Source organism: Brachyspira murdochii DSM 12563 (assembly GCF_000092845.1).
In the GTDB taxonomy this organism is placed as follows: Bacteria; Spirochaetota; Brachyspiria; order Brachyspirales; family Brachyspiraceae; genus Brachyspira; species Brachyspira murdochii.
On sequence record NC_014150.1, the window covers coordinates 1,845,486 to 1,903,156 of the forward strand.

A 57,671-nucleotide genomic window follows, 5' to 3' on the forward strand; every position below is an offset into this window, starting at 1 on the left:
GCTGAAATAAAAGAAAAAGAAGCAAGAGCAGAAAAATACTTCACAGATGATGCTGAGCTTATATTTGTGTCATATGGTACTATGTCTAGGGTTGTAAGAGGAGTTGTTGATAAACTTAGAGAGGAAGGAAAAAAGGTTGGTATGATACGTCCTCAGACTTTATGGCCTTTCCCTGTAAAAGCATTTGATAATCCTAATTGTAAGATGTATGTTTCTATAGAGATGAGTATGGGACAGATGATTGATGATATAAAATTGGCATGCGAATGTAAGGCAGAAGTTAAGTTTTATGGTAAAGCAGGCGGATTAGTACCTACTGCTCATGAGATAATCGAGAATGTTAGAGGTTTTTCTGGGGGTATAATATGATAGTATTTGAAAAGTCAAAAGGTTTAACAGATGATAGAACACATTATTGTCCTGGCTGTATGCATGGCACTTCACAGAGAATAGTTGCTGAGTGCTTGGAGGAGCTTGGGGTATTAGATAGAACAGTAGGCATAGCTTCAGTAGGATGTTCTGTACTTGCTTATAAGTATTTTAATTGTGATATGCAGCAGGCAGCACATGGAAGAGCACCTGCAGTTGCTACTGGTGTAAAAAGAGCGGTACCAGATAGTATTGTATTTACGCTTCAGGGTGATGGAGACTTAGCTGCTATTGGTACTGCTGAGATAATACATGCGGCAGCACGCGGAGAGAACATAACCGTAATATTTTTGAACAATGCCATTTACGGTATGACTGGCGGTCAGATGGCACCTACTACCTTGGAAGGTCAGAGAACTACAACTACTCAGGCTGGAAGAGATTTTCACAAAGCTGGTAAGCCTATAAGAGTATGCGAAATGCTTGCTACTATAGAGGGGGCTACTTTTGTTGAGAGAGTTGCTTTAGACAGTCCTGCCAATATTAGAAAGGCTAAAATGGCTGCAAAAAAGGCTTTTGAACATCAGATAGCAGGAAAGGGTTTTTCTATAGTAGAAATGCTTACAAGCTGCACTACAAACTGGGGAATATCTCCTACAGATTCGCATAAATGGATAAGAGATTATATGATACCTCATTATCCTTTAGGCAATTTTAGAAATGATGCTTAAATAAGGAGTATTTATGAGTACAGAGAGAATAATTTTTGCAGGATTCGGCGGTCAGGGTGTTATGTCTATGGGGCAGATGATAGCATATGCTGGTATGATAGAAAATAAGCATGTTACTTGGTGTCCTTCATATGGTCCTGAAATGAGAGGAGGTACTGCTAACTGTTCGGTTGTAGTGAGCGATGAGCTTGTAGGTTCTCCTATTATCTCTCATGACGCTAATGCTGCTGTAATAATGAATCTTCCTTCGCTTACCAAATTTGAAAAAGATGTTCTTCCTAATGGAATACTTCTTATAAACTCATCTTTAATCGATAAAAAAGCTTCAAGAGATGACATAAAAGTAGCTTATGTTGAAGCTAATAAAATAGCTGGGGATATAGGTAATCCTAAATCAGCGAATATGGTAATGCTTGGGGCTTTGCTTACACTTCAGAATGTAGTATCATTTGATAGTGTCCAGCAGGCATTTTTAAAAGTATTCGGTGAACGTAAGAAAGATTTTTTACCTAGCAATGAAAAGGCTCTTAATGCAGGACGCGATGCTGTAAAAGATTTGGTTTCTTAAATAAATTTAAAATAATAAAAAATTATAGCCTCTGTACTTTAAGTGGTGCAGAGGTTTTTTATTATTTTAAAAATATTTGGGGGCTGGGCGGGCGGGCTAATTAGATTTTGAATAAAATTTGTATTATATTTTTTATAAAAAACCTTCTCTCTATAAAAAATTATAAAAAAAAATTATCAATTCTTGGCTTATTTTGCTCAAAAAATTTGTTTAACTAATATTTATATATTTTATTTACTTATAACAATTTTGGAGTATAATAATAATGCGTAGTATAAACAGAATGAACGATTATTTTGTACGCTATCTTTTAGGCTCTTTGGGTAATGAGGATATACTTGAGAACATAGTAAATGCTGTGCTTGAAGATTTGGGCTTTGAAACAGTACATAACCTGCAGATAATTAATCCGCATAACTTACCAGAGAATATTAATCTAAAAGAGTCCGTACTTGATGTAAAAGCAGTTACAAAAGATAAAAGAAAAGTTATTATAGAAATACAGCTTTCTGGAAATATAGACTTTTTGAAGAGAATATACTATTATATATCTAAGAATATAGTAAGCGAAGTAGAAGAAAAAGAGCCTTATGATATAATAAGCGAGGTAATAAGTATTAACTTTGTAGACTTTTATATGGATTTTAATGATGATGGTAAGCCTCACAGATGTTTTAAGCTGATAGATACAGAAAATCCAGAGATTGTTTTGGATATGGTGCAGATGCATATAGTAGAAGTACCAAGATTTAGGAGAATACTAAATAATGCTGATTTTGAAGATATTAAGAGAAAGAAAATATTATCTTGGATAGAGTTTTTTACAGCAAAAGATTTTGATAAAGTTAAAGATAAATTAAAGGAGGTAAATAATATTATGCCTAAAGTAATAAATAAATATGAACGTTTTATATCCAGTGAAGATGAGATGGAAGTTTACAATGCTAGAGATGCTTTTTTATACGGACAGACTTTAATGTTAAGAAGAGAGCGTGAAGAGGGTTTACAGGAAGGGAGGAGAGAAGGTATACAGGAAGGTATAGAGAAAGGAATGGAGAGAGGTTTACAGGAAGGCAGAAGAGAGGAACAAATTGCCATAGCAAGAAGTTTCAAAAATGCTGGTATAGATATAAATATAATCAGTGAGAATACAGGGCTTAGTGTAGAAGAGGTATTAAAATTATAAGAGGGTGGTATAAATGCCTAAAGTAATAAATAAATATGAACGTTTTATATCCAGTGAAGATGAGATTGAAGTTTATAACGCGAGAGATGCTTTTTTATACGGACAGACTTTAATGTTAAGAAGAGAACGTGAAGAGGGTTTACAGGAAGGAATGGAGAGAGGTTTGCAGGAAGGCAGAAGAGAGGAACAAATTACCATAGCAAAAAGTTTCAAAAATGCGGGTATAGATATAAAGATAATCAGTGAGAATACGGGGCTTAGTGTAGAAGAAGTATTGAAGTTATAATAAATAGTAAAAACTCAATACTTTTAATATCATTTAATTTTACTTTAAACAATAATGTATAGATTATAGATTGAAATAAACAAAGCAGTATATTGTTTTACTGTTATATTATTGTTTTGTATATAAAGTATAAGTATTAACTTAGTGTTCTATTAGTATGTTTTAATACATAAAATCCTAAAAAAATAATATATTGTGTGTATTATTTAGCTATATTTATATAATTTTGTTTTGTGAACAGATTGATATTATAGGAAATTATTAACTTTTTTATCTTTACCACTACACACAGATCAATGTGATTTTGCAAAAATTACTGCGAGTGGTAAAGCCCCATATATTAAAAAACAAAATGTAACTTTATTTTTAGCAAAATATAATTGTTTATGTGTTATAGTATGTTATTGATTACCTATTTTCACAATAATATAGTATGTATACATATTATATGTGTAAAAAGTTTATTTCATAGTGATGCGTATAATTATATTTTTTATTTAATTTTATTTGACGAAGCGGATAATTTACTGTTTTTAGTGGTTATTGGGGGACTTTTAGACAAAATTTATTAAAATTTCACATTTATAAGTGTTGACTTTTATATAAAAATTCATTAGAATAGGATTGTAAGCAAAATGCAAAGATATACATTGAAAAAAAGATTGCTTATTATGTTTATCTATATTTGCTTAAGTGCGGAACGATAAAGATCCTCTAAATCTTATTATTCTCACTGATTTTTTATAGTCCGTTAGAATTTATGCTTATATATTCTAACGTATTGGGAAACAATGGAGATCCTCATCTTTGTTGTTTCCTAAAATGTTTTGAAGTTACTGCCTTATTTAAGGTATTAACTATATAAAAAATTTTAGGAGAAAAAACAATGAAAAAAGTTTTATTGACAGCTATGGCAATAGTAACATTAGCTAGTGCTTCAGCATTTGGTATGTACGGCAGAGGTGATTCTTGGATAGACTTCCTTGTACATGGCAACCAATTCAGAGCTAGAATGGACCAATTAGGTTTCACATTAGGCAATGGTACTATTAAAGGTACTTTCGGTTTCAGAGCAAATGGAATTAACCTAGGTAACTTAGGAAATATACTTAGTGGAAACACTGGAAATGTTACTTTAGATTCAACACTTTCTGCTGGTATAGGATACACTTCTGATGCTTTTGGTATAGGTGTTGGTTATAACTTTACTTATGTAGATAAAGGTATACAAGTTCATACTCCAGTATTGATGGTTAATGCTTTAAATGATAATTTAAGAATATCTATACCTATACAGGTAGCTGTTACAGATAAAGATTTAGCTGGAAACAAATATAATAACTACAAATATACAGGTGTAGCTTTCAATAATATACAATTAAGATACTACACTGGTATAGACGCTTTCAATGCTATAAGATTCTATGTATACTATAGAAATAACTCATATGAAGATACTACTCTTAATAAGAAATATGTTTCAGAAAGTTTAGGTTTCCAATTAAGATTATACTTCTTAAATACTCAAGTAGGAAATGTAACTATCAATCCTTATGTAAGATTAGAATATCATACAGCTCTTAAAGGCAGTGCTATAGAAGGATATACAGCAGAAAATTCATATGCTAACATTGGTGGTGCATTTGTTTTAGCTGATAATCTAAAACAATCAGATATATATGAAGCAAATCCTTATAAATTCGTTATTAAACCAGTACTTGGTATAACAGCTAACAGCGACATAGTTACTTTATATGTTGAACCTTCTTTAGGTTATACAGCTACTTATAATGGACATTTAAAAGGCTTTGCTGATAATAAAGTAAAACATTCTTTAGCTTGGGGAGCTTATGCTGAGTTATATGTAAGACCTGTTCAAGATCTTGAATGGTACTTTGAGATGGATGTTAATAATACTGGAAGAGATGGTACTACTTCACAAGGTGCTACTCCAGTATACTTTGAAACTACTACTGGTATCACTTGGTATCTTCCTTCTTTCGGCGGAGATCAATAATAATAAATTAGAGATATAACTTAAGAGTATATATAACTAATAAAAAGGGGGGTTTTTTAGCTCCTCTTTTTATTTGCATATCAATATATTTCAGATATTTTTATTTATATAAAAATATTCATTTCTTGATTAGTCTTATTTCAAAATTATTATAATATTATTTTGTAAGCTGTTTATTAAAAAGTTAGGCTTATTATAAAAAATATTTGGGGGTGGGCGGGCGGGCTAATTAGATTTTAAATAAAATTTGTATTATATTTTTTATAAAAAAACTTCTCTCTATAAAAAATTATAAAAAAATTGATATTTTAGGCTTATTTTGCTCAAAAAATTTGTTTAACTAATATTTATATATTTTATTTACTTATAACAATTTTGGAGTATAATAATAATGCGTAGTATAAACAGAATGAACGATTATTTTGTACGCTATCTTTTAGGCTCTGTTGGAAGTGAGGATATACTTGAGAACATAGTAAATGCTGTGCTTGAAGATTTGGGCTTTGAAACGGTACATAACCTGCAGATAATTAACCCACATAACTTACCAGAGAATATTAACCTAAAAGAGTCCGTACTTGATGTAAAGGCTGTTACCAAAGACAGCAGAAAAGTTATTATAGAGATACAATTATCCGGAAATATAGACTTTTTGAAGAGAATATACTATTATATATCTAAGAATATAGTAAGCGAAGTAGAAGAAAAAGAGCCTTATGATATAATAAGCGAGGTTATAAGCATTAACTTTGTAAACTTCAATATGGACTTTAGCGATGCAGGTAAGCCACATAGATGTTTTAAGCTGATAGATACAGAAAATCCTGATATTGTTTTGGATATGGTGCAGATGCATATAGTAGAAGTACCAAGATTTAGGAGAATACTAAATAATGCTGATTTTGAAGATATTAAGAGAAAGAAAATATTATCCTGGATAGAGTTTTTTACGGCTAAAGATTTAGATAAAGTTAAAGATAAATTAAAGGAGGTAAATAATATTATGCCTAAAGTAATTAATAAATACGAGCGTTTTATATCCAGTGAAGATGAGATTGAGGTTTATAACGCGAGAGATGCTTTTTTATACGGACAGACTTTAATGTTAAGAAGAGAGCGTGAAGAGGGCTTACAGGAAGGAATAGAAAGAGGAATAGAAAGAGGTTTAAAAGAGGGTATAGAAAAAGGAATGGAAAAAGGTTTAGAAGAAGGAAGGAGAGAAGGTATGCAGGAGGGTATAAGAAAAGAGCAAATTACTATAGCTAGAAGTTTAAAGAATGCTGGTATAGATATAAAGATAATCAGTGAAAATACTGGGCTTAGTATAGAAGAAATAAATAAACTTTAATATGCTTGTTTTAAAAGCACTTGACAAGTTATATATTATATTGTATATTAAAAAAGTTTTTTTATTTAAAAAAATTAGGAGGTAAAATGAAAAAACTTTTAATTATTTTTTCTTTTATTTTTATAGCAGCATGCGGAGGAAATGAAGCAGGGCAAGTTTCAGTACCCGGAGTTGATAAAAATAGTAAAGAAGCTGCTGAGTTTTTGGAGGCAGTTAAAGGAAAAGCTATTGTACCTTTAAGATCTTCAAGAGGATTTCCTGTCGGGTATTTTAAAGATAATGGAGATATAGCAAGCCGTTATCATCATCCTACTCTACAAGGTGATTTAATTTTTATAGGTATGTCCAATAACTATGCTATATATTCAAGAAAAAGACAGGAGACTGAAAATGAATATGCAGATGCATATACAGCTATAACTTTATCTGAAGATAAAACGCTTATTAGAATCTATCTTGAATCATTTGATTATTCCTCTGAAATTTCTAAGTGGAGAAGAGAAGGTGCTAATTGGGACAATTATCCTAAAATGGAGATATCAGATTTAGGATTTGAAGATAGAGAATATACTAAAGATGATTATCTCTATAAGATTACAGATGATGAATATGACAAGAATGATTTTATAAATAAATAAAATTAATTTCTAAAGCGGGTGGAAACTACATGTTTTTGCCCGCATATTTTTTATATAATTCGAATATTATAAACTATCATAATTTAAATCATAAATCTTTATTATGTATTTATATATTCAGTTCTAAAGCCTTTATTTTTATTTGATTATGTTACCTTTTGCTACAATAATAATAAAAAAAATGTAATAAATTTTTTTATAAATACGATAATTCTAGTAATTAATTAGAAGCAAACAATATTTATTAAGGAGCATAATAATGTCAACAAGCTCATTTTTTGGTATAGAATTAGGTAAAAGATCACTTCAGAACTTCAAAACAGCATTAGAAGTTACAGGTCATAATATAAATAATGTTGCAACTAAAGGCTACAGCAGACAGAGAGTTGTAATGCGTACTTTTGATAAGCCTTTAGAAGCTCCTAGCCTTAATAGAGCAGAGCGTGCTGGTCAAATAGGTCAGGGTGCTGAAATCACTACAGTAGAGAGAATAAGAGATCAGTTTATAGATTCAAAAATAATGATGGAGCTTGGTACAGACGGATATTGGAAAACAAAGTCTGATTATTTAAAGCAGTTAGAGGCTATATATAATGAACCGGGCAATGCTAATTTAAGAAGCGATTTAGATGCTTTTTGGGATTCTTGGCAGGAAATGGCTGCTAACCCTTCAGAAAGAGGAACAAGAATGGTTTTAGTAGAGAGAGCCGACAGGGTAAATAATTCTATTAATCAGATGTTTAATCAAATGAACGGTATGCGTAATAATTTGAATAATCTTGTTGAAAGCAAAATTAATAGAATAAACGATATATCTAATTCCATTAAAGATTTGAATGTTGAAATAGTAAAACAGCAGGCACTAGGACAAAGCCCTAATGATTTGCTTGACAGAAGAGACTTGCTTATAGATGAACTTTCTTCTCTTGCTAATGTTGATATAAAATCTATGGATCCTGATGAAACTATTGTTTATATAGGAGGCAGAGCTTTAATTCAGGGAAATGTTGTAAGCGAATTAAGTGCTGAAAAAAATATCAATAATGAAGGAATGTATGATATATATTGGAAGAAAGATCATGTTCAGGTGCAGTTTGAAGGCGGAGAATTAAAGGCTTTATTAGAATTAAGAGATGTGGATACAGTTGATGCTATTAATGATATAGATACATTTGCTATGAATTTGGCTGACAGTGTAAACGAAGTTCACAGAAGCGGTTTCGGACTTAATCAGGAAACAGGTATTGATTTCTTTACTATGACAAAAGCTGCTCCTTCAGTTATAGGTAATTTTGACAGCAATAATGACGGACAGGAAGATTCTACTATAATGTTTAAAGTAAGCGGTATAAATTCTATAGATCCTACAGACAGTATAGGAAGCAGCGGAACTTTAATCTTTGGTAATAAATCAAGAGAAGGTGCTGATGTTGCAATAGATTATACAGCCCAAATGAAAGTAGGCGATTTAATAGATAAAATTAATTCAAGCGAGGCTAATGTATCTGCTTATTTAGATGATAATAACAAACTTGTACTTAAAGCCAGAGCTTTTGATGATTATATGAGACCTTCATATTTCATTAAGCATATAGAAGATTCAGGTGATTTTCTAGTTGGTATAACAGGGGTATTAAATCAGTCGGGAGCTAATGGAGCATATAATTGGCAGGCTACGGATCAGGTAAATCAATTAGCAGGAGACTTTAGAAACTTTACTACTACTCCATACAGACATCCAGCTTCAGCGATTGCTGTTAATGATATTATAAGAAATGATGTAAACTATATTGCAGCTTCTAAAGGTATAGATACAACAGGAAACGGATTTAATGATAAATGGAATGGTTTGGGCGATGGAGCTAATGCTTTAGCTATTGCTAATTTGAAAAATAAAGAGATAATGGTTGAAAGCAAATCTACATTTAACGATTTTTATACTGGAAGTATTGCGAGAATTGCCTCAAGAACAGAGACCGCTAATGCCGAAACAGAAAAGCAAACTGTTGTTATGGAATATCTTGAAAGATTAAGACAGTCAGTGTCTGGTGTTAACTTAGATGAAGAGGTTGCTCAAATGGCTATGTATCAGCATGGTTATAATGCTTCTGCTAGAGTAGTTAGTATAATGGATCAGCTGCTTGATGTTGTTATAAATAGAATGGGTGTGTAAGTAATATATAAAATTATTAAAGGCGGTGCCTGTTGTAGGTATCGCCTTTTTTTTAATAAAACAAATATATAAATATACTGTTCTTTTTATACATTTGTTTATATAAAAAATACTAAATATTATATAAAAATTACTACACTTTTTTTATAATATTACTTTACAGTTATTTGTTTTAAATATATATTATAAGTAATAATTCTTTAAAAAATATAATGCTAATTCCGATATTAACTGCACAGGAGCATTTTTCAATGGGTATAAAGATTCGTATAATTTTAATAATAGTTGGAGTTATGGCTTTAGTAGCATTAAGCACTAACTTTTTGAGTAATACTTTAAATACAGAAACTTTTTCTGCTATTACTGAAAGAAGCCTAGAGAATAGATTTAGATTAATAGGAAAAGAATTTGAATATAATATCATGTCTTCAAGAGAAGAAGCAGCCAAAATTGCGGCTACTCTTTCTATAGGATATAATAATATAAAAGATTATGATTTAAAAACTAGAGATAATTATTTTCAGAATTTTTTATCAGCTTCAGTAAATGAATCTCAGCTCTATTTTAATAGGATAATTAGTATTTTATTTCACCCAGCAGATATAGGTAATGGAAATGATCCTTTTACTATTTACAGATATTCTACTATTGATAATAGATTTTCAAAAATAGATATTACAAATACAGCTATGTGGGTTAATCTTACTAATGTTTACGGCTCTTCCGACAGAGGATTATTATACAGGCAGATATTAAGCCCCTATATGGTTAAAGAAAGTACTGGAGTTGGTATAACATTAAATATGGCTTCTACTATATCAGATTTAGATAATAACAGAGTTGTTGGTTTGGCAAATGTGGGGGTGCTATTTAATTATTCAGTACAGAATATTAAGGATATTTTAGATATAGAAGGTGCTGATATAATTGTAATAGATAAAAAAAATTCCAGTATTGTTAATTCTAAAAATAATGATTTAATTAATGCCCGTGTAGATATATTATATCCGTCTTATTACGAAATATTTAATTCTAATTTGGCTTCAGGAGATGTTATAATAGATGATATAGAAATAGAAGGGAAGCCTTATAAATCATATGTTACAAGTATAGCAGGGCTTTTGAATATAGTAATGCTTATACCTAATTCATATTATACTTTGCAGATTAAAGATATGAATAATTCTATATTTTATACTATTATCATAGCATTCTTAATGGCAATAGTAGCTATAATATTCTTTATTAAGGTATTATTTAGTTCTATTACTAAAATATCAGATGCTATAGGTAATTCTGTAGACAATAAGGATTTAACAGTAAGTATTCCTAAAATATCAGGCGGCGATGAAATAGGAGAGATGACAAAATGGGTGGTTCTTTTGAATAGCTCTCTTCAATCTGTGCTTTCCAGCGTAAAAAAGACTATTCTTACCTCCAAAAAACAAAGTGATACATTATCTGAAAAAATTACTGATAACTTATCAATAATATATGGTATTAATAGTAATATAGAAACAATTAAAAATAATGTTAATGATGAATTAAGTCAGGTAGAGATTGTAGAAAACAGCAACCAAAATATGCAGGAATATATATCTGCTAATACCAGCAGCATTGATTTAATAGAAAAAGACACCAGAGAACTTCAAAGCAAGATTATTGAAGAAGGTGAAAATATAGAGCAAATAGCTGCAGCAGTAGAGGAAATGAGTAAAACTATAGAGAGTATAGATAATATTATTTCCAAAGCTACAAATAAAGCTAAAGATTTGTCTATTGCTTCAATAAAAAGTAAAGAGAAAATGCAGGCTACATCTATGGCTACTGGAGATTTAAGAAATGCTTTAGGATTTATTTCTAATTTCGTAAGTTCTATCAGAAACATAGCTCATCAAACTAACCTTTTGGCTATGAATGCCGCTATTGAAGCTGCACATGCTGGTAAATATAGTTCTGGTTTTGCCGTTGTAGCTGAAGAGATACGTAAATTGTCAGAAGTATCAAATGAGCAGGCGGATAATGCTAATAAAGTACTTCAAAACATAGAAGACAAAATAATAATAACTACTAATGATTTAACAGAATCTACAGAACAGTTTGATGTTCTTACCAGAGATGTACAGGAAGTTACGGAGATAATGGGCACTGTTCATACATCTTCAGTTGAACAGTTAAAAGCTATTAATGAAATAGTAACTTCCATAACTAAAATATCAGAGTCTAGCGAACATATTAAAACGCAGTATATTGATATGGCAGATAAATTAAGTACAATAAAAACTAATCTTGAATCGCTTAATAATATTTCTCTTGCCACTTCAAAAACTATGAATAAATTAAAAAATATATCAGATTCTATTCATAGCAGTGTTGAAAGTATTTCTGAGAGTTCAAATAATCTTTCAGCTTCTGCAAACACTATGAATAAATTCGCATCTGATAATAACAGGCTTTTATCAGAACTTGAAGGTGAAATATCTAAATATAAAATTAAAGATATTAAATCTAAAAAGGATACTACTACTCAAAGAGTTAGAGGTATTACTCTGATAATATTAAAAGAATTTGTTAAAACAAAATTCGGAGAAGAGGGATATCAAAAATGGGTAACTGCTATGGAGCCTTCCTCCTCTTTAATATTTAAAAATGATATATCAAGCAAAGAATGGTATCCGTATATTACTTCTTTCCATAAGCCTTATAAATTGGTATGCGATCTCTTCTATTCCGGAGCTAATACTGGTATTAAAGAGATTTCTGAATATCACTTTAATCAGATTATACCTAAACATATAAGACCGCTGTTGTTCTTTATACCTAAACATATAGCTTTATCATATGCAGCTGAACATATATTCCCTGATTTGTTTGACCCAGCACAGATAGAGATTATTAAAGCTAGAAGAAAACTTCTTGTAGTACATCTTACTAATTTTAATGATGACCCCGAAGTTATTGAGCTTGCTGTACTTTCTTGGGCTACGCTTTTACTTGAGTCTATTACTCATATAAGATCCTCTATGGAGATAACTAAATCTATTAAAGATGGTGAGATTTATACTGAGTTTGTACTTAAATGGTAATTAAAAATTTTATTTAATAAAAATCATAAAAGGGCAGAAAATGTTTCTGTCCTTTTTTATTAAAAAAATTTAATACTAAAAAAATAATAATAAAATATTATTGTTATATAATAGAATATCATATATAATAATACTGTCATTAGAATGAAAGGATTTAATTTATGAATAAATTTTTAAGCAGCAAGGCTAATTCCATAGAACCTTATACTCCGGGAGAACAGCCTAGAGATAAAAAATATATAAAATTAAATACAAATGAATCTCCATATCCTCCTTCTCCTCTTGTTAAAAAAGCTATATCTGAGAGTAATTTTGATGATTTAAGACTTTATCCAGACCCTAATGTATATGAACTAAAAAAAGAGATAGCAAAGAGATATAACACAAAAGAAAATAATATATTTATAGGAAACGGCTCTGATGAGATACTTGCTTTTTCATTTATAGCTTTCTTTGATAAAGGAGATAAAATTTATTATCCTAATATTACATATAGTTTTTATTCTGTATATTCAAGTCTTTTTGATTTAGAAGAAAAAAAAATACCTCTTAAAGATGATTTTACTATAGATATTAATGATTATAAAAATTTAGATTCCGGAATATTTATAGCCAATCCTAATGCTCCTACTGGAATATATTTAACACTTCCTCAAATAGAAGAGATTGTAAAAAGCAACAAAGATAATATTGTAATAATAGATGAGGCTTATATTGATTTTGCTTTTGATGAGAGTGCATCATCATTAATAGATAAATACGATAATCTGCTTGTAATACAAACTTTTTCAAAATCGAGATGTTTGGCAGGTATGCGTTTAGGATTTGCTTTCGGTAATGAAAATCTTATTCAAGGGCTTAAAAATATAAAGTATTCTTTTAATTCTTATACCATAAACAGGCTTTCAATACTGGCAGGTATAGAAGCTATAAAAGATGAAAAATATTTTAAAGATACTGTTTCAAAAATTATTAAAACAAGAGAAAATACAAAAAAAGAGCTTAAACTTTTGGGTTTTAATGTACTTGATTCAAGGTCAAATTTTTTATTTGTATCTCATAAAAATGTATTTGCTGAAGATATTTATTTAAAATTAAAAGATAGTGGAATATTGGTAAGATATTTTAAATCTGATATTATAAATAATTATATAAGAGTAACAATAGGTACTGATGAAGAGATGAGTACATTTATAGAAAATATAAAGCAAATAGTAAAAAATTAATTGAGTTTTAATTTTTTACTTAATGCATCGCTTATATCTTTAGTTCCTTTAGCTCCTACAGCGGTGAGGAAGAATTTTTTATTTGAAAGTTTTTCATCTATAACTTCATTAACTATTTTTAAGTTAACTTTATCTATCATACTGTAGAGTTCTTTAAATGAAACATATTTGGATAAATAGAGTTCATGTCTTGTATTTTTGTTCATGATAAACTCAGCATTAAGTTTACTAAATGCCATAGAACTTTTATAACTTTCTTTAGCTTCTTCAAGTTCTTCTTCGGATATTCTTTCACTTATAAGTTTTTCTATTTCATAATATATGCTTTCTATAGTTTCCTGATATCTGTCCAAACTGGTAGAGCCATGTATCTCAAAAGTTCCGCCGTTTATAAAACTTGAATTATAGCTGTATATATTATAACAAAGACCTTTATTTTCTCTTATAGCCTGAAAGAGCCTAGAATAAGAACTTCCTCCAAATATATCATTGACTATATTCATGGCATATCTTTCTTTATTGTCTACAGCACTATATGAAGGAGTGATAAGCGAGAAATATACTTGATGAAGCTCTTGTTTTTCTTTTGTGATAGTTTTATAGTAAAATGGAAGCTCTTCATTTTCTGTTTTATTTTTCTTTTGAAGTTTTATTTTTGAAAGCCTATCTATAACATAATCAATATCAAAATTTCCCGCTATAGAAACAATTAAATTATTAGAATGAAAATGTTCTTTAAAGTATGAATATATTTTATCTCTGTTTATATTTTTTATATTATTTATAGTTCCTCCTATAGGAAAACTCATAGAAGTACCTTTATAAGCGGCTGCAAAAAATTGATTGGCAGATATTTCCTCTGGAGTATCATTGGACATTTTTAATTCTTCTATCACTACTTTTTTTTCTCTGTTAATATCATCTTCTCTGAATGCCGAATTAAGTATAACATTTTCTAAAGTATCAACTGCTCTGCTGAAGTATTTAGATATTATATTGATGTAGAAAGAAGTGAGATGTCTGGAAGTAAATGCATTAAATATACCGCCCACTCCTTCTATACCTCTTATAATATCTTTAGAAGTCATAGTGTCAGTACCTTTAAAAAGCATATGTTCTATAAAGTGAGTATATCCGTTTTCATCTTTTTTTTCATTGGCACTGCCTGTTAAAAATGTGAAGCCTATTGACACAGTATCAAGTATAGGCATTTTTTCAAGCACAACTCTAATTCCATTTTCAAGTGTTAATCTTTTTACCATATTTTTTCCATCAATATTTTTTATACGTTGTTATTATAACTAATTTTATAATTTTCGGAAGTTCATTTATAAAATAAAATATTGTTTATTATTTTATTTTTTATAATAAAGTCTCTTTTAATAAATTATAAACTTTATTATCTATATTAATAGCCTTTTGTATTTCTGATATATCTATATTAATATCAATTAATACTTCTTCTTTTTTTACTCCATACATAACGGCAATAATATCTGAAACACGTTCTATTTCTGTTGGGCTTAAATTGGTGAATGCATATCTGAAATTAGGAAGTATTTCAATAAACTTCTCTTCATCGATATTTTTTATAGTATTGTCTATACTTTTTATAATACTGTCATTAATAAATAAAATATCTCTTGCTGCAAGCAGTATACCATTTAAAAAATAAACTGCTGCTTCGCTTTCGCAAGATTCTAAAAAGTTAGATACTATATTTGAAAACTCATATGCTTCAAGTCTTCCGGATTTATATTTTATGCCCAAACATACTGCATATATATGTGAGCTTCCAAATGTATTATCAAGCATAGAATCTATTTTATCATTAAATAAATCTATATCGCACCAATAGGTGTTTTCTAAAATAAATGAATATAGATTTTTTATATAATGAGAGCATTTTAAAGCTTCTTCTTCATTTAATTTTTTTATATCGTCCATATTGGAAACAGCAAGTACGAATACCTGTTTTGCCAAATCCTCTATTATTGGTATTATATCATAATTATCAAATAATGATTCTCTTTCCTTTGATATATTATCATTAATAGCTTCCATGTTTACTAAGTATGATAAATTATTTAAACATTCGCATAAATTTATAAAATTATTATCTCTTAATACAGCTTCTTCTATTTTTTGATAATTGTCTGTAAAGAAATTGTATATTCCCATAACATCAGCTTCTATTAAAAGTTTTGACACTTCTCTAGCATCTATATTAGAGTCAAGTCTTTCTGTTATTAGATTTGAAGCTAATTCTTCTATCGTAACACCGTATACTGATTTATCTATTAAAGAAGATTCTACTATAGGTTTATATTCATATTTCCAAATTTCACGTGCTAAGTTTTTATTGACTTTATTAACATAGTCCGGACCTCTCATTAATTTGCAGAAACCTACATCTAAAAACTGCATCTTATGAAAGAATTTACTTTTTTCAAAATGTTTTTTATCCTTTATAATATCAAGAGTTGATTCTATCTCTTCAGTTTTATCTATCTTTATTTTATATTCTCTGCATTTATTTCTGAAGTCTATTATAACAGGAGGCACTATACTCTTTGAAGATACCTGCCCATTAGATATTCCAGAAAGAAGCTTCATCATTAAATCAAGATTACTAGTATTTTCTAAAGATATATCTCCTTTTACAAATGCACTTTTAGCAGCGTCTATAAGTTCATATACACCTGCAGATTCTTTTCCTCTTAATTTGGCTAGATTAACCGCCATATAATAAGCATTAATACAGTCTGGTATAGTAACATTATGATTGTATCTGTCTATATTGGAAGCTTTTATTATAAATGACATTACGACATTTAAATATATATCTCCTATATTATTATTATTTTGCAGGCTATAATTTTCAAGTTCTTTATATACAAAATTATAAAATGCAGGAAACTCTATACCAGCCCTGTAGCCTCTTCTGGAATCTGCATCTTCAAATGAATATGGTATTAAATAGCTTGCTGTATTTGAAACTATATATTTATTTAAATGTTTATATTCTTTATCCAAATTTTTATTATTTTTTTCATCTTCTTTTAATTTATCAATTATGCCTTTTGTGTGAAAACTTCCAGTAACTACCAAAACTCTGTTATATTTACCCAAGGCATCTTTGACATTTTTAGCCATTACATATTCTCTGTTTCTTGTTTCAAAGTCCTCATCTTCTATAAGACGCATATAATATCCCAAAGCATAAACACTTCTTATAAAGTCTTTACTTTCTTTGTGTATGCCATTTATTTCAAAGTCTCTCTCCCAAAGTTCTGCAAAACTTCTAAGCCCTGCCTTTCTTGTAAGCTCTGTTGTATATGCATTAACATTAAATCTATTATCATCATTATCATAAACGGATATTAATTTTTTTCTTTTTATATCAGTATCATTTTCTTTATTAATTTCTTCATCATCTTTTAAATTTTCTTTTTCAGGAACAGAATTTTCAATCATAAAAGCATACGGCATATCTATAAAGCTGCAGTGTACATTATTTTTTAATGCCTCCCTTATAGCAGTAAACTCTGGAGAATAGTCCAAAAAAGGATAATAGCATCTGTATTTTTGATTTTCTTTATCAATATAGCTTGAATAAATACAAAATGGTGCTTTGGTATCTTCTTCAGTCATATATTTCATCAAATCATTACAGTCGCTTGGTCCTTCTATTAGTACAGCGTCTGGTTTGAAACTATCAAAAATATTTTTCAAATGATATGAGCATGCTGGAGAATGATGCCTTATTGGAAAGAATATTACATTATCCTTTACGCTCTCTTCAAAATATTCATCAAAATTGTTATTATCTTTCTTCATGCTGTCTTTATTTATTTTTTTGTTTGTTTTTTTCATTTTATTTTATTCTCTTTTTAAATTGATAATATATATAATTGTTCTTTTATAAATTTTTTGTTGTTATTTGAATTGCTTTTAAATTTTAAATAATCAAACTCTATTAAATCTACTTTTCCAACTTTAGACATTACTGATATAATATTTTCTTTTTCCATAATGCCTTCGTTATTATAACTTAGTATACAATATTTATAATTTGCATTATTAATAATAAATTCTAAATCATTCAAAGCTGTTTTTTTATTACAAAATGATGATTTCTGATTACTATAATCTCTCATACCAGATACCCCTTTTATTTTAGGATTATCATATCTAGCTATTGTTTCTAATATATGATAATTCGGTGCATATTGTCTCTCATTATATGGAGGATCTAAGTATAATATATCTGTCTTTATATTTTTTATTATATTTATACTATTGCCAAAAAATACTTCATTCTCTTTTTCATTAATTATTAAATTTATTGGCTTTAATATAAAAGGTTTTAATGCTCTTTTATCCCATTTTTTTTGAAAAGCTGCGTATACTCCAGATACATTTGAAAAAAAAGAAACACTTTCTATTAATGAAGCTATTAAAATAAAGTACTCATTATCATTAATTAAATTATAATTTTTCCATTTATCTATCTCAATTCTTATAGCATCAATTTTTTTAGCATTTTCATCTGAGAAATACATTCTCCTATATTCTTTATTTTCAGTTCCGCCAATAGTATAATTATTATATATAAAACCTTCAAAAGAATCAATATTATTTAAATATTCTAAAATTAATTCTAAATTTGAATCAGAAAATAGATAATTATTTTTTATATTCAAATAATCTAATAATTTATCAAATTTAGGTATTGTATTATTTTTTATGTAAGCATATTGAAGACAATAAGAAAAATATAATATATCTGATGAATATATCTTATAGTTTAATCCCTTAAAAAATTTTCCAACATTAGCCGTTCCAGCAAAAAAGTCACAAAATATTTCACCGTATATATTTTTTGATCTTAGTATTGAATACATATTTTTTACTAGATTTTCTTTGTTTCCTATAAATCTCATAAATTATATTCCATATTAAAAAATAAATTTTTATCATCTGTATTTATATCTATACAAGAAAAATCTGTTTTGTAATTAGTTACTAAGACTTCTATAGTTTTTGTTTGTGCTAATATTTTTTTATTATAACAGGAATTATTATAGTTGGAATCTATTTTTGAATGCTCCTATATTTGGATCATGTGATAAGCTATCAGCTTTTTTAAGTATACCAGATATTTCCAATAAATTATTATTTACTTTGGTAATTATTATAGGCGTATTACCTTTTGGCGGTTTTTTCATATTATTTTTAAATGTTATAAGATCATCAATATTATAAAAAGGTTCAATTTTATTTGTTTCTTCATCTATAAAAAATACATTAAAAGTCTTTAATATTTTAACTCCAAAAATATACGTATCTGTAAATTTACTGCTAATATTTTTTCTCTGATGAAGCATTACTTTTTTACATTTTTATAGTATGTATCAATAAATATAAATTTTATTGCTCTCTGATAAATTGATGTATTACGGCTCTCTTTATCATCAGTTTTTGTTTCTTCTATTGCATATATAGGATTATCAGAATATTTAGGTTCATCATTTTGATAAAATATTAAATAATCTGCAAAACTTGAAGAACCTTTAACTATTTTTATAAATATATTTTTTATTTTATTGCAATTAATACCTATAACTTTATATGTAAAATTAAATGAATTATTTTCAAGCATAGGTATAACCCTAATATTATCTATAAATGATGAAAAATTATTATCTTTTAAAAACATTTTTATAATTGTATTTAAAGTTTGTAGTCTAGGGTATTCTTCTGATAAAATCCACAAATTCATTTAATATCTCCAAAATAATTAATTTTTTCATTATAAAAAATCCTTCACAATGAAAAATATTTTACTATAAAAACAGCATAATGCAATAATTAATATTAACCTTGTTTCAAAAGTACTTTAAAAGATTACATATAAAATTTTTATAATTTATAAATTATAAAAGTAATGTTTTACATGAGTGACTACGGGCTGTGCCTGCTTCTTTGTGCTATTTCCTTCAGTTGTATGGGGACATTGTATAAAAAAAATAAGTTGAGTTTTGCGTAATCAATATAAAATATTATTCTTATCAAATGAAGCATGTTTTAAATGTAAAATAAATTATAAATTTAGTATATACTGGAACTGTTTTATTTTGTCAACGGATGCACTTTATATGGAATTATCAACTTTTTTGCTGCACACCATGCATAATGGTACTTCATTCGGTCACAGGCAGACAGACGTAATAAAGAATTAGCCGCAAATATTTTTAATTAAAAAAATTAATTACAAATATAATTGTTTATGTATATAATAAAATCAAAAAAACTAATTAATAATAATTTGCTTAAATAAAAGGGAGTACTTTAAAGAAAGCACTCCCTTTTATTTTTTATATTATTTAATATTTTTTAGTTATCTTTCACTTTTTCATCTTCATCTTTTTTATCATCATCATTACTCTTAGCCAGAGTAGCACTTTCTTCTGTTTGTTTAGGCTTAGGTCTCAAAGAATTAAGAAGTGTATAAGCAACTGCTACATTCTCCTCACCTGAAGAAGAAGCAACCCTAAATGCCATAAGCGAAGAATATCTGCTTCTGCCGTAAGCATATCTAAATCCCACCTCTACAGTCTCTCCAGCATCTATATCCAAAGTTTCCCTATCAAGCACTATAGTAGATAAAGCCTGAGCCAAGTCTGTTTTTATAGTTACATCACTTTGTTTTTTAGAAGTTCTATTAACTATAGTGAGCACACCCGTTCTGTTTCTTTCATCTAATTTTACAGTAACATTAAACGGGTTTTCTGAATATTTTTCTTCTATTCTTGAAACTATAGAAGCATTGATATTAGCCCATTCTCTTATACTGTTTCCAGAACCTCTAAACTTTGACCATAACATTCTTGAAACGTCATGGAAGAATATTCCTCTTATTCTGCTGCTTCTATTGAATTTAGCCTCTGATTCATATACTCTTCTCATATATTCAAGTTCTGGTCTTAAACTTCCATCCTGAAGTCTGTTGTCTATCATATTACCAACTAACACATTATACTCGCCTGATAAATACTGCGGCCAAGCTGCAAGCATACCCACATGCTGAGGACGGCTAGCCTCATATATCATAACTGCATCATAATCTATACCCGCATCAAAGAACATATAAGGGTCCTGTCCATGCTCCTGACCATGATTCCAACCCAAAGTAAATGCCCATAGTTTTTTCTTTATTCCAGAATCTTTTATAGCTTTTATTATCAAAGACTCTTTATGGGCTCTGAACCATCTCCATTTCATACCTATTTCTTTTCTGCCTCTGTTTACAGCGAGCCAACGCATACGTGCAGCTTTACTCATAGTAGACCAGCTTGCAGGCACATAAACTCCAGTAAGCTCAACCATCTCATCAACCATTTCATATCCGTCAACTTCGCCTGTACGTATAAAGTCGAGACCTACATATGATATATTAGGATTAGAATCATATCTCTTTAATATATCTATAATGTCCTGCACTCTTTTAGGGTCAGCTAATGATATATGTCTGCTTTCAACAAGGCTTTGAGTAGCAGAATTATATCCTATAGAAACCTCATATCCGCCTTTTCTAGCTCCGCCGCCTGCAGCAAAATAACTCATAACATAAGCACCAAGCTCAATATCACCTTTAGCCTTACTTGCTGCCAAATTATCTATATTCTTAATCATAGCTTTAGCCCAAGGTTCTTCTGGTGTAATTCCAGCTGTCCAGCCAGTAGTCTGACCGCCTATAGCCCAGAATATATCGCATTTCATATATCTAATCCAGTCATATATAGCATCATAAGTAGTAGGCTCACCTGTCTCTACACTTGGGATTTTTTTAGTAGTTAAATCTATAGCATATTCCAATGTAGCTATTTTTTTAGTTTCTTTAGCAGGAGGTGATTGTCTTCCTTTTACAGTAAAGTCTTTAGTATATCCGAAAACTCCGTCTTTAGTCTGAACAAGGACTATAGCCTGATATTCTCCTAAAACTCCGCCGAAAGGATGAAGATATGTGCCTTTATACTGAGAGTTCTGAACTTTAAATACGTTTATAGGATATCTTTCATCTCCATTTTTTCTTACTATTTTATCTTTTTTATATCTTACATATATACTTAAATTTTTTATAACATCTTCAGTATATACAGAAGCATTTATTACCACTGGTTCATATCTGAATACGGATATTTTTGATAAATCTATAGCCACTCTAGGAGCTTCACGGCTTCTTGAATTTTTTATAGCCAAGTCAACTGCTTCGCTTAATTTATCCGCCATTTTATCTGTAGTGTTAGCGTTAAATACCATGGCCGGAAGTACATTAGGATTAGGCATTTCGCTGCTCAATTCATCATCGCTTAAAAGCATATTTTGATTTAAATACTCTATATCAGCATCAGCACTTATCTCTTCTTCTGTGTAAATATCTTCCAAATCTACCGATAAATCATAATCATATATAGGCTTAGTAGTTACTAATGATAAGGAATCAGGATTATACATATCTATTCTATGATTTTTTGCTGTCTCATCAAACAGATAGCTTGTATCTTCAAGATTACTAACGATTGTCATTCTCTCGCCTATACCAAAAGTTAAAGCTACCAATGATATAGATATAAGCAGTAATATTGTAGTGGCTATTATACTTCTTTTCATCTGTGTTTCATTCCAATTTTTTATATTTTTTATTATATATTAGTATTTTGTCTAGCATGTTTTGAATGCTTTGGGTGTTTGGCTATTTGTTTTTTCAAATGTGATGAATCAACATGGGTATATATTTCTGTTGTTGTGATATCTGAATGGCCTAACATTCTTTGAACTGCTCTCAAATCTGCTCCATGCTGTATAAGATGTGTGGCAAAACTATGCCTTAATGTATGAGGGTAAACGTTTTTAGTAATATTGCTTTTTTTCATTGTTTCTTTTACTATTTTCCAAATGCCTACTCTTGAAATTTTATCTCCTCTGAAGTTCAAGAATAATTCGCTTGTCTTTTTGCCCTTTACCATTATCACTCTGCTGGTTTGAATATATCTTTGCAGTATGTCTAATGCTCTGTCATTAATAGGAACTATTCTTTCCTTGTTGCCCTTACCGCGTATCTTTAAATACTTGCCTTCAAAAAATATATCATCTATTCTTAGAGAACAAATTTCACTTACCCTTAATCCAGATGAATACATAAGCTCAAATATAGCTTTATCTCTTAACCCCTTATCAGTTTTCTCATTATGTACTGATAAAAGATCATCTACCTCCGTAGTAGTAAGCGATTCCGGCAGAACTCTTTTTAAACGTATTACCTCCAAATTGTCAGTAGGATTCTTAGAGATATAATTTTCCATCACTAAGAATTTATAGAGATTAACTATACTTACTTTATTTCTTGCAACTGTCCTTGATTTTGAACCTTGTTCTTTACGTTCGCTTAAAAATTTCTCAATATCCTTTCTTGTAGCTTTTAAAATTGTTTTTTTGTTTCTAGTTAAAAAATCAAGATATATAACAATATCTCTCTTGTAAGATTCTAAAGTATTTGATGATAAGCCTTTTTCTACTGCTTCATAATTTAAATACATTGATAATATTTCTTGATCGGAAACCTGTTTTACTGACATTGAAATCTGCCTCTTAATTTTAAGATATAATATACAAATAGCTGACTGGAATAAGCATAGTAAACATATTGTCAGCTAAAAATAATTATCGGCAAGATTTACCAATTATTTAAACATAATAAGGTACCCAATAAAAATATTAAATTAACTAAACATAAAACTAAAAATAGTAAATTAATTTTAAAATAATAAGATAATTATAATAATATTAAATTTATTTTTTATGCTATTTATTAATTTTATGAACAGAAAAATTTTTTTGGATAAAAATGAAAATCCTTACAAGCCTTCAAAAAATATTATTAAAGAGCTTGAAAAGTTTGATATTAATTCTCTGAGATTCTTTCCGGAGTACAGCCCTTCAAAATTAGATTATGAAATGGCTAAATATCTTAATATAGAAACAAACTCTATAATATCGGTTAATGGCATGTATGAGGCTTTTGCATGCATTATAAACTCATTTGATAAATACAAAATATATTTAGAAGAGCCGTACAGAGATCTTTATACAAAAATATTAGAATATTATAAAATGCATTTTGATATAATAGAAGCCAAAGATGATTATAATATCAATCTTAAAAAAAATATGCGAAGCAGAAACTCTATTATAATAGCAAGCAATCCTAATGCAGAAACCGGAATGTTTATAAATATAAAAGAAATTGAAGAGTTCTTAAAACATTATGAAGGAATATATGTTATAGATGAATCATACATAAACTTTGCCGGAGAAAGTGCTGTTAAACTTATTAATGAATATCAAAACTTAATAATAATAAGATCCATTGCTCATTCGCATTCTATATCCGGAGTTAATGTGAACTTTATACTATCTAATCCTTCAAATATAGATAGTATTTCAAAATTAAGACAAAAATATGCAGTAAACAAAATATCTGAAACCATAATTGCAGCAGCTTTGCAAGATGAAAAGACTTCGTATAAAAATATTTTTGATATAGTATTAGAAAGAAATAGATTAGATACTCTCTTAAGTAAAGAAGGTTTTATAGTAGTGCCTTCAAGAGCCAATTTTCTTTTGATAAAACATATATATAAAAGTGCTGATTATATATATAATGAACTCCTAAAAAGAAATATATTTGTAAAAAATTATGATAAAGAAAATATACTCTCTGATTTTTTAAGAGTTACAGTATCTGCTCATAAAATTAACAATATATTCTTAAATGAATTAAGAGACATAGTCAATAATTAAAAATATTAAAAATAGTTTTGCATATAATAAAAGTATGCCTGCATCCTATAATATTGACAATTTATACATAAAAGCTATAATACCAAAAATGTAATTGGAGGTTTATATGATATTGGACGAAATAAAAAAATATTATGATCTGGTAAAAACAACTGAACTTAAGCCGCTTTATGAAGATGATTTTCAATTTGAGCTTTTAAGAAACAGAGAAGAACTTGAAAATCATATAAGTGATTTAGATGATGATGAAAAATCAAGGGTAAGAAATGCTGCAGCAGATGAATTAAACAATTCTAAAGGAGTTGTATTTTATAGTTCTGAAAGTGCCGGAGATGTTTATTCAAGTATTGAGGATTTTTTGGTTTATCTGCTTAATGAAATATTATATCAAAAATTATTAGTAAAAAGTGAGGGTAAAAAATTATCATCGTATTTTATGGAACTTGAAATAAGCATAAAAAAACTTCTTGTGATGATTTGGACTAATTAATTTTTATATTGGGGGAACTATAATGAGAAAAAATTATTTATTATTATCTGTAATCACTTTATCAATTATGCTTACTTCATGCTTCAGACCAGTAAAATCATATTTTAATATAGTATCATCAAGCAAAGAAAATGATAATATAAAAGTAGTGGTAGAAGCTAAAAAATCAGGAAGACAATCTGAAAATATATTCTTAGTTTCTCAGTTTTTAAATGATGATGATGTTATTGTGAATACCTCTATGTCGCAGATAGGACCTATGATGTTTGATGCTGGAAAATATGAATTTAATATTCCTTTTCCTACAAACTCATTTACTAAATACACAAATTTTATTGAAGAAATACAGCCTGAAAAAGCTCAGCGTATAGCACAAAGCGGAGGATTTGGAAGCAGCTTCTTTACATATATGATGCTTATGAATTTGATGGACAATAGAAGACCTGTATATTATGATGATTATGGAAGAAGAAACACTGTAGATAGAGATTATTATAATACTAGAAGCACTACATACAATAATAACAGAAGAAGTATATTTAATTCATCTTCATCTAAAAAAACAACAGTAAATAATAATAGTTCTACAAGACGTACATTGTTCAAGCAAAACTCTGGAAGTTCTACAAGAAAAAAAAGCACATTCAGACGCTCATCTACTAGAAGGAGAAGATAAATTTTATTATACAGCTGAACACTATAATTAATAAATTATATATGTTTTTAATATCTTGTACTTTAAGCCCCAGATTATTTTAAGTAATGCTATGTAAAGCATACATAACTAAGATAGGCATATTATAAAAAATATTAAGGAGATACATATGGATAAAAATTTTAAAGAAGAGTTTGATAAAGTTAAACATCTTTTGAAGCCTAATTTTGATTTGGATACTGCTTTCAGAGATAAAAAATTTAAAGATACAAAATTGGATATACTTGAAGTTGGGGAAATTAATATTACAAGCGGTAAAATAATAGCATGCGATCCTTTGGCTTATCTTTATGATGATATAGAACCTTTTATTCAAACTGTAAAACCTGATAAATATAAAGTTTCGCTTCTTATAATCGAAGAGGAAGAGAGAATTGCTATGGCTAAAATTTCTTTTTCTGATAATGATCCTAAAACTTATGAGCTTGCTGTAACTGGAGAAGAAGATTTATCAGATATAGAAGAAGGAGAGTTTTTCGGATATCCAGTAGATGCTGGTATGGGCTGTGTATGCGATTATGAAACAGCATTAAAATATTTAGAGTATGAAAAAGAACTTGAAGAAAACGGCGATTTTGATAATAGATATGATGATTTGTTTTCTGATTTGTTGGAAGATAATGCTAAAAAAAATCCAAAATATCAGTCAGAGTACGGCGATTGGCTTAACTGGAATGTTCCAGAAAGTGATTCAAATATAGTATTATTTTCAAGCGGATATGGAGACGGATACTATCCTTCATATTTTGCTTATGATGAAAATAACGATATATGTGCTTTTTATACTGTATTTATAGATTTGGAAGATGATGGAGAATAATTTATAAAAATCATAAATAGTTATAATAGTTTTTTATTTTATGATATGAACTATTAATATATTTAAAAATATCATTTTTTTATTATATTAATAGTATTAAACCACATAAGGATAAAAAATGAAAACAATATTAAAAACTATTATAATTACTATAATGATTTTTGCTTTTGTATCATGCTCAAAACAAAACTATGGTATTGACAGCAAATATGCAGGTACTTATAAAGGAAATGCCAGTGTAAATACTTCTTCAGCTGCTATAGAATGCGAAGGAGTATTTACAGTTAATTCTGACGGATCTATAAAAGGAAATATTTATAACAATAGTAAAACATATGAAAAAACTTATGATGTATCTAAAACTCTCTAACAAAAGAAAATGACAGTACATATAAAGCCTCTGAAAACTTGTTTGGCTACAAAGTAGATTTTATTTTTATATTTAATTCTGACACTCTAACTATAGAAATAACAGATTATAATGAAGGCAGTGTTGTTAAAGGAAATTTTAGTAAATTTATTTAAAAAATATGTAAAAAAAATTGACATACAACAATAAATATATTATAATGTAAATATAGTAAATAATAAATTTACACTATATTTACAAAGGATATATTTATGAAAAAAACATTTATTAAATCAGTATCTTTTTTAATGATATCTTCAAGCATAGTTTTTGGTCAGTATTATTATGATAATCAGAATTATTATAATAATAATCAAAGCACTTATAACAATAATAATACATATAATTATTATGAAGAGTTTATGAAAGTTTTGACAAGAGAAGCCAACAATCCAAACAGCATTTATTACAGCCCAGTTTTTGCAAGCAAATATAATAATACTCAAATGAATGCAAATACATATAATGAGGCTATGAACGCTATGAATTATGCTTCAGAAAATTATAATAATACACAGCCTTATATAAACCCTTATGAAGAGCTAATGAAAATGCTTGAGTCAGAATCAAAAAATCCAAACAGCCCTTATTACAGCCCAAATCAAAATGCTGGTCAGTACAATGATAATCAATATAGCGGTCCTTATCAGTATAATGGATACGCCGATACTTATCAAGATGCGTATTATGAGAATCAATATTATAATGACCCTTATCAGTATAATGAATATAGCGATCCTTATCAAAATGCTAATCAATATAACAATAACAGCGATTATAATAATACTCAATATAATGACACTTATCAAAATAATTACAGCACTCAAACTAATACATCAGAAAACCCTTATCAATTGGCAGCAGAAGAGTTAATAAAAGCAGCTGAAGAGTTAAGTAAAAAAGCACAGGACGCTAATACTTATCAGTATAATCAAAATCAAAATAATACCACAAAAAATAATGCTCAAAACTTCTATACTCCTTTCAAAGTTCCTCAAGTAGTTTTTGATACAGTAAAAAGAATGTATCCTAATGAAAAAATATTGGATATATCAGCAGATACTATAGGAATATATGATGTAACTTTAAGTAATATGGTAATACTATCTATAGATAAAAATGGCAATATTATGTATCAAAAATAATTATATTTTATTTTTAGCATAATAATATAATAAATAAAAAAGAGTCTTAAATAATATTAAGGCTCTTTTTATTTTTGTAAAAAACATTTGCTTTAAAATAAAAGTTTATATATTATAATGCAAAATAAATAATAAGGATTTCTATTATGCCAGTAAAAATACCTTTTGAAAAAATAGTAAATGAAGATTATATAGGAAAAGAAATTAACCCTATAAGTCATAATGATATTTATAGTGCTGCACAAAATATCGATAATAATACAAAAAAAGAGGAAGACATTAATTTACTTATAATAGACCCTCAGAGAGATTTTATAGACCCAGATAAAGGAGCATTGCCTGTAAAAAATGCTTTAGAAGATATAAAAAGAATAATAAGATTTATATATGATAATATAGAAAATATTTCTAGTATTTATGTTACATTAGATACTCATAGATACGATTCTATATTTCACCCTATTATGTGGAAAGATGCTTCAGGAAATACAGTCTCACCTTTTACAGAAATAACATTAGAAAAAATAGAAAATAATGAAATAATACCGGCTTATAATAAAGATATACAGACAGATTATGTAAGAAAGTTAAAAGAACAAGGATCACAAAATTTGATGATATGGTCTTATCATTGTATATATGCATCAGACGGCTGGCTTATAGAAAAACAGCTTTATAATATGCTTATGTTCTTTGAATGTTATAAAAAAACAAATATTAATAAAATTATTAAAGGCACAGATTCTTTCAGTGAAATGTACGGAGTTATAAGACCAGAAGTATCTTCTAAGTACACAAAACAATATGATAATTCTTGGGTAAAAGATATTATTAAGTCAGATAAAATATATGTATGCGGAGAGGCTAAAGATTACTGCGTATATGAAAGCGTAAAACAGTTTACAGAAATTTATAAAGACAATAAAAACGCTTTAGAAAAAGTAAATATAATGATGAACTGCTGCAGCGATATAGGCGACAAAAAAATATCTGATGAGAAATATAATAAACTCTCAAAAGATTATGGTATAAAACTTATTAATATATAATGACTGTTAATAATACACTAATATGCTAGTTTTCATTTTGCATATAGTAATACTAAAAATTTTAAGTTTGTCAAAAATTAGTTTTGATATTTTTATTATTTTCAGATGTTTCCTTTGACTGTTATAAAACAACTGTGAAAGCGGTACGCTGTGTACTTAGTAATTCCCAATCCCAGAAAATATTTAAAATTTCAAAAATAAAATAATTGTTAATTATCATTTTATGCAATAAAAAAGGATAGCATAAAAAGCTATCCAAACGATAATTTTATTCAAAAATATATAGATGTATTACCATATCATTAAAGTAGATCCCCAAGTAAAACCGCCTCCGAATCCTGTAAGAAGAACTAAATCTCCGTCTTTAATTTTATTATTTTCTAAAGCATCAGTTAAAGCTAATCCTATACTTGCAGAAGAACAGTTGCCAAATTTATTTAATACAACGCTTACTTTCTCCATAGGAAGACCTATTCTTTTGGCAACAGCCTGCATAATTCTTAAATTTGCCTGATGAGGAACAAAGAAACTTACATCAGATAATTGTTTTCCAGTACTTGCCAAAACTTTATCTATACTATTAGAAAACTCTGTTACAGCTCTTTTAAAAGTTTCAGAACCAGCCATATATATTTTAAACTCTGGAGCATCTACGTCCTCTCTTATAGGACATACACTTCCGCCATTTAATACGATACTCATATCAGGCTCGCTTTGCATATGCATTCCAAGAATACCTCTTCCGTCATCTCTTGTTGTTATTAATGAAGCAGTAGCAGCATCACCGAATAATATAGCAGTACCTCTGTCTTTCCAATTAATATCTTTAGTTAATTTTTCAGAAGAAACTATAAGAACATTTTTGCATTGACCGCTTTCTATTAATGCAACTGCTGTGTTTAATGAATATATATACCCAGAACATGCAGCCGATAAATCCAAAGCAAAACAGTGTTTAAGCCCTAAAGCATTTTGAAGCTGACCTGCCATAGAAGGAAATATATAATCTTTTGTTACAGTAGGAACTAAAATAGCATCTACATCATTTAAATCTACACCTTTTTTTTCTAGGTTTTTAACTGCATTTAAGCCCATTTCAAATATAGTTTCATCAGCTCTTGCCATATGTCTTGTTTCTATTCCAGTACGAGTTATTATCCATTCATTATTGGTGTCTAATATACTTTCAAAATATTTATTATCTAATATTCTTTCAGGTACATAATATGCTATATTCTTTATATATGCTCTTTTCATTTTACGCTCCTAAATGTAGTTAGTAGTTAAAGGTATAATTTTTATGATATAATTGTAGTATAAAATAGCAAAAAAACTATAGTTAATAGTAACTATTTTGTAAAAAATGATGAATTACAAGGAATATAATAGTGAATTTGAATATATTTTATTACTATAAACAATAATATGTCTAAACAATTATAATTTGTACAAATAAATTTTTTAAATTATTTGTATTATTCGTCCGCCAGTTTTTTGAGACTAGAATAATGCATCATAAAAAACTACATTTGCCGCAAAGGCAATTATCAGATAAAATTTTAGGTATTATCATTTGTTTGATATATATTATTAACAATAAAGGTTTAGTAATTTAGTTTTACAAATGACAAAAATTTTTATGAAGATGAACACTTAATGTTATTTTTTGGCATAGCTCAAATAAGCAGTGCAATAATAATAAAATTAGTTTTAAAACAAGTACAATAGTGAAATTTGATATATTTTATTTTTGTAAACATAAAGTTAAAACAATGAGCTTATTAAAGCCCATTGTTTTTATGATTTAGTATATATTAAAAATACTTATTCAAATAATAAATAAATATTTCTTGAATTGTATTCACCTTCTTCTGAATATATAGTCCAGTCAGTAAGTCTTTCTATACTATGCATTCCTCTGTCGCCTTCATGCATACCTAAATCTTTATATGGTTCATTGATTAAAGTAGCGTCAAAATATCCGTCATCGGTAAAATCATGAACATCAAACCATAAATGCTCCAAATCATTAGGGTTTTCTTCAGTTTCTCCGTATCCTAGCTTTACCAAAAAAGAAGTTTTTTCATCGCCTTTATTTTTATTTAGAAGTTCTAAGAAATATTCTAATTTTTCAAAAGCAGCTTCTCTCATAAGCGAAGTTTCAAAATAGCTCATCATAAACATAGGGTTATCAGTAAGTTCTTTTTTATAATAATCAAGAGAATGATAATTACCGTCCTTATCTACAGCAAGCAGTATGCCGGAAGGAGTATTATGCACTCCGTCATTTCTATCTTTAGCACTTCCAGAAACATCATCAGCAATATTCAGTTTTTTTAATGCCTCCTGCCAAGGAAACCAGCATACATAAACATTATAAGCTGGATTGAATTTAAAACCTGCTTCCGGAACTCCTCTTTCTATAAACATTTTAGCACAGGTATTTAAAAGAGCTCCATAAGAAGCATTTGGATCTTCAACTCCTACTATTTCAAGTTCTATAGAGCCTACTCTGTAAAGACCATGTGTATGAAACCAATACTCTACCTTGTTTGGATCTTTATCATCATCATAAACAGCATGTATAGTATAGAGATAATCCAAAGAAGCAGGCAATGCAAAAGTAGAGGTATATGAAAGCCAATCACCGGAATGAGCAGTGTAGCATGACATATCCAAAAATATAGAGGCTTCCGGAACTAAGCTGTCTAAGAATTTTAATTGTCTTTGATAGTCTGTAAGAGGAAAATTATCAAATGTCGTAGATACATGTACAGCATATTTGCATTCGCATGCTTCATTATAATCTTGTTCTCTTACTGTGTTTACAGAAAATATTTCAGGTACATTTTCTGTAACAGATGAAGCATCAACCAATGCAATATAAAAACTAAGCTCATCATTATTTTCTTCTTCACTTTCTTCATTATGAGAATGAGAACAGCCGCATTCGTCATCTTCACAATGTCCCCCGCATCCGCAATCATGATGACTTTCGTCCATTACCATAGGTAAATACTGAAGTTTAACAGCTATCTCCCATTTTGATTTATCTCTTATAAAATTGCTTTTTTCTATCTCATGAAATTCTAAAACCATATACTCATCAGATTCTGAAAGTATTTCTCTCACCTCATCAATACTAATATTATGATCATACTCTTTTGAAAATACTGCAGCCATCCATGATTCCAATCTTTGTTCGCCGCTTGAAAATACATTGTATAATTTTTCATTATATTCCATTATATATTACCTCATAAACTTGTTAAAATTAATGCCTACATTAAATAGTGTTTTTAAGTATAGTATAAATCATATTTTTTTCAATAGCTTTAATTTATAAATCATTAAAAAAACTATTTAGTATTTTCTTTGCTTTTTTATATTCCGGCATATATTTTTTTATAATTTCATAGAATTTTTTACTGTGATTGGCTTCTATAAGATGTGCTAATTCATGAATTACTATATATTCTGAAACTATGATAGGGTATTTCATCAGTTCTATGTTTAATGTAATATATTTTTTTAAAGTATCGCATGAGCCCCATTTGCTTTTTAATTTTTTGACAGTAAAGCCTCTTATTTCAAGAGACATGATTAAGCAATATTTTTTTAAAAGAGTATCAAACAGTTTTAATGCTTCTTTTTTATACCAAGTTTCAAGCAGTTTATGTTTTCTATTTATATCAGCATCTTTAAAATTTTCATCTTCTTTCATATTTACATACATATTTATAATATTGTCATTTATTATGATGTTTTCTTTTTTTGATTTTAATATATTTAACTCATAACATTTTCCAAGATAGTATATTTTATCTCCGTTTATTAATTCTTTTCTGCTTATGTCATATAAATTTTTCTTTTTTATGCTTTCTTTTTTTTCTTCAATCCAATCTTTTCTATTTTCTATAAGCTCGTATATATATTTTTTTGAAACTCTTTTTGGGGCAGTTACGTATATATTCAAATCTGGTTTAACTCTGATATAAATATTTTTTATTTTTTTGTATTCTATTATTATTTTATTCATTTTGTATTAAAAAATTATTTATGTATTATTGTAAAAAATGTTTTGTAAATAAAAAAGTATTTTTAAAAAGCAGCGGACATAAAATTATGTCCGCTATTAAGGTAAATTATGAAGAAAAAAATTTATAAAATTAGATACAAATCAATTCTATTGATATATATAATATATCAAACTTTTAAAAAAAGTGTAAAAAAAAAATTTAATTTTAATATGAAAAAAACATTTTATATTAAAAAAACTTAAAAAAATAACGAATAAAACATTAATATATATATACTTTATTTATTTATATTATATAATCAATAGTTAAATATTTTATGAAATTATTAAAATTTTTTTATTTATAATTGGAGTCTATTATGAAAAAAATACATAGTTTATCTTTCAGAATACCTGTTATAATATCATTGATATCGGTAGCACTTATAGTGATTATTCTTTTCATAGCGGTAAATTTTGCAAATATTGGAATAAGCAGAAGCAGATTTGAAGGTTTTGATAATACCGTACAGGCCTATGCTAAATTATTTGATTCTATACTAATAAATCAACTTTCTCTTGCTGAAACTTATTCAGTAATGCCTGCAATTATTGATACTGTAATGAATAGAAATGATGATTCTTTAAGAAATCTTTTGATTGCATTAAAACAGATTAATAATGCTAATGAATACTCTATAAATACTGTAGTTACAGATTTGAACAGTAATGTTGTTATGGATGCTGCAGGAAACACAACTGGAAGTATGGCGGAGAGAAGACCTGCTTTATGGAAAAAACTGCAGTCAAATAATGGCAAGTTTACATATGATGATGATTTGATAAAATCTAAAGATACAGGAGTTCACTCTATAGCCATAGGCGGCAGTATAAAAGATTATGAAGGAAACTTAATAGGGTATGTTTTTGTCATTATAGACTGGAAACTTATATATGATACATATTTTTCTGATATATCACTTGGAGAAAGCGGAAGAATATTAGCTATAGATTCAAAACTAACAGATATGATGGATACAATATATGATCAGATAGGTACTTCAGTTGTTGATGCTTATCAAGAGGCATTTAACGGCAGTTCAGTTAATGGAAAATTATCGTATACATATTCAAATGCAAATAGAACAGGATCATATTATAAAATGAAAACTATGAATTGGGTTGTTGCTATGAGTATGTTTGACAGTGAAATATATGCTGTAAATAAACAATTAATACTAATTAGTTCTATAGTTGCTCTAGCTGCTATTGTGTTATTAACAATATTTGTATATTTATTTATAAAGAGACTTATGGGACATTTGGAAAGTATTATAAGAGAGGCTAAAGAAATAGAATCCGGAAATTTAACTTATGCAGCTAATGAACATAAAAGAAAAGATGAGCTTGGAATATTGTTCGATTCATTTGCTAATATGCGTACAAAATTAACGGAGATTATTTCACAGGTAAATACTTCTTCAGAAAAGATTACTCATGCAGCACAGGAGCTTGCAAATGGAAATGCTGATTTATCTAAAAGAACAGAATCTCAGGCAGCAAGTCTTGAGGAAACAGCTTCTTCTATGGAGGAGATGGCTTCTACAATAAAATCGTCAACTTCGCATTCAGTAGAAGGCAATAATATGATGAAAGCATCTATGGATTCTATAAAAAATGCCGGTGTGATAATAGAAGAAACTACTAAAAGTATAGAAGAAGTAAGCGAAGACAGTGAGAAGATAAAAAATATTACAAAAGTTATAGAGGGTATTGCTTTTCAGACAAATATACTTGCACTTAATGCAGCAGTGGAAGCTGCCAGAGCAGGCGAACAGGGTAAAGGATTTGCTGTAGTAGCAAGCGAGGTAAGAAATTTGGCACAAAACTCTCAGACTTCAGCGAAAGATATAACAAATCTTATTGATGTTATATATGATAAAATTAGTAAGTCAGCAGAAAAAGCAAAAGAATCTCAGCAGATATTTGAAGACTTGGAGAAAAAATTAGAAGAGACTTCAAATATAATGCGTGATATAAGCGACACAGCAATAGAACAGCAGTCTGGAGTAGATCAGGTAAATATCGCAGTCTCTCAAATGGATACAGTAACACAGCAAAATGCCGCTTTAGTAGAACAGTCATCATCAGCTGCTGAATCATTATTAAATGAAGCGAGAGAGCTTGAAGATGCTATGAGCTTCTTTAAATTAAAATAAATATTTAATTAATATAATTACATAAAAATAAAACGTCTGGTAATTATTATCAGGCGTTTTTTTATTTATTATCTTCATGATTTTTAATATCAGCTTATAACAAGAACAAACTCACGTTTTTTATTATCCTGATATTTTGTGCATATATTGTTTATACTATCTATTACAATCTCTTCATTATCTGTTGTAATATCCAAACATAATGCTGCTTCTTTTTCTTTTGAATAAACTTTTTTTACAGCATTCAAAACTTTATTGAGTCTGTACGGCGTATCTAAAATAATAATAGGAACATTTAATTTTTTTAAATACATTAATTTTTTTTCTCTTTCTCTCTCATCACGAGGTAAAAGCCCAGCATAGTAAAACTCTTTAAAATTAAAAGGCAGGCACATAATAGCCGCTGTAACACTGCTAACCCCTGCTATAGGACGTACTTTTATATTATGAGAGTAGCAGTATTCAAGAAGCAGTCTTCCCGGATCTTCTAAAACTGGTGTTCCGCAGTCGCTTATGAGAGTAACAGTTTTGCAGTTTATAATTTTGGTTATAATATCATCAATGTCCTTAGACTTTTTTGTATGCTCGCTGAACTCTATTAATCTATCTTTTTCTTTTTTTATGTTCAATGCTTTAAAAAGTGTAGTGGCTTCTCTGAAACTTTCTGCTAATATAATATCACTTTCTATTAATACTTCTTTTAGTCTTTCTGTATTATCTTTATAATTTCCTATATCTCTTGCTGCTATATAAACTGTAAGCATAAAAAATCCTTTTTTAAGTGATAATTAGTTTATTACTATCAATTTCTTTTTAATAAGCTGTTAGTAAACATATAATTCCAATTTGTGCTTACCATATTATTGCTTATAAATATATTATTATAGAATGTATTAGTAAGAAAGTTATTAGCTTTAGAACGCTCTTCCATTTCATTAATCTTTTTTACCTTTTCATTCAAAGCCCTTATAATAGCATAGCTTTCATTATCGATATTGCCGTCTATTTTTTCTGGTCTGAAATGGCATTGAAAAGCATAAAGTACCTTTCTTGAATCAAAATCCCATATATTATTTGTAGGCATGCTAGTATAACCGTATTTTACAAACTCTTCTTTTATATCCAAAACTTTAGCCTTTTTATACTCATTATCGTTTAAAAAATTTGTGTAGTCATATTCATCATACCACATACCGAGATTATATTCGTCATGAAGCCTTTTCCATGGGAATTTAGGACCTGGATCTTTTTTTCTGTATGGAGCTATATCCGAATGACCTAATATATTATAAGGTTTTACCCCGTATTTATCTATTAAGTTTCTAAGAAGGTATACTACCTTTTGTATTTGGCTTTCATTATACTCTAAATACTCATCATAAGGAATAAAAAATAAATTTTCTCTTTCTCTTTTTGTCATTCTTCTTAACTGTTCCTGAGTATTTGTAACTTTCTCTAAAAATCCTAAATTTACTATTTCTATGCCTATAGAAGTATCATTCATAGTAAGTCTATTATCAAACATAGTAACCCCAGCATGCCAAGCCCTATTATTATCATCTACAAGTTTGTATATAGGATCGTTTTCTCTTGTTGTTATTAAATAATGAGCTGAAACTCCGGGGTCGGTTAAAACTTTCAGAGACAAATCATCATCTAATGCAGTATAGTGAAGTATTATATATTTTATTCTCAAATTATAAGCGGGAGATTTAAAAACAGTTGATATTTTAGGAGCTATTTTTCTGCTTCTTATAGGAGCGGAAGTATTATCATTGCAGGAAAATAATACCAATGCAGATATTAAAAAAAGTATCTTAATTATTTTTTTATACATAAACAGGAACTCCGTTAAATCTGTAGCGTATGAAGCCTTTATAAAATTCTTTTACCTCAATATAGGCAAAATAATAAGCCTGAGCTGTATTTATTCTGGTATGCTTATGAAGGAGATTGCTGTAAAAACAGTGTGTAAAGTCTATATACATTCCGTCTGCTAAAGCACCTACACCAGATATTACAGTTCCTACTCCTGAAGATAATAATGATTTTGTGAGGTTATTATCAGTTTCTTCCATGTTGCAGGCATTAATAAAAACTAAAGACGGAGGATTTTCTAATGCTCCTACAGAGTTTAGTATATAGTCATCGCTTAATTTGATGCCGTTTTTATATCCATGTGTTATAATATGTACTATATCATAACTTTCAAGTATTTTTATAAACTCCAAATAACTATGCTCTTTTCTGTATAAATCTATTTCAGTATTTTTTATGTCGTCATGAAGTGATAAAATAGTATCTATTTCTTTTTTGTCATAAGTTATATCATCGCTTGGTATTGAAATAATGGACATTTTTAATTTTTTATTATTTATTTTATTATTATGATGAAATATATTTGAGGCATTTGTATAAGAAAATATTATATTTTCAGATATAAATTTACCGTCATAAGAAAGTATTTCCCAAGGTATATTTACGCTTTTATTATCAAGATGAAGATAAACTATTCTAAAACCTTCAAGTATATGTTCTCTGAAATCTTTTTCTGGAATAAGCATATTCATCAAATAGCTTCCAAGCTCTATATATTTATCTATATTACTGCTTTCGCTGTTTGAATGTTTTAATAAACGTAAGTATTCTTTATATATACTTTCATAAGCCTTATAGTCAAAATGTTTTTCGTATTCTGCTACATAAAGCGAAGGATAAGTTTCTATTGCCTGATATTTAAAAATATCATTATCTATAGTGCATGAAAAAAATGTCTGTGATATATTATCATTTAAAACTATTAATCTGTCTTTAAGTTTTGAAAATGTTTTATAATCTATTTCATAAATAGAAAAGTCAGAATATTTTTCTTCAAGTTTATAATATATTCCGCGTCTTCTTTTATAATTGTCAGTTATATAAATATTTGTATAGTCTTTATCTGAGTATTCATTTTTTTCACTTTTTAAATCAATTTCATAGTAACCGTATAATTTATTTTTGTCATTATCGTATAAAAATATATTTATACAACTTTCATCTTTTTTTATATTTTTTAAAATCTTTTTTACAGATGCATTTTTTAAAGAAATATATTCTATACTATGAGATAAAAAGTATTCTCTATTTTGAGTTATAATGTATGATTTATATGCCATTTATTAAATATCTTTTTTAAGTATAAATAATGATTATTTATTATACAGTAATTTTTTATATAATCAAATAAAATGTTTATCGGATAATGAATGATAAGACATAAATAAATTATTTAGTTTCAAATCCGTCAATAGTAAAACTGTATGTATCGCTGTCTGGAAGTAATTTTAATGTAATTAATACTGTGTTATTATACATGTCTTCGTTGAAATTATTTAAAGGTATTTCTATGGTTATATCTTTTCTTAATATCAAATTAGAAAATTGTGCTCCTATCCATAAATAAAAATTAAGATTAAACTTATCACTTCCTTCAGTATATTCAAAGTACATATTGTCAAGTTTTATATATTTTCCAGTAGTCATAGTTCTTCCAAAGTCATTATTACTGCACATATAATATCCGCCGTTATAATCAGCATTATAGGAATCCGTTTTATTATTGATATCTATTTCAATTACGCTTGCATACATACTGTCATTTTTTACAAAATATTTTGAACTGGAAGAGCCTTCTATTTTTAATTTAAAATTCATAGTTTTTTTAAGTATTTGTGTATTATTATTTTGTTCACTATTTGAAGTTTCTGCTGAATTTTCTATGCTTTCATTTCCTGAATTGCCAGAATTTTCATTATTCTCGCTATCCGAATTTTCAGTGTTTTCATTTGAAGTATTATTACCAATAGGATTTAATGGTTTATAATTGCAGCCGTATATGAAAAGACATGCTGATAATAGTATAATTAAAAATTGCTTCATAAACAAAAATCTAACAAATTTAATCTTTTTTGTCAATAGTTTTGTTATATTTAAAAGACATATAATGTAAAGCTATTGTAAATTCATTAATAATGATATAATATTTAATTTTAAGTAAATATTTGTTGAAATAAATTTACATCGAATATATACTTATTAGTAATTATTATTAATAAAAACAATATAAAATTTATATAAATTTCAGGAGGTTCAATTTGAGTTGGATAGGTGCTATTATATTACTGAGTGTATTAGTATTTGTTCATGAGATGGGACATTTACTAGCTGGCTTAGCAGTTGGAATAAAGGCTGAGGCTTTTTCTATAGGTTTTGGTCCTATACTTTTTAAAAGAGAAATTAAAGGAATAGATTTCAGATTTTCGCTTATTCCTTTTGGAGGATACTGCAAATTTAAGGGAGAGATTTCTGAAGACGGCAATGTAGAAGAAGGTGATTTTCTTAATATGTCGCCTTTAAAAAGAATAATAGTTTATTTTGCTGGTCCTTTCTTTAATTATTTATTTGCATTTTTACTTCTTACAATATTGGTATCTTTGCCTTCAAAAATAGATTTATATTCGCCTACTGTATCAGTATTCAGAGATGGTAAATACATGCATTCAAAGTCTGGTATGACATTAGCATATGAATATGGCTTGCAAAGCGGAGATACTATTACAGCTATAAACGGCATAAAAGTAGAATCAGATAATGATATATTAAAAACTATAAATGATGAGGCTATACAAAATGCTGCTGAAGAAATAGTTTTCAGTATTAACAGAAACGGTGAAGCTATTAATATAACTATACCTTCTGTTGAAATGCTTAAGGCTTTGAGCGGAGAGAGAGTATTGGGATTATATTTCGGAGATGATCTTATAATAAAAAATGTAATTGCCGATTCTGCTGCTTCTGAGGCTGGACTTATGGCAGGAGATAAAATAATAGCTATAAACGGTATTAGTGCAAGTAATATAGCAGATTTCAGACCTATAGTGATGGATAATGCTTCTCAAAAAATCAATATAACTATAATAAGAAACGGAGAAGAGATTACAAGAGAGGCTATACCAAGACCAGTATCTTCAAAGACTATAGGTACTTACGGAAGTTTGGGAGTTGAGTTTGACAGTACTCCTATGAGAGTAGAGAGAGTTGACGGCATACCTTTTCCTAAATCAATACCTGAAGCTTTTAAAGAAACTGGTAATTATTTGGTTTCCTATATAAACGGACTTAAACTTCTTTTTACTGGTAAATTATCAGTTCGTGAAAATTTGGGCGGACCTGTAAGAATTATACAGATTTCATCACAGGTTATTTCTGTTGATATAGAATACAGACTTAGAACTATACTTTCATTTACTGCTACTATAAGTTTAATACTTTTCTTAATGAATCTTCTTCCTCTTCCAGTAGTAGACGGCGGTATGATAGTATTTTCATTTATAGAGCTTATAATGAGGCGTCCTATAGACAGAAAAGTTCTTACAAAGATACAGGCTGTAGGGGCTGCATTTTTAATAACACTTGCTATATTTATCACTATTAATGATATAACACAGCTGTTTAGATGATGTTTATAAAAGATATTTTTGATACAATAAATAATTAAAAATAAATATAATAAGAGGTTTGTTTTTGAGCAGACCTCTTTTTTATGGTTTTAATTAAAAAACAATTAATTGAATAATACAATTTATATATTTGTATTATACTAAACTTTACTATATAATACTAATTCAAAAAATAATTAGGATAATTATAATAAAATGAGCGAAAATTTAAAAAATGAAATACTAGAACTTGTAAAAAGTGAGGATATAATAAAACCAACTAGATATTTAGGCGGCGAGATAAATGCTATAATAAAACCAAATATGCCTTTTAAATTTGTTATGTGCTTTGCGGATATGTACGAAATAGCCATAAGCAATTTGGGGCTTTCTATACTTTATGAGGTTATTAATTCTATTGAATATGCATCATGTGAGAGAGTATACGCTGTTGCTGAAGACTTTGAAAAACTTTTAAGGGAGAAAAATATACCGCTTTATACTTTGGAGACTTTCAGCAGAGTAAAAGATGCTGATGTTTTGGGATTTACTTTGCAGTATGAGCTTATATATACAAATATACTTCAGGTGCTAGAATTAAGCCAAATACCTATACATAGATATGAGAGGGGAGAAGATGTACCTATAATAGCGGCAGGAGGACCTAGTGTATTTAATCCATTCCCATTGGCTGATTTTATAGATGTGTTTTTATTCGGCGAGTTTGATATCGAGATGAAAAACTTTGTTGATATAATTTATAATCTCAAAAAAAACGGGGCAAAAAGAGATGATATATTAAAAGAGCTTTCAAAACTTGAGTATGCCTATGTTCCTAAATACCCAAGAGAGAATGTTAAAAGAATATTTGTTGAAAATATTAATGAAATGCCGTATGTGAAGAAACCTTTAGTTCCCCTTGTAGAGGGCATACAGAACAGAATATCTGTTGAAATAGCTAGAGGCTGTACTCATAGCTGCAGATTCTGTTTAGCTGGTATTACTTACCGCCCTGTAAGAAACCGCACTATAGAAAAAATTGTTGATATATCAATGGAGTCATTAGAGGCTACTGGTGCTAATACTTTAAATTTATTTTCGCTTTCTGCTGATGATTATCCTCATATTGCTGATTTGATAGAGTATTTGCAGACTCTTGGAGAGCATAAGGGATTTTCTTTATCTCTTCCTTCACTTAGAATAGATTCATTTGATAAAGATACTGCAAATAGAATAGCTCAGTTTAGAAAGACTGGACTTACATTCGCATTAGAAGTAGGAAGCCATGAATTAAGAGAAAAAATAAATAAGGAAATGGATGAAGAAGCCATATACAATATACTTGCCGATGTTCAGAAAATGGGCTGGAAAATAGTAAAGATATATTTTATGATAGGCTTTACTGATAATCCAGATAAAGAAGCTGATGAGATAATAGAAGCACTTGAAAAGATGATTAAAGTGTCAAAAAACAAAGTAAAAATCAATGCCGCAATTAATGTATTTATACCAAAGCCTCATACGCCTTTAGAAAATACTAATCAGCTTACAGATGAAGAAGCTATTTACTATATAGGAAAGGTGAGAGATCATTTTAGAGGTACAAAGGTTGCTATAAAATATCACCCTCCAAGAATGGCAGAAATCGAAGGAATAATATCAAGAGGCGATGAAAAAATAGGTAATATTATTTACAAAGCATATAAAAAAGGTGTAAGATTCGATGCTTGGGTTGAACATTTTAATTATGATATTTGGAAGGAAGTAATAGAAGAAAGCGGATACACTATAAAAGAATTATTAAGCAGAAAAATAAATATGCCTTGGAAATGCATTGATACTCTTGTAAGTCAGAAGTTTTTTGATAAAGAATATGAGAGATTTCAAAATGGTAAGTTTACAGAATACTGTTTTACAGGAAATTGTCAGAACTGCGGCATAGACTATAAAAAATACTGCCATAAATACAAAAAAGAAGTTTTAAACACCAACTTTACTCAAATGGCTGAAGAATTAAAAACTCTAAAAAAACGAGATATATTTGCTGTAAATTATAAAGTATTTATGAAATTCAAAAAAGAGGGTATATCTTCATTACTAGGTATGCATGATTTATCGCGTGTGATGATATGTGCTTTAAAAATAGCAGGGGCTAGCATATCATTAAGCAAAGGTTTTCACCCATTAGAAAAAGTGGTATTCACTCCGCCAACTCCTTTTGCTTGTGAGAGTGATGCTGAGTATATGGAAGTGAGTTTAACTGATTTAGTAGATATAGAGTTATTAAAAAACAAAATTAATAATCTGCTTTCTCATATAGGCATAGAAATAATGAGTGCCATTTCTACTCCTACAAATGCTAAAAATATACAGTCTCTTCCAAAGAATACAGTTTATAAAATTATAACAAGCGATGATAAAAAGGCTTTTGATATACTTTCAAACAAAGAAAATCTAAAATTAAGCGAAGAGAGAAAAGGAGATTATTTAATTATAAATAAAGATAATGATTTGCTTATAACACTTTTAGAAAGCAGTGAAAAAGCTATAAGGGTACGAGATATAAAAGGCTATCTTTTGAAGAATGATATTAGCTTAAAAAATATTAGAAAATTAGAACTTGTATAGATAACAAATATTGTTTTAGGAGTTTTTTATTATGATTAAATTCTATTTAGAAAATGCATTTGAATTAAATAAAGAGTATCCAGACACTTTTAAAATTCCTCCTCAAAAAGAAATTGATTCTTTAAAACTTGATGATTATGTTAAATTAATTTTTACGGAAGAAAATGCTGTACCTGAGAGAATGTGGGTAAAAATTACAAATATAAATGGTGATAATTTCACAGGTATATTAGACAATGATCCTTATTGTTTGAAAAGTGTAAAATGCGGTGATAAGATAGTTTTTAAAACTGAAAATATAATTGATACATACTTAAATTCTTAAGTTTATCAAAATAAAATTATTTTTTATATGCATTTTCTGAAAGAATATTTTTGATAATTATATTTTTGAATCTCTCTTGCTTTTTTTATAAGTTTTAAGTGCTTTTTATAATCTTTTAATTTGTAATAGCATATTGAAAGGTAGCATATGGTATATATATTATTTCTTTTAAGTATATCAAGCTGCTTATCAAAATTTTCTATAGCATTTATATAGTCTTTAACAGCAAAAGAACAAAGTCCCATATAATAATATATAACATCATTATTATCAGATATTTCTTTTGCCTCTAATAGATTTTCCATAGCCTTTTTATATTTATCCATTTTATAGTATGATACGCCTAGACATAATGCTGTATGATAATCTTTTTTATTTTTTTCATTATATTGTAGAGATTTTTCTAAATATTCTATAGCCTCATCATAGTTATGAAGTCTGTAATGGCATATTCCTATCCATTTAAGATTTTCAGAAGTACTTCCTTCTATATGCAAGGCATTAGTATAATACTTGAGAGCCTTTTTATATTCAGCAAGGCTGTAATATGATGAAGCAATCCATCTGTGTATGTTATGATTATAAGGCGATAATTCTAAAGAGAGATTTAAGTATTTAATAGCTTTTTTATATTCATTTATATTATTGTATGAAGCTCCAAGATAGAAGAAATAATAATAATGAATATTGTTTTTGTTTTCTAATGCTGTATCAAAAGCTTTTTCAAAATACTTAATAGCAGCTTTATATTCAGCAAGCATATAAAGTGCAAATCCCGCTCTGAAATAGTATTTAGCATTTTTTTCTATTTCTATAAGCTTTTTATATATATCAAATAGGTTTTGATAGTCTTTATTTTTGTATAATTCTTCAGCCTTTTTTATATAAAATTCTTTTTCCATAATATTTTTTTATATTATAAATAAACTTAAATATTTATAATAAGTCAAATATAATAATTAAAAAAAATCATAATAAATTTTACTTATCAGCTATTAAAATTAAGGGTTTTATTTCCGAATATATAGTAAGAAATATAAAAAATAGAAGAATAATATGGCTATAATAGAATTTAATATACCAACAAAAATTACATTTGGACTTGATTCTCTTGATTGTCTTGCAGACACTATCAAAAAATACGGCGGCAGAACTGTATTAGTAACAGATGGTGCTTCTTTCAATCAAACAGGCTTAATAGATCAAATAGTTAATAAACTTAATGAAAAATTTATTAATGTAATGGTTTATTCTGATGTAAACTCTACAAGCACAAGCGATGCTGCTGATATCATTGCTAATTTAGTAAGATACAGCAGGGCAGAATCGATAGTTGCTGTAGGAGGCTTTAAAATACAAAATACAGCAAAAGGAGCAGCAGTTGTAGTAACTAATAGCGGAGAGGCTTCAGACTATATTAATGGTCAGCCGGTATATCATAAGCCTTTGCCTATTATAGCGGTTCCTACAATATTGGGATCTTTGTCTGAAATAGCTACTGGAATGTGCCTATATGATAAATATGATGAAGTAAATAAGCAAAACAATGAAGACAGCGTATTTTCTTCAAACTGTATAATAGACCCTTCTTTATATACTACAGTTCCAGTAAAATATGCTATAAGCAGTGCATTATCAGTATTTGCTTTGTCTTTTGATATATATATGAGCAATACTCTTACAAGCATCACAGAGCCTTTAATAATTCATGCCATGAAAATAAGTATGCAGGGGCTTAAAAAACTTATTGCCGACAGCAATAATATAGACAATATAACAACTTTAGCTACAGCAAATATGTTATGTGCCGCTTCTGCATGTCATAGCAGTTTGGGAGCTATAAGGGCATTATCTATTGCTATTAATAGTGTTTATGCTGTTAATAAATCAATGGTATGTTCTATACTTCTTCCTCATATAATGGAATATTATATTACGGTTGCACCTGATAAATATATTGTTCTTACTAATGTTATAGATGGTATAGACCCGGAAATGACTCCTTTTGAAATTGCAAATCAGGCGTCTCAGCATATAAAGAAATTTCTTCTTAATATTAATTTACCTACAAGGTTAAATGAAATTAATATAGACAGAAGTAAATTTGATAAAGTAGCAGAATTAGCATTGCAGTATAAGGGAATGGACAAACTTCCTCGTGCTATGAACTTTGATTCTATTATGACTATATTAGAGCAGGCGTATTAATCTTCGCTTTTAGGTGCATATTTGTAAGGTTTTTTATGTAATGCATCTATTAGCTTTTTATTTGGTTTATAATTGGTAATAGGCGGAAGAGGCTTATATTCTAAAAGACTAGAGTTATAGCTTTCAGCATATTTATTGTATGCCAAACATAAAAGATATTCTAGGTTTATAGTATCCAGCAGATTATAATGTATAAGTGAATCGATAGCAGTTTCATCTTTAGTGTCCTGATAATAATTCCATAGTAAAACAGCTGTATATCCAGTAACGCCTTCCATATCATCGCCTCTTGAAAGTCCTACGTCCTGTTCTATTTTTTTTAATCCGCCGGTATATCCAAGATCTTTAAGTACAAAGCGTAAATCTATTTGAGCACATTTTATTGTTGTAGCAAAGTATCTTTCAAGAAAAGGTATATCAAAGCATGAGCCATTAAATGTGCAAACTATAGAATAATTTTTTATATAATCAAGAAATTCATTTTCATTTCTGCCATGAACAAATACTTTCATCTCCTTGCCGTCATAACAGCCTATAACTGTAACATCAGCCTTTGAAGGTTTTATACCAGTAGTTTCTATGTCCAAAAAAACAATTTTATCCATAAAAAAAGGATAGAGTCTGTATATAATTGGTGTGGGAAATCTCTTTAAAAAATAATGATAATTTTTATTTTTATAATTATAAATGCTTCTAGGAAGTTCATCTTTTAGAGCTTCTCTGATACTTTTAGGCATAGCATAGTAATCTATATTTTTTAAAGTATCCTCCCAATCAATAGCCCCTTCTTCCCATAGGAGACTTTCTTTTTTAGGACCGATTCCCTCTATATGCTGAAATGTTCTCTTTAATAAATCCACATAATTACCTTTATATTATTTTATTAAAACTATTTCCTTTTCCACTTTACACCCTGAGGAGTATCCATTATCTCTATACCCATAGATAATAATTTATTTCTTATTTCATCTGCTTTTTGATAATTTTTTTCTTTTTTGGCTAGACTGCGTTCTTCTATGAGTTTATTAATCTCTTCTTCATCATCTTTGTTTTCTTCTTCATCATTTATCTTAAAGCAGTTTATTATATTATTTACTCTTTCTATGAATTTAATCATTTTATCTCTTGTTTCATTGTTAATAGAATCAAAAGATGTATTTGCATTTTTTATAAGTGTAAATAATACTCCAAGTGCTTCTGAAATATTTAAATCATTATAAACAGAATCAGAAAATTTATCATTAGCTTCATCTATTTCTTTTGATAATTTATCATTAATTTCATTAGTATCAGTTTTGTTTATATCTTTTAATCTGAATACAAAATCATTCACTCTGTCAATAGCACTTTGAGATTGTTTAATGCCTTCTATAGTGAAATTTAATTGTTTTCTGTAATGAGAGTTTATAAGCGAATATCTTATAGCCTCTTTAGAAAGTCCTTTATCAAGCAGATCTCTTAAAGTATAAAAATTGCCTTTAGACTTTGACATTTTCTCTCCGTCAACTATTAAATGCTCGCAATGAAGCCAATAATTAACAAACTTTTCATTAAATGCTGCTTCATTTTGAGCTATTTCATTTTCATGATGAGGGAATTTATTATCAACTCCTCCAGTATGTATGTCAAAATGCTTACCTAAATACTTGCAGCTCATAGCAGAACATTCTATATGCCAGCCCGGTCTTCCTTTACCAAATGGAGAATCCCAGTAAACATCGCCGTCTTCTTCAGTATATGCTTTCCAAAGTACAAAGTCGCTTGCATTTTCTTTGTCGTATTCATCATTAAGTACTCGTCCGGAAGCTCCTTCAAGAAGTTCCTGTTTATCAAGATTAGCCAGCTCTCCGTATTGTGGGAATGTGCTTATTTTGAAATATACTGAACCGTCTGCCTCATAAGTATGTCCGTTTTTTTTGAGAAGTTCTATAATATCAATCATTTCTTTTATATGGTCAGTAGCAGCAGGGTTAACTGAAGCCTTTTTTATTCCCAAAGTTTTTATATCTTCAAAGAATGCCTCTTTATATTTTTTAGTATATTCATTTAAAGAAATATGATTTTCTTTAGAGTTTTTTATAGTCTTATCATCAACATCAGTTAAATTCATAACGAGTTTAACATTATATCCATAATCTTCTAATACTCTTCTAAGTAAATCGCTAAATACATAAGCTCTGAAATTACCTATATGAGCATAGTTATATACAGTAGGTCCGCAGGAGTACATTCCCACTTCACCCTCTTTAATAGGTTTGAATACTTCTTTTTCTCTGGTTAATGAATTATATAATACTATCTCTTTCATAAAAAAATTTTCCTTAAAATATTATAAATATTTTACTTAAAAGACTTTATTTGTCAAGGTGCTGTTATGTATTTTTTATAGATGAAAAATAATACAAAAATCCCCCTTAAAACATTTTTTAAGAGGGATAAATAATAATGCTTTATTTATTATAATCATTAATAAATAAAATAGTTTTCTAAATATAATACTTAAAATACTTAATAATAAAAAATTATATGTTTTTATTCTTTCTTATTACTATAGTAGCCTGCTCTTTATATTTAGATATTAGGCTTTTGAGATCTTTTTTCTCTTCTTTTTTTTCCATTATTTAATTCCTCCTTGAATAATGAATAATGTTTATTTTTAGAAGCTGCCATCTCTCCATACTTTAAAGTCTGGATAGTCTAATTTTTTAGAATTATCTTCATACCATTTACAAACGGCGGCTGACATATTGATTACATAAAAATTAAACTCAGTTTTCCAGCCGTCATTTTTAAAGTCGGCAAAAGAGGGTATAAACTTATTATTAATAGTTTCATAAATATTTTTCTGAGCTGATTCTGTAGGGATATTATTATCTTTTATTGCTATTCTGAGTATTAAGTGAATAGACATACAAGAAAGTGTTGAAGTAAGTCTGCTGTATTCATCAAACATCTGCTCTTTTGAGGAGTTTTCGGTAATAGTATCCATCCACATTTTTATAATATTTCCTAGTGCCTCTAATTGTTCTGGTGAGGCATTTTTATTCATAATAATAGCTGCATAATTTTCTGCAAGCTGCATAAATGTCATAGTTGAATTATCATCGGATATTGATATATCAGCTATATCTTCTATTTGCATTGAGTTTATCATAGACATAATAGAATTATCTTCGGCATTTGCTTTGATATTTATTGATATAAAAATCATAAAAACAAATAATAAATATACAAAACTTCTTTTCATAAAATATATTTCCATTTATAATTTTGTCTATTTATTATCGTCATCAATTAATTTGTCAATACATTTATTTTTATAAAATAATAAACATACTACAAACTATCTATCCAATTAAATACTTTATCTAATATATGCTCATTATCCATATCTTTAAAAAATATTCCATTAACCAAATTATTATGATATATTTTTTTATTTTCAAATATTATACAATCGGCAAGAGAATCATTAAAACTATTTACCTTATTTGAAAAATTAATAGAGTTCTGTACATCGCAAATAGGATCAAGTCTGGAATGTATGCATAAAACTCTTGTTTTTTCACTTCCGTCTATATAATTATAAGGATTTCCCAATTTTCTGTCGTATCCTTCTTCAAATAACTGATTAATCATAGCTGATATTACTTCATTAGTACATACATTCAAATCTGTAGGACCTCCTAAAGATATATAGCCCTTAAAAATATTATTATCAATATTATAATTTTTTTGCAATTCTTTATTATAAACAAGCAAAGCTCCCAAATGTGCCCCTGCTGATGAACCTATAACTACTATATTTGAATAATCAATATTTTTTTCTTTTAATACTTCTAATGCTTTAGATAAACCTTCAAATATATCTTCAATTTGACAGGGATATTTATATTTAGGTGTTAGCCTGTATCCTAATAAAATTGTATGATATTTTTCTTTTGCAAAACGCCTTCCTACAAATTTATATAAATTAGCATTCCCTTCTCTCCATCCGCCGCCGTATATATATATTATAACCTGCTTTTTTGCTGATTCATTTTCTTTTATTTGAGGAGCAAAATATAGTATATACTGTGCTTTATTATTATTATATTTATAATATAATGGTTTTATCTTTTTATCAGATTTAAGGAAATTGATTGCCATAACTGGATAGGTAAGATAATCACCTATCATATTTTTTTTTCTAATTTTTTCTTTAACATCATCTTCTGTTATTTTACTATTTTCTTTCATAAAAAATACTCCTAAACTATAAATGAAAAATTTTTTTTAGAGATGAGATAAAATCAATTCTAAATAATATGAGCATAGCTAAAATAATTATTAATGCCGCTGCAAATGATATCAAACTTCCAATATATGAAAAATGAAACAAAGGAAATATCATAGTAAGCATAGATATAAATGAAGCAGATATAATATATGATATATATTCATTAAAATATTTTCTGTCAATTAAAGCAGTTAAAAATATCGTAATATTCAAAGCTAATGATAAATATGATACAGCATAATTTAATGACCATTTATGAAAACCTGTGAAAATATCTACTATTATAATAAAAGGTAAAACCATAAAAAACTCTATTAATAATTTCTGTCTTATATATAAAGATGCATTTGTAAAACATATATAGCTGCAATATCCGAATATTATTGATGATACGGATATTACAGCCCAATTATATTTGCTTTTAGAAATGATATTAATTATAATCAAAGCAATAATTGCTATTAATGATGATAACAATACTATTTTTTTAGCATTGATTTTTTTCTGCATTTTATAAAACCATTCATAAGAATGATATTCTTCATATACTATTTTTTTATTATCAGAGTTTATTTCTTTAAGACATAAAGGACATATATTTTTATTAGTTTCTATTTCTAATTTACAATTATCACAATAAGCCATATTATAATACTCCAAAATCATTAGAATATATTTCTACTTCTGCTATATTTGATATATATTTAAAAAAGTATTTTATTATATCCGTTTCTAAAATTGTTCTGTTAAATGTAATTGATAATTTATTATTAAAACTGCATATTCCGCAATTTAAAGGACTGTTTATTGTAGGATATACTACCGCCTCAAAATGATTTATATATTCTTTCATATCTTCTGGAAGAGTAATATTACCAAAATTTGATAATGTGATAGTTTTTACTTTATCTTCAAAAAGTTCAAATGCTAAGTTAACAGCAAAATTTTTTATAAACAAAGGAATAAATTTAGCTAATACATTATTTTCTAATTTTGTATTTTCATAGATAAAATTTTCAAGCCTTTCTTTAGATATTTTATCTTTCATATCCTTATCTGCTTTTTTTATAATATCTTCAAAAGTTAATTTATTTTTTGTATCAATAGCAATGTTTGCAACCCCAAAAAAATTTTTTAAACTTATAGAAGGAAATATCTGCCTCAAATTTACAGGCAGACATACAACTATATTTTTTCCGTCAAGTCTATCTTTTATTCTAGTTTCATAAATTGAGTATGCTAATAATGATAATAAATATGATGTTATAGTAACATTATATTTTTTACTTTCTTCTTTCACTTTGTTTAAATCCAATATGCCATGCACAACATTATCACCATAAAACTTAAAAGATTTTCCTTTAATTAAATAAACATTTTTTATTTTTTTCTCTCTTACTGAAGACTTTTTATTTTTTGTATGAACTAAAAAGCTGTCATCATAGTCTGCCAAAGTATGTATATTATCTTTAAATATATCTTCATTTTTATCATCTATAGTTTTATTTGTGAGTATAAAATAATGATAAAGCAGAGATTTAAAAAAACTTATAAGTGATGCAGCATCAGCAAGCGAATGATATATTTCAGCAAAAACTCTATATTTATAGTATCCTACTCTTATTAAATATCCATTATTCAATTTACTGTTAATATTATAACAAGGATAGTATTTATCTTCCTGAATTAAAAGCTTTCTGTGATTCTCTTCAAAATAATTCCAAAACAGTCCCTTTTTTATCATAAGTGCAAGAGTGGGATATCGTTTTATGGCTATATCTAATGCCTCCTGAAGTTTTTGAGGATTAACTTCTTCTTTTAATACAGCTGATACTCTGAATATTGGTATATTCTTTTTATTTTTTATAGAAACAAAAAGTTTTGCTGCATTATCTAATTTATAAAGATGTTTCATATTCATAACACCGTAATTTGATATTAATATTTTAAATCATTTGCTTTATTTTTCAATGATTAAAAATAACTAAATTTTTATTAAAAGCATATTAAGTAATATATAGTTCTTATTTTTGTTAATATTATAATAATGATATAAAAAAATATATTTAAGATATTATGTTATAGCAAATCAATATAGCAGTTTAGTGTATATTAAAAGTTGACAATAGTTGATTTTTAGTATATAATCTACGCAAATATAATGATTATCTAAACAAAAAATCTAATAAATAGAGGTGTAATATGTCAGGACACTCCAAGTGGGCTAGTATTAAACATAAAAAAGCCGCAAATGATTCAAAAAAAGGTAAAATTTGGTCAAAAATAGCTAAAGAAATCACAATTGCAGTAAAAGAAGGCGGAAGCCCAGACCCAGACCAGAATGCTAGATTAAGAATGGTTATAGTGAAAGCTAAAGGTACTAACATGCCTAATGATAATATAGACAGAGCTATAAAAAGAGGAGCTGGTGCAGGCGAAGGTGCTAATATTGAAGAAATGTCTTATGAGGGTTATGCTCCGGGAGGAGTTGCTATCATAGTGGATGTTGCTACAGACAATAAAAACAGAACAGCTGCTGAAATAAGATCTATATTCAGTAAAAACGGCGGAAACTTAGCTGAAAACGGTGCTGTTTCTTGGCAGTTTAAGAAAAAAGCTGTAGTTATTATACCTGCTGCTGGAAACACTGAAGAGAGCTTGATGGATATAGTTCTTGATGCTGGTGCTGAAGATATAGAACAGGACGGAGAAGTATTTAGTATTACTGGTCCTATGGAGGCATTATCTTCTATAGTTGATGCTCTAAAAGCTAAAGGTATTGAGCCTGAAAGTGCTGAAATAGTACGTGTCGCTGATAATACTATGACTATAGCAGAAAACGATGCTAAAAAAGTTATGAAAATAATCGGACTTTTTGAAGATCATGATGATGTTTCTGCTGTTGCTACTAATTTAGAAATTACTGATAACTTAATAGAAGAATAATATTTTATCATATATACATGATAACTTTAGGAATAGACCCCGGATTTGCCAGATGCGGTTATGCTTTTATAGAAGCTAAAAACTCTGCATACAAAATAGTAAATTCGGGGCTCATTGAAACCTTTTCTAATCAAAATTATAATCAAAGGCTTTCATTTATATACACTCAATTAGATGAGCTTATCAAAAAGTATAGTCCTAGTGATGCCGCTATAGAAGAACTGTTTTTTTCAAAAAATACAAAAACTGCTATAAAAGTAGCAGAGGCAAGAGGCGTTATTATATTAGCTCTCACTTTAAATAATATTGACTTTACAGAATACAAGCCTAAAGAAGTAAAATCGCAAATAACAGGAAACGGTAATGCCAATAAGGATGCTATGATGAAAATGGTTAATCTTTTTACTGGTTCTAATATCATTCAGGACGACACTGCCGATGCTGTAGCCATAGCATTAGCTCATGCCTCAAGAAACAGAATTTTTAAATAAAGAAGAAAAAGTATCAAGAAAAAAATATAATTGTTTTTCTCTCTTACTTTTTGTACTCCATGTATCCCCGCCCTATAAGATTTAAAAGTTTTTATTTTTTCATATATTTTGATTAAATATATCAGTATATACTACAAAAGAAAACCCGCCCCAAATTTATTTTAACTTTGCATTTTCCTCAACGCACGTATAGCGGATTTTTTTATAACAATCGATTTGATATTCTAATTTTACACTATATAAGGATTCGATTCTACGTGCGTTAAATAAAATGCTAATTTAAAAAATCACTTGGGTGGGCTTCTTTAAATAACAGTGTAAGTAATGTAGAAAAATAGTATAAAAATGTCAGTGTAGCATTAAAAAATTTGGAGGGCGGGGAGTGAGATTAGATTTTTAAAGTTTATTTAAAATATTATTTATCAAGTTATCTTTAAATAACAAACAGATATAAAATAAAAGAATTCAAATAATAATTTTCTTTTAAAAATAAAATACAATAATAGAATATAAAATACTAAAATTCAAAGTGAGTACTATTATAGTAAGCAAAATAAAAAATGTATTTCAATTATAAAAATTCAGTCTATAACTGAATAGCAATCAAATATTATTTTTTTGACAATATAATGATTTTAATATATTATTTTCTAATCAAATTTATTAAAGAGAGAATATATGAATAATAAATATGATGTTATAGTTGTAGGTGCAGGTCATGCTGGAATAGAGGCAGCACTATCATCAGCAAGACTTGGTATGAATACACTTATTATATCTATTAATCTTGATACTATAGGACAAATGTCATGCAATCCTTCTATAGGAGGCGTGGCAAAAGGCACTATTGTAAAAGAGATAGACGCTTTAGGCGGAGAGATGGGGCTTTTAATAGATAAAACTATGATGCAGTTCAGAATGCTTAATAGAAGCAAAGGCAAAGCTGTATGGGCACCAAGAGCTCAGGCTGATAAATATGCATATAAGGAAGAAGCGGCTAAAACTCTTTATGCTCAGAATAATCTTACACTTCATCAGGATATAGTAACAGAAATAGTAGTTGAAAATAATGTACTTAAAGGTTTAAAAACAGAAAGAGGCAGAGAGTATGAATGTGATGCTGTAATTCTCACTACTGGAACATTTTTAAACGGACTTATTCATATAGGACCATATCAGAAGCAGGCTGGAAGAATTGGAGAGCTTCCTGCTATAGGGCTTTCTGATAATTTAAGGGCTTTAGGTCTTGAAGTAGGAAGATTAAAAACAGGTACTCCTGCAAGAGTAGATTATAATTCTATTAATTTTGATATATTAGAGATGCAAAAAGGCGATGAGGAAATAGTACCTTTTTCTTTTTTAGATGAGAAAATTGATATAGTTCAGGAGCCTTGCTATATAACATATACTGATACTAATATTCATAAACTTATACAGGACAATATACATTTATCACCAATGTACAGCGGAGCGATTACTGGAATAGGTCCTAGATACTGCCCGAGCATAGAAGATAAGGTTGTAAGATTTGCAGATAAGCCAAGACATCAGCTTCATTTAGAGAGAGAAAGCTACAGAACTAATGAAGTTTATATAAATGGTTTCTCTTCAAGTTTGCCAGAAGAAGTGCAGATAAAGATGATAAGATCATTAAAAGGGCTTGAAGAGGTGAAAATATTAAAACCTGCTTATGCAGTAGAATATGATTACGTGAACCCTATAGAGTTAAAGCCTACACTAGAAACTAAAAAAATAGAAGGCTTATTTTTGGCAGGACAAATTAACGGAACAAGCGGATATGAAGAGGCTGCTTGTCAGGGGTTAATGGCTGGAATAAATGCGGCATTAAAAATAAAAAAAGAAGCTCCATTCATACTTAAAAGAAGCGACGGATATATTGGAGTTTTAATAGATGATTTAACTGCTAAAGGAACTAAAGAGCCTCATAGAATGTTTACTTCGCAGGCAGAACATAGAATGCTTTTAAGACAGGACAATGCCGATGAAAGACTTACAGAACTTTCTTATAATATAGGGCTTGCAAGTAAAGAAAGGCTTGATAAAGTAAGAGATAAAAAAAGAAAAACTCAAATACTTGTAGAATACTTAAATAAAAGAACATTAACTCAAAAAGAAGCAGAAGATTTGGGATTTACAAAAGAGGCTAAAGAATACAGAAGTATGACACTCTCTTCTATAATAAAGCGTCCCGAATGCGGTATTGATATGCTTGTTTCTTTAATAGACGATAATTATAACAAAGATGTTTTAAATAATGCCGAAATAGCTATTAAATATGAAGGCTATATTGCAAGATATTTAAACGAAATAAGAGACATTGAAAAGTATGAGAATATGCTTATACCAGAAGATTTTGATTATTCTACTTTAAAAAGCGTAAAGATAGATGCTATAAATAAATTAAAACAGTATAAGCCTTATAATATATCGCAGGCACTAAGAATACCAGAAGTAGATAAATCAGTTGTGCATATTCTTATATTAGCTCTCACAAACAAGAAGAAGTGATTATAATTTGTATTATAGTTTTTTAAAAATCTGCTTATATAATGATTGCTTATATTATATATATTAAAAATTTTTAAGTTTGTCAAAATTAATTTTTTTATTTAAAATATTTGCGGGTATTAAGCAGTTCTTTTGCCTGCCTACGGTATGTATCGGCAACCCCAGTTATTTGCAACAGTAGGAAGTCTGTGTGTATTGGCACATACAAAGTCAGTCTCTGTATACCTTTGGAAAGGTGTAGTCTAGTTTATATTCTACATAAATAATCATATATAAAAGTTTTAGTTAGTAATTGCTCTTTTCTGGAAGCGTATCTGAGGGATAAAAACTTTAACGAATTTGCGGTAAAAAAGTTAATAGTACAAGTATAAAAATATATAAATTTACTAAATAAAATTGTTCAAGTATATACTGAGCATTCAATTAATTTTTAAAAAAATTGCTTTTATTGTTGACATAACATATGTATTCATTGTAAAATGTAGTATATAATTGTATACTGGGGTTTTCATGCTTAATACAAAAATGGATTATCTTTTAAATGAAGCTTCATATCGTATGACCAATGAAGACTATGATCAAACTTTAGAGATTCTTGATGTAATACTAAAAAAAGTACCTAAAAACTATAGAGCCAATCTATATAAAGGTCAAGTATGCGTTGAGATGAAAGAGTATGAAGATGCCATAAGGTATTTTGAAGAGGCTAGAAAAGTAGATATAAAAACTTTTAAATCATACAATTTACTAGGAATAAGCTATCATGCTATAAAACAATATGATAAAGCTATAGAATGTTTTAATGAAACTCTTAAAATTACTCCCAATTCTTATAAAGCATATAATCTTTTGGGTATAAGCTATTTTGCAAAAGAGGACTATACTAAAGCTATAGAGTATTTTAATAAGTCCATAGAGATTAATCCTAAATATGATAAGGCATATAATAATTTGGCTTTATTTTACTATAAAAATAAAAAGTATAATGAAGCTATAGAGTTTTTTGAGCATTCAAAATCTTTAGATGAGAGGGTATTTAAGGCTTATGATATGCTTGGTATGAGTTATTATAAGATAGGAAGTTATGAAAAGGCAATAGAATGCTTTAAAAGATTTTTCCAGTACAACAGCAAGTCATACAAAATAGCAAATACTTTAGGAGCTGTTTATTCTTTTTTAAAGGATTATGACAATGCTATATATTATTTTAATAAGTCTATCGAGATTAATCCTAAATATGCTAATGCATATAATAATTTGGCATTAGTTTATTTTAATAGAAAGATATTTGACAAGGCTGCTTTATATTTTGATAAGGCTAAAAAACTGGATGTTAAGGCATTTACTGATTATAATAAATTGGGTATAAGCTATTATTCTAAAAAATATTACTATGAAGCGATAGAATGTTTTGAAAGGGTAATAG

At 28.2% G+C, this 57,671-nt stretch carries 47 protein-coding genes and 1 pseudogene (2 of these 48 cut by a window edge); 27 read left to right on the top strand and 21 right to left on the bottom strand.

Annotated features, from left to right (window positions below):
- The 11 genes and pseudogenes from BMUR_RS08060 to hisC form a co-directional block, all read left to right on the top strand.
- Positions 1–369, top strand: partial view of a 3-methyl-2-oxobutanoate dehydrogenase subunit VorB gene (locus BMUR_RS08060; RefSeq protein WP_013114107.1) — the end only. Its footprint begins 687 nt before the window's first position; 369 of the gene's 1,056 nt are visible here — the last part of the coding sequence; its start codon lies off the left edge, out of view; it ends in the stop codon at positions 367–369.
- On the top strand, positions 366–1,100 hold the full coding sequence (locus BMUR_RS08065) for a thiamine pyrophosphate-dependent enzyme (protein ID WP_013114108.1): 735 nt from the start codon (positions 366–368) through the stop codon (positions 1,098–1,100). Before BMUR_RS08060 ends, BMUR_RS08065 begins: the two co-directional genes overlap by 4 nt.
- A gap of 13 nt (positions 1,101–1,113) precedes the next feature.
- Positions 1,114–1,668, top strand: coding sequence for a 2-oxoacid:acceptor oxidoreductase family protein (locus BMUR_RS08070; protein WP_013114109.1), 555 nt, complete (start codon positions 1,114–1,116; stop codon positions 1,666–1,668).
- 265 nt (positions 1,669–1,933) lie between these two features.
- Entirely contained in the window at positions 1,934–2,854 is a 921-nt protein-coding gene (locus BMUR_RS08075; protein ID WP_013114110.1) for an Rpn family recombination-promoting nuclease/putative transposase, read from the top strand.
- A gap of 13 nt (positions 2,855–2,867) precedes the next feature.
- Positions 2,868–3,140 (top strand): annotated as a pseudogene (locus BMUR_RS08080) (Rpn family recombination-promoting nuclease/putative transposase); the annotation flags it as partial.
- An 886-nt stretch (positions 3,141–4,026) separates the two neighbouring features.
- Positions 4,027–5,157 carry a variable surface family protein gene (locus BMUR_RS08085; protein ID WP_013114111.1) on the top strand — a complete coding sequence of 377 codons (1,131 nt, stop codon included), beginning with the start codon at positions 4,027–4,029 and terminating at the stop codon, positions 5,155–5,157.
- Between the two features lie 391 nt (positions 5,158–5,548).
- Positions 5,549–6,505 carry an Rpn family recombination-promoting nuclease/putative transposase gene (locus BMUR_RS08090; protein ID WP_013114112.1) on the top strand — a complete coding sequence of 319 codons (957 nt, stop codon included), beginning with the start codon at positions 5,549–5,551 and terminating at the stop codon, positions 6,503–6,505.
- An 86-nt stretch (positions 6,506–6,591) separates the two neighbouring features.
- A complete protein-coding gene (locus BMUR_RS08095) occupies positions 6,592–7,143 on the top strand; it encodes a hypothetical protein (protein WP_013114113.1) in 552 nt (183 codons plus the stop codon).
- A gap of 259 nt (positions 7,144–7,402) precedes the next feature.
- Positions 7,403–9,316, top strand: coding sequence for a flagellar hook-associated protein FlgK (flgK, locus tag BMUR_RS08100; RefSeq protein WP_013114114.1), 1,914 nt, complete (start codon positions 7,403–7,405; stop codon positions 9,314–9,316).
- A gap of 251 nt (positions 9,317–9,567) precedes the next feature.
- A complete protein-coding gene (locus BMUR_RS08105) occupies positions 9,568–12,402 on the top strand; it encodes a methyl-accepting chemotaxis protein (RefSeq protein ID WP_013114115.1) in 2,835 nt (944 codons plus the stop codon).
- Between the two features lie 161 nt (positions 12,403–12,563).
- Positions 12,564–13,628: a histidinol-phosphate transaminase gene (hisC, locus tag BMUR_RS08110; protein ID WP_013114116.1), complete on the top strand. Its 1,065-nt coding sequence runs from the start codon at positions 12,564–12,566 to the stop codon at positions 13,626–13,628.
- Here the strand turns inward: hisC and BMUR_RS08115 are convergent.
- The 7 genes from BMUR_RS08115 to xerD form a co-directional block, all read right to left on the bottom strand.
- Positions 13,625–14,890, bottom strand: a complete 1,266-nt coding sequence (locus BMUR_RS08115; protein WP_013114117.1) for a M16 family metallopeptidase — start codon at positions 14,888–14,890, stop codon at positions 13,625–13,627. The genes hisC and BMUR_RS08115 overlap by 4 nt on opposite strands.
- Positions 14,891–14,990: 100 nt before the next feature.
- The gene (locus tag BMUR_RS08120) at positions 14,991–17,504 is read right to left on the bottom strand and encodes a DUF5682 family protein (protein ID WP_013114118.1); all 2,514 of its coding nucleotides are present in this window, start codon (positions 17,502–17,504) and stop codon (positions 14,991–14,993) included.
- A 17-nt stretch (positions 17,505–17,521) separates the two neighbouring features.
- Positions 17,522–18,574: a DNA adenine methylase gene (locus BMUR_RS08125; protein ID WP_013114119.1), complete on the bottom strand. Its 1,053-nt coding sequence runs from the start codon at positions 18,572–18,574 to the stop codon at positions 17,522–17,524.
- A gap of 138 nt (positions 18,575–18,712) precedes the next feature.
- Positions 18,713–19,018 (bottom strand): hypothetical protein, encoded by a 306-nt coding sequence (locus tag BMUR_RS14335; protein WP_013114120.1) that lies wholly within the window; start codon positions 19,016–19,018, stop codon positions 18,713–18,715.
- A complete protein-coding gene (locus tag BMUR_RS14340) occupies positions 19,018–19,413 on the bottom strand; it encodes a hypothetical protein (protein WP_013114121.1) in 396 nt (131 codons plus the stop codon). Before BMUR_RS14340 ends, BMUR_RS14335 begins: the two co-directional genes overlap by 1 nt.
- A gap of 614 nt (positions 19,414–20,027) precedes the next feature.
- Positions 20,028–22,304: a hypothetical protein gene (locus tag BMUR_RS08135; RefSeq protein ID WP_013114122.1), complete on the bottom strand. Its 2,277-nt coding sequence runs from the start codon at positions 22,302–22,304 to the stop codon at positions 20,028–20,030.
- Positions 22,305–22,336: 32 nt separating this feature from the next.
- Positions 22,337–23,269, bottom strand: a complete 933-nt coding sequence (gene xerD, locus BMUR_RS08140; RefSeq protein WP_013114123.1) for a site-specific tyrosine recombinase XerD — start codon at positions 23,267–23,269, stop codon at positions 22,337–22,339.
- A gap of 241 nt (positions 23,270–23,510) precedes the next feature.
- Between xerD and BMUR_RS08145 the strand changes: the two genes are divergently transcribed.
- The 7 genes from BMUR_RS08145 to BMUR_RS08175 all read left to right on the top strand — a co-directional run bounded on the left by BMUR_RS08145 (position 23,511) and on the right by BMUR_RS08175 (position 29,122).
- A complete protein-coding gene (locus BMUR_RS08145; protein WP_041750100.1) occupies positions 23,511–24,494 on the top strand; it encodes an aminotransferase class I/II-fold pyridoxal phosphate-dependent enzyme in 984 nt (327 codons plus the stop codon).
- A gap of 106 nt (positions 24,495–24,600) precedes the next feature.
- Positions 24,601–24,984, top strand: a complete 384-nt coding sequence (locus tag BMUR_RS08150; RefSeq protein WP_013114125.1) for a hypothetical protein — start codon at positions 24,601–24,603, stop codon at positions 24,982–24,984.
- Between the two features lie 22 nt (positions 24,985–25,006).
- The gene (locus tag BMUR_RS08155; RefSeq protein ID WP_013114126.1) at positions 25,007–25,660 is read left to right on the top strand and encodes a hypothetical protein; all 654 of its coding nucleotides are present in this window, start codon (positions 25,007–25,009) and stop codon (positions 25,658–25,660) included.
- A gap of 148 nt (positions 25,661–25,808) precedes the next feature.
- A complete protein-coding gene (locus BMUR_RS08160) occupies positions 25,809–26,519 on the top strand; it encodes a DUF4241 domain-containing protein (protein WP_013114127.1) in 711 nt (236 codons plus the stop codon).
- A gap of 118 nt (positions 26,520–26,637) precedes the next feature.
- On the top strand, positions 26,638–26,889 hold the full coding sequence (locus BMUR_RS08165; RefSeq protein WP_013114128.1) for a hypothetical protein: 252 nt from the start codon (positions 26,638–26,640) through the stop codon (positions 26,887–26,889).
- Positions 26,890–27,140: 251 nt separating this feature from the next.
- Complete coding sequence (locus tag BMUR_RS08170; RefSeq protein ID WP_013114129.1) at positions 27,141–28,073, top strand: hypothetical protein; 933 nt, start codon at positions 27,141–27,143, stop codon at positions 28,071–28,073.
- Positions 28,074–28,219: 146 nt separating this feature from the next.
- Positions 28,220–29,122 carry a cysteine hydrolase family protein gene (locus tag BMUR_RS08175; protein ID WP_013114130.1) on the top strand — a complete coding sequence of 301 codons (903 nt, stop codon included), beginning with the start codon at positions 28,220–28,222 and terminating at the stop codon, positions 29,120–29,122.
- 291 nt (positions 29,123–29,413) lie between these two features.
- Here BMUR_RS08175 and BMUR_RS08180 read toward each other — a convergent pair whose 3' ends face one another.
- From BMUR_RS08180 to BMUR_RS08190, 3 genes are all read right to left on the bottom strand, one after another.
- Positions 29,414–30,379, bottom strand: a complete 966-nt coding sequence (locus tag BMUR_RS08180) for a beta-ketoacyl-ACP synthase III (RefSeq protein ID WP_013114131.1) — start codon at positions 30,377–30,379, stop codon at positions 29,414–29,416.
- A gap of 567 nt (positions 30,380–30,946) precedes the next feature.
- Complete coding sequence (locus BMUR_RS08185) at positions 30,947–32,368, bottom strand: DUF4026 domain-containing protein (protein ID WP_013114132.1); 1,422 nt, start codon at positions 32,366–32,368, stop codon at positions 30,947–30,949.
- 94 nt (positions 32,369–32,462) lie between these two features.
- A complete protein-coding gene (locus BMUR_RS08190) occupies positions 32,463–33,161 on the bottom strand; it encodes a M48 family metallopeptidase (protein WP_013114133.1) in 699 nt (232 codons plus the stop codon).
- A 359-nt stretch (positions 33,162–33,520) separates the two neighbouring features.
- Here BMUR_RS08190 and BMUR_RS08195 point away from each other — a divergent pair, with 359 nt between their 5' ends.
- Entirely contained in the window at positions 33,521–35,359 is a 1,839-nt protein-coding gene (locus tag BMUR_RS08195; RefSeq protein WP_013114134.1) for a methyl-accepting chemotaxis protein, read from the top strand.
- A gap of 89 nt (positions 35,360–35,448) precedes the next feature.
- Here BMUR_RS08195 and BMUR_RS08200 read toward each other — a convergent pair whose 3' ends face one another.
- The 4 genes from BMUR_RS08200 to BMUR_RS08215 form a co-directional block, all read right to left on the bottom strand.
- A complete protein-coding gene (locus BMUR_RS08200; RefSeq protein ID WP_013114135.1) occupies positions 35,449–36,123 on the bottom strand; it encodes an SAM-dependent methyltransferase in 675 nt (224 codons plus the stop codon).
- 38 nt (positions 36,124–36,161) lie between these two features.
- Complete coding sequence (locus BMUR_RS08205; protein WP_013114136.1) at positions 36,162–37,196, bottom strand: N-acetylmuramoyl-L-alanine amidase; 1,035 nt, start codon at positions 37,194–37,196, stop codon at positions 36,162–36,164.
- Positions 37,189–38,517, bottom strand: a complete 1,329-nt coding sequence (locus BMUR_RS08210) for a CHAT domain-containing protein (RefSeq protein WP_013114137.1) — start codon at positions 38,515–38,517, stop codon at positions 37,189–37,191. Before BMUR_RS08210 ends, BMUR_RS08205 begins: the two co-directional genes overlap by 8 nt.
- 109 nt (positions 38,518–38,626) lie before the next feature.
- Entirely contained in the window at positions 38,627–39,280 is a 654-nt protein-coding gene (locus tag BMUR_RS08215) for a hypothetical protein (protein ID WP_013114138.1), read from the bottom strand.
- A 215-nt stretch (positions 39,281–39,495) separates the two neighbouring features.
- On the opposite strand from BMUR_RS08215, the gene rseP reads away from it, so the two are divergent.
- The 3 genes from rseP (at position 39,496) to BMUR_RS08230 (ending at position 43,792) form a co-directional block, all read left to right on the top strand.
- The gene (gene rseP / locus BMUR_RS08220; RefSeq protein ID WP_013114139.1) at positions 39,496–40,860 is read left to right on the top strand and encodes an RIP metalloprotease RseP; all 1,365 of its coding nucleotides are present in this window, start codon (positions 39,496–39,498) and stop codon (positions 40,858–40,860) included.
- Positions 40,861–41,055: 195 nt separating this feature from the next.
- Positions 41,056–43,467 carry a TIGR03960 family B12-binding radical SAM protein gene (locus BMUR_RS08225; protein ID WP_013114140.1) on the top strand — a complete coding sequence of 804 codons (2,412 nt, stop codon included), beginning with the start codon at positions 41,056–41,058 and terminating at the stop codon, positions 43,465–43,467.
- Positions 43,468–43,498: 31 nt separating this feature from the next.
- A complete protein-coding gene (locus BMUR_RS08230; protein ID WP_013114141.1) occupies positions 43,499–43,792 on the top strand; it encodes a DUF2314 domain-containing protein in 294 nt (97 codons plus the stop codon).
- 23 nt (positions 43,793–43,815) lie between these two features.
- On the opposite strand, the gene BMUR_RS08235 is transcribed toward BMUR_RS08230, so the two are convergent.
- Positions 43,816–44,694: a tetratricopeptide repeat protein gene (locus tag BMUR_RS08235; protein WP_013114142.1), complete on the bottom strand. Its 879-nt coding sequence runs from the start codon at positions 44,692–44,694 to the stop codon at positions 43,816–43,818.
- A 154-nt stretch (positions 44,695–44,848) separates the two neighbouring features.
- Between BMUR_RS08235 and BMUR_RS08240 the strand changes: the two genes are divergently transcribed.
- The gene (locus BMUR_RS08240) at positions 44,849–46,000 is read left to right on the top strand and encodes an iron-containing alcohol dehydrogenase (RefSeq protein WP_013114143.1); all 1,152 of its coding nucleotides are present in this window, start codon (positions 44,849–44,851) and stop codon (positions 45,998–46,000) included.
- On the opposite strand, the gene BMUR_RS08245 is transcribed toward BMUR_RS08240, so the two are convergent.
- The 6 genes from BMUR_RS08245 to BMUR_RS08270 all read right to left on the bottom strand — a co-directional run bounded on the left by BMUR_RS08245 (position 45,997) and on the right by BMUR_RS08270 (position 52,194).
- On the bottom strand, positions 45,997–46,860 hold the full coding sequence (locus tag BMUR_RS08245) for a ribonuclease H-like domain-containing protein (protein WP_013114144.1): 864 nt from the start codon (positions 46,858–46,860) through the stop codon (positions 45,997–45,999). The two genes, BMUR_RS08240 and BMUR_RS08245, sit on opposite strands and share 4 nt — an antisense overlap.
- Positions 46,861–46,889: 29 nt before the next feature.
- Positions 46,890–48,308, bottom strand: coding sequence for a cysteine--tRNA ligase (gene cysS, locus BMUR_RS08250; protein ID WP_013114145.1), 1,419 nt, complete (start codon positions 48,306–48,308; stop codon positions 46,890–46,892).
- Between the two features lie 348 nt (positions 48,309–48,656).
- Positions 48,657–49,211, bottom strand: a complete 555-nt coding sequence (locus BMUR_RS08255; protein WP_049768315.1) for a hypothetical protein — start codon at positions 49,209–49,211, stop codon at positions 48,657–48,659.
- 125 nt (positions 49,212–49,336) lie between these two features.
- Positions 49,337–50,239, bottom strand: coding sequence for an alpha/beta hydrolase (locus BMUR_RS08260; RefSeq protein WP_013114148.1), 903 nt, complete (start codon positions 50,237–50,239; stop codon positions 49,337–49,339).
- Positions 50,240–50,255: 16 nt separating this feature from the next.
- A complete protein-coding gene (locus BMUR_RS08265) occupies positions 50,256–50,924 on the bottom strand; it encodes a DUF6320 domain-containing protein (RefSeq protein ID WP_013114149.1) in 669 nt (222 codons plus the stop codon).
- 1 nt (position 50,925) lies between these two features.
- Positions 50,926–52,194, bottom strand: coding sequence for an alcohol acetyltransferase (locus BMUR_RS08270; RefSeq protein ID WP_041749998.1), 1,269 nt, complete (start codon positions 52,192–52,194; stop codon positions 50,926–50,928).
- Positions 52,195–52,481: 287 nt separating this feature from the next.
- Between BMUR_RS08270 and BMUR_RS08275 the strand changes: the two genes are divergently transcribed.
- From BMUR_RS08275 to BMUR_RS08290, 4 genes are all read left to right on the top strand, one after another.
- Positions 52,482–53,225: a YebC/PmpR family DNA-binding transcriptional regulator gene (locus BMUR_RS08275; RefSeq protein WP_013114151.1), complete on the top strand. Its 744-nt coding sequence runs from the start codon at positions 52,482–52,484 to the stop codon at positions 53,223–53,225.
- Positions 53,226–53,242: 17 nt separating this feature from the next.
- Positions 53,243–53,716, top strand: coding sequence for a crossover junction endodeoxyribonuclease RuvC (gene ruvC, locus BMUR_RS08280; RefSeq protein ID WP_013114152.1), 474 nt, complete (start codon positions 53,243–53,245; stop codon positions 53,714–53,716).
- Positions 53,717–54,394: 678 nt separating this feature from the next.
- Complete coding sequence (gene mnmG, locus BMUR_RS08285) at positions 54,395–56,245, top strand: tRNA uridine-5-carboxymethylaminomethyl(34) synthesis enzyme MnmG (RefSeq protein ID WP_013114153.1); 1,851 nt, start codon at positions 54,395–54,397, stop codon at positions 56,243–56,245.
- Positions 56,246–56,755: 510 nt separating this feature from the next.
- Positions 56,756–57,671, top strand: the start of a protein-coding gene (locus BMUR_RS08290; protein WP_013114154.1) for a tetratricopeptide repeat protein. Its footprint extends 1,361 nt past the window's final position; the window shows 916 of its 2,277 coding nt (coding positions 1–916); its start codon is at positions 56,756–56,758; its stop codon lies beyond the right edge, outside the window.

Coding starts and splice junctions, on each gene's coding strand:
- BMUR_RS08065 (WP_013114108.1), top strand. CDS start 366: ATGATAGTATTTGAAAAGTCAAAAGGTTTAACAGATGATAGAACACAT.
- BMUR_RS08070 (WP_013114109.1), top strand. CDS start 1,114: ATGAGTACAGAGAGAATAATTTTTGCAGGATTCGGCGGTCAGGGTGTT.
- BMUR_RS08075 (WP_013114110.1), top strand. CDS start 1,934: ATGCGTAGTATAAACAGAATGAACGATTATTTTGTACGCTATCTTTTA.
- BMUR_RS08085 (WP_013114111.1), top strand. CDS start 4,027: ATGAAAAAAGTTTTATTGACAGCTATGGCAATAGTAACATTAGCTAGT.
- BMUR_RS08090 (WP_013114112.1), top strand. CDS start 5,549: ATGCGTAGTATAAACAGAATGAACGATTATTTTGTACGCTATCTTTTA.
- BMUR_RS08095 (WP_013114113.1), top strand. CDS start 6,592: ATGAAAAAACTTTTAATTATTTTTTCTTTTATTTTTATAGCAGCATGC.
- flgK (WP_013114114.1), top strand. CDS start 7,403: ATGTCAACAAGCTCATTTTTTGGTATAGAATTAGGTAAAAGATCACTT.
- BMUR_RS08105 (WP_013114115.1), top strand. CDS start 9,568: ATGGGTATAAAGATTCGTATAATTTTAATAATAGTTGGAGTTATGGCT.
- hisC (WP_013114116.1), top strand. CDS start 12,564: ATGAATAAATTTTTAAGCAGCAAGGCTAATTCCATAGAACCTTATACT.
- BMUR_RS08115 (WP_013114117.1), bottom strand. CDS start 14,890: ATGGTAAAAAGATTAACACTTGAAAATGGAATTAGAGTTGTGCTTGAA.
- BMUR_RS08120 (WP_013114118.1), bottom strand. CDS start 17,504: ATGAAAAAAACAAACAAAAAAATAAATAAAGACAGCATGAAGAAAGAT.
- BMUR_RS08125 (WP_013114119.1), bottom strand. CDS start 18,574: ATGAGATTTATAGGAAACAAAGAAAATCTAGTAAAAAATATGTATTCA.
- BMUR_RS14335 (WP_013114120.1), bottom strand. CDS start 19,018: ATGCTTCATCAGAGAAAAAATATTAGCAGTAAATTTACAGATACGTAT.
- BMUR_RS14340 (WP_013114121.1), bottom strand. CDS start 19,413: ATGAATTTGTGGATTTTATCAGAAGAATACCCTAGACTACAAACTTTA.
- BMUR_RS08135 (WP_013114122.1), bottom strand. CDS start 22,304: ATGAAAAGAAGTATAATAGCCACTACAATATTACTGCTTATATCTATA.
- xerD (WP_013114123.1), bottom strand. CDS start 23,269: ATGTCAGTAAAACAGGTTTCCGATCAAGAAATATTATCAATGTATTTA.
- BMUR_RS08145 (WP_041750100.1), top strand. CDS start 23,511: ATGAACAGAAAAATTTTTTTGGATAAAAATGAAAATCCTTACAAGCCT.
- BMUR_RS08150 (WP_013114125.1), top strand. CDS start 24,601: ATGATATTGGACGAAATAAAAAAATATTATGATCTGGTAAAAACAACT.
- BMUR_RS08155 (WP_013114126.1), top strand. CDS start 25,007: ATGAGAAAAAATTATTTATTATTATCTGTAATCACTTTATCAATTATG.
- BMUR_RS08160 (WP_013114127.1), top strand. CDS start 25,809: ATGGATAAAAATTTTAAAGAAGAGTTTGATAAAGTTAAACATCTTTTG.
- BMUR_RS08165 (WP_013114128.1), top strand. CDS start 26,638: ATGAAAACAATATTAAAAACTATTATAATTACTATAATGATTTTTGCT.
- BMUR_RS08170 (WP_013114129.1), top strand. CDS start 27,141: ATGAAAAAAACATTTATTAAATCAGTATCTTTTTTAATGATATCTTCA.
- BMUR_RS08175 (WP_013114130.1), top strand. CDS start 28,220: ATGCCAGTAAAAATACCTTTTGAAAAAATAGTAAATGAAGATTATATA.
- BMUR_RS08180 (WP_013114131.1), bottom strand. CDS start 30,379: ATGAAAAGAGCATATATAAAGAATATAGCATATTATGTACCTGAAAGA.
- BMUR_RS08185 (WP_013114132.1), bottom strand. CDS start 32,368: ATGGAATATAATGAAAAATTATACAATGTATTTTCAAGCGGCGAACAA.
- BMUR_RS08190 (WP_013114133.1), bottom strand. CDS start 33,161: ATGAATAAAATAATAATAGAATACAAAAAAATAAAAAATATTTATATC.
- BMUR_RS08195 (WP_013114134.1), top strand. CDS start 33,521: ATGAAAAAAATACATAGTTTATCTTTCAGAATACCTGTTATAATATCA.
- BMUR_RS08200 (WP_013114135.1), bottom strand. CDS start 36,123: ATGCTTACAGTTTATATAGCAGCAAGAGATATAGGAAATTATAAAGAT.
- BMUR_RS08205 (WP_013114136.1), bottom strand. CDS start 37,196: ATGTATAAAAAAATAATTAAGATACTTTTTTTAATATCTGCATTGGTA.
- BMUR_RS08210 (WP_013114137.1), bottom strand. CDS start 38,517: ATGGCATATAAATCATACATTATAACTCAAAATAGAGAATACTTTTTA.
- BMUR_RS08215 (WP_013114138.1), bottom strand. CDS start 39,280: ATGAAGCAATTTTTAATTATACTATTATCAGCATGTCTTTTCATATAC.
- BMUR_RS08225 (WP_013114140.1), top strand. CDS start 41,056: ATGAGCGAAAATTTAAAAAATGAAATACTAGAACTTGTAAAAAGTGAG.
- BMUR_RS08230 (WP_013114141.1), top strand. CDS start 43,499: ATGATTAAATTCTATTTAGAAAATGCATTTGAATTAAATAAAGAGTAT.
- BMUR_RS08235 (WP_013114142.1), bottom strand. CDS start 44,694: ATGGAAAAAGAATTTTATATAAAAAAGGCTGAAGAATTATACAAAAAT.
- BMUR_RS08240 (WP_013114143.1), top strand. CDS start 44,849: ATGGCTATAATAGAATTTAATATACCAACAAAAATTACATTTGGACTT.
- cysS (WP_013114145.1), bottom strand. CDS start 48,308: ATGAAAGAGATAGTATTATATAATTCATTAACCAGAGAAAAAGAAGTA.
- BMUR_RS08255 (WP_049768315.1), bottom strand. CDS start 49,211: ATGATTTTTATATCAATAAATATCAAAGCAAATGCCGAAGATAATTCT.
- BMUR_RS08260 (WP_013114148.1), bottom strand. CDS start 50,239: ATGAAAGAAAATAGTAAAATAACAGAAGATGATGTTAAAGAAAAAATT.
- BMUR_RS08265 (WP_013114149.1), bottom strand. CDS start 50,924: ATGGCTTATTGTGATAATTGTAAATTAGAAATAGAAACTAATAAAAAT.
- BMUR_RS08270 (WP_041749998.1), bottom strand. CDS start 52,194: ATGAAACATCTTTATAAATTAGATAATGCAGCAAAACTTTTTGTTTCT.
- BMUR_RS08275 (WP_013114151.1), top strand. CDS start 52,482: ATGTCAGGACACTCCAAGTGGGCTAGTATTAAACATAAAAAAGCCGCA.
- ruvC (WP_013114152.1), top strand. CDS start 53,243: ATGATAACTTTAGGAATAGACCCCGGATTTGCCAGATGCGGTTATGCT.
- mnmG (WP_013114153.1), top strand. CDS start 54,395: ATGAATAATAAATATGATGTTATAGTTGTAGGTGCAGGTCATGCTGGA.